The following is a 57,671-nucleotide window of genomic DNA, read 5'->3' as shown; positions in this document are numbered from 1 at the left end:
GAAGCCTTCCATGCTTCAGTAGCCGCAAGTAAGGACTACGCCGCTCTCGGATCTCGATCAGCGTTCCGAAAACATCGAAGATAGCCGCCGCTGTTTTCACATTTTCCCTTTGGCATTGCCTAATGCGTTTTTTACACGGTAAGCCAAACGTGGCCGTTCGAGGGCGATAACGCTCCAGCATTAAAGGCCTTGTGCCCTCCCAAGGCATGAGTCGCTCCCACGATCAATAAACTCAGTGTCTATCGAGCGCGTGCCGGTAAGGTACCTATAAGGCGATCAGGCGTGAGTACTAGCGACGTGCCAGGTTATTTGCTGTGGCGCTTACAAGGCCATGATGTGTATCTTTCCGCGCAATACAACTGCCTGGCATTTAGCGAGGCGGCAATGTGCGATTTTTCGCTGGACCAGGCCCACCGAAACTAACAGGGCCTAGCACTTAGGGAATGTCAGATGAACCCCATCGAACAACAATTCTTCACTGAGCTCGAAAAGAAGCTCTGGACTGCCGCGGACAAGCTGCGCTCCTCCTTGGATGCATCGGTTTACAAACACGTTGTGCTCGGCCTGATTTTTCTCAAATACGTATCCGATGCCTTCGAGGAACGCCAGCGTGAGCTACGTGCACAACTCACCAACCCCGCCGACGATTACTTTATGGACCCGGCGGACTACGGTGACCTCGGCAGCGAAGAATACGAAGAGAATCTCGCCGCCGAGTTAGAAGTCCGCGACTACTACACCGAGAAAAACGTCTTCTGGGTGCCAATCGAGGCACGCTGGCAAACCCTGCGCGAGTTAGCGCAAGTGCCACCCGGTGAGCCGTTGCCTTGGAACGCGCCGGGTAAAGACACACCAGAGAAAATGCGCACCGTAGGCTGGCTGATCGACAACGCCATGGAAGCCATCGAGCGCGAGAACCCCAAACTCAAGAACGTGCTCAATAAGGAGTTTTCCCGCACCCAGCTCGACAGCCACAAGTTAGCCGATCTGATCGCCCACTTCTCCGACACCAACTTTAGCCAGCCCAGCTATAACGGTCAGCCGCTGAATCTAAAGAGCAAAGACATCCTCGGCCACGTCTACGAATACTTCCTCGGCCAGTTCGCCCTAGCAGAAGGCAAAAAGGGCGGCCAGTACTACACCCCCAAAAGCATTGTCACACTGATCGTGGAGATGCTGCAGCCCTTCAAGGGTCGGGTGTACGACCCCGCCATGGGCTCGGGCGGTTTCTTTGTACAGAGCGAGGAGTTTATCGCCGAGCATGGCGGCAGGGTGGTCAACGGTAAAACCGGCCAGATCAGTGTTTATGGCCAGGAAAGCAACCCCACCACCTGGAAACTGGCGGCCATGAACATGGCCATTCGTGGCCTGGACTTCAATTTTGGCGGCCAGCCTGGCGACACCCTGCAAAACGATCTGCATCCCGATCTGCGCGCCGACTACGTGATGGCCAACCCGCCCTTCAATATGAAGGAGTGGTGGAGCGCCAAGCTGGAACAAGACCCACGCTGGCTGGTTGGCACGCCCCCGCAAGGCAATGCCAACTTCGCCTGGCTGCAGCACATGCTCTACCACCTGGCCCCCACCGGCAGCATGGCGCTGCTGCTGGCCAATGGCTCGATGAGTAGCAACACCAACAACGAAGGCGAAATCCGCAAGCAACTGATCGAGCAAGACTATGTGGAATGCATGGTTGCACTGCCCGGCCAGTTGTTCACCAACACGCAGATTCCCGCCTGCATCTGGTTCCTCACCAAGGACAAGGCCAACGGCTTTAACCTCGATAAGAAGAAGCGCGACCGACGCGGCGAGTTCCTGTTTATCGACGCCCGCCAGCTTGGCTATATGAAAGACCGCGTGCTGCGCGATTTCACCCTGGACGACATCAAGAAGGTTGCCGACACCTTCCATGCCTGGCAGCACGGCGAGGGCTTTGAAGATATACGGGGCTTCTGCTACTCCGCCTCGCTAGACGACATCCGCAAGCATGAACATGTGCTGACGCCAGGGCGCTATGTGGGTGCTGAGGAGCAGGAGGACGACGGTGAAGCCTTTGCCGACAAGATGGCTCGGTTGACAGCGCAGTTGGCGGAGCAGTTTGCCGAAAGCTCCAAATTGGAAGGGGAGATCCAGAAGAACTTGGCGGGGTTGGGCTTCCCGTGTCAAGAGGGGCTGGAGGCTGAATGATGGAATGGATAGATGTTCGCCTCGGGGATGCTTGTACAAAAATTGGTAGTGGTGCCACACCAAGAGGTGGCGGGTCCGTCTACTTGGATGAGGGGCCGATTGCGTTCATTCGCAGTCAGAACGTCTACAACGAAGGTTTTTCAAAAGATGGCATGGTCTATCTGGATGAGAAGCTGGCGCAAGGCCTAGCCAATGTTCAAGTGGAAGAGCAGGATGTTTTGCTAAACATCACTGGTGACTCAGTTGCGCGCGCCTGCCAAGTCATGAGCGAAGTATTGCCTGCGCGTGTGAATCAGCATGTTGCAATCATCAGAACCAATCAAGAAACTCTCTGGCCCACTTACCTGAGATATTTCCTGATATCTCCGGCCATGCAAGCACACATGCTCGGCTTGGCTGCGGTAGGTGCCACCCGTAATGCACTTACCAAAGGGATGATTGAGTCGTTCTCGATCAGGTGCCCTAAAGAGGTGGAGGACCAAAGGTCGATTGCCGACGTATTGTCCTCACTTGACAAAAAAATCGACCTCAACCGTCGCATTAACCAAACCCTCGAAGCCATGGCGCAAGCCATCTTCAAATCGTGGTTTGTCGATTTCGACCCGGTCAAAGCCAAGATCGCTGCCATGGCCGAAGGCCGCGACCCGCTGCGCGCTGCGATTAGCACCATCAGCGGTAAGCCTGATCCTGAACTCGACGACCTTCCTATCGAACAATACGACCAACTCGCCGCCACCGCGACTTTGTTTCCGGAGGAGATGGAAGACTCGGAGTTAGGCGAGATTCCGAGGACTTGGAGTGTTTCAAAGGTCGAAACACTGTTGTCGCGACTTTCTGCAAAAATACGATACACAAGAGAGCAGGTTTCAGAGTACGGTCAAATACCTGTTTTTGAGCAGGGCGCATCAATACTATTGGGATTTCACAATGGTGCCGCCTCCTATCCGGCCAGTTCAGAAAACTCGATGTTTATTTTCGGTGACCATACGTGTGTTACTCGACTCTCCTGTCAGCCGTTTGATATTTCCCAGAATGTGATTCCGTTACAGGGACAAAGTCGGCCTACTGTTTGGGTTTATTACGCCGTTAAAGAAAAGCAGAAATTTCAAGAGTACCGGCGTCACTGGATGGAGTTGATTTCAAAGGATGTGGTGGTTGCTGCTCCCGGTATCTGTTTAGAGTTTTCGAAAAAAGTTTCGAACCTGCATCTGCAAATGGAAGCTAATGAGCGACAGACGCAAAGCTTGCGAGAACTCCGCGACACCCTCCTCCCCAAACTGCTCTCCGGCGAATTGTCTGTCGAAGCGCTCGCCGAACAAGCAGGGAACGCTTGATGGACATTAAGAAGCTTCGTGAAAACAATATCGTGGACAGGGTCGAGGAGGTCTTGCAGGCGGCGTATTCGTCGAATCAGGCGTTCAACGCTGTACTCGATGAGGCTGAGCCGCTGGCATTTAAAAGCCTGCGCGACCCGGAGCACGAATACCTGATCAAGGTGAGCGATGCCTTGTATTGGGTTGAGCGTGATGCCTATCTGGATGAGTTGGATCACTGGGAGGGGCAGTGTCAGGTCAATCAGCATGAAGCGGCGACGGCCTTTATCAAGGTCTCAGACCAGCAAGCCGTTTTCCTTGACCTGGTGGATGCCATTCGTTTCGGGCGAATCGCGCCGTTTGTTGGTGCGGGGCTTTCCAAACCCTGCGGTTACCCAATGTGGGGCGAGGCGCTACGCAAGATCGCACAAAAGCTAGGCGGCCTGGATGTGCAGGACATTGAGCCACTGATGGCGCAATACGACTACCTGCAAGCCGCGCAAGTGCTGCACGAAACGGACGCTGAAATTGTGCGGCATTTCATCAAAACCGAGTTTCGTCAGCGGGGGGCAATCACCGGGCCGGTCACGCTACTGCCCGATCTCGCAGACGGCTGCATCGTTACCACCAATTTCGATACGGTCATCGAAGACCTGTTTCGAGAAATAAAGCAGCCGCTGGATGGCTATATGCACGGCATGCAGGCGGGTAATAACTTCGTACAGCGGCTATTGCGCGGTGAGCGGTGCATTCTGAAGCTGCACGGAGATGCCGGGCAGGCCAACACCCATGTATTCACCCTGGCGCAATATCAGGAGGCCTACGGCGGAGCAGCAGGCCAGCCGTTCGCGTTCCAAAACCAGTTGCCTCGGGCGCTGCGGCAAATCTTTATCAGCCACTCACTGCTGTTCTTGGGCTGTAGCCTGGAGCAGGACAAGACGCTCGATCTGTTCAAATCAGTGGTCGATGAAGCGGCATTTGAAATCCCGGATCACTTTGCCCTGCTGAATGAACCTGCTACACCGCAAGAGCGAGCCCGCAAGGAAGCCCGGCTGTTGCAACTGAAAATTCGGCCACTCTGGTATCCGACGTCCCACGATGCTGAGGGCAATCCGGATCACAGCCTGCTGGAGCAGATTCTCAGGCTGGCCATCGCTGTAGCGCGTAGACAGGTGGTATTTGGATGAGCTGCTCACCAGGACAGATCGACTTATGGCGTTGCAGCATCTTTAAGCCTTATATCTTGAAAAACGCCGGACTCCAGTCGCTATGCAGGGGTATATCCCGGCATGGGCATAGCCGTCATTTCATCGCAAATCGGCTTTGGTTGCCGGCTTGCCATTAAAGCGTTGATTTGTATTGGTTTTCTTATTTCATTACAAGCCAGAGCGTTTGCCAGCAAGCCCAGGAAGGCGTAAGGATTTCACATGTTGAACGAACAGCAACTCGAAGAACTGTGCCTGAGCTGGTTCCAGCAGGTTGGCTGGCATTTTGCCCACGGCCCGGATATTGCGCCGGACAGTAGCGCACTTGAGCGCACTGACTACCGCCAAGTCGTTCTGCGAGAGCGCCTCCTGGCCGGATTGGCACGGATTAACCCACAGATTCCGGCTGCAGCGCTTGAACAGGCTGTGCATGCGCTGCAAACGGTGAGCGAACCGCAGATGGTGGTGCGCAACCGCAGCGTGCACCGTCTGTTGCTGAGCGGTGTGGCGGTAGAATTTGCGGTGGGCGAGGAGAAGAAGAAGGACTGGGTGTACTTCATCGACTTTGCCCAGCCCAGCAACAACGACTTTCTGGTGGTGAACCAATTCACTATCACCGGCACCCGGCAACCACGCCGACCCGACTTGATCGCCTTCGTCAATGGCTTGCCACTGGCGGTGGTGGAGTTGAAGAACCCAGCCAACGAACAAACGGATGTTTGGGACGCCTTTAACCAGCTGCAGACATACAAGGACGAGATCAGCGACCTGTTCAACAGCAACGTCGCCTTGGTGGTGAGTGATGGTTGGACGGCACGGGTGGGGTCGCTCACGGCTAACGCCGAACGCATGTTGCCCTGGCGCACCATCCTGAACGAAGACGACCGGCCGCGCCTGCAGATGGAGCTGGAGACGGTGGTGCGTGGTTTCTTCAAACCCGAGTTGTTTCTGGACTACGTGCGGCACTTCGTGTTGTTCGAGCAGGACGGCGACAGCATCGTCAAAAAGATTGCCGGCTATCACCAGTTTCATGCGGTGCGTGAGGCTGTGCGCGCCACGGTAATTGCCTCCCAACATGCGGATAAAGGCATGCTGGCGGTCCACGAAGAGCGTGCGACCTATGCCAAAGAGGTGCAGCCGGGCTCACGCAAAGCGGGGGTGGTGTGGCACACGCAGGGGTCAGGCAAGAGCATCACCATGGCCTGCTATGCGGGCAAGCTGTTGCAGCAGCCCGAGATGAAGAACCCTACATTGGTCGTCGTGACCGACCGCAACGACCTAGACGGCCAGTTATTCGCCACCTTCTGCGCCGCCAGTGACTTGCTCAAAACCACCCCACAGCAAGCCGGTGACCGCGATGAGTTGCGCGAGATGCTGGCCTCACGCGAGGCGGGCGGCATCATCTTCACCACGGTGCAAAAATTCGCGCTGCAGGAGGATGAAGAGAAGCATCCGTTGCTCTCTGATCGTACCAATATCGTGGTGATTTCCGATGAGGCCCATCGCAGCCAGTACGGCACCAAAGGCCGGTTGGACACCAAGACCGGCAAGTACGTATTCGGCTATGCCAAACATCTGCATGATGCATTGAAAAACGCCACCTTCCTTGGCTTTACAGGCACACCCATTGCCCTGGAAGACCGCGATACCCGCGAAGTGTTTGGTGACTACGTCAGCATCTATGACATTCAGGATGCCGTGGATGATGGTGCAACAGTGCCTATTTTCTACGAAAGCCGGCTGGCCAAGCTGGACGTGAACCAAGCCGAAATCGATACGCTCAATGAGCAGGTTGAAGAGGTCGTTGAAGACGAAGAAGACATCGTCAGTCGCGAAAAAACCAAAGGCGAGTGGGCCGCACTGGAAAAGCTTGTGGGCTCAGAACCTCGCCTGCAACAGGTGGCACGTGACCTGATAGAGCACTTTGAGGCGCGCGTATCTGTGGCAGACGGCAAGGCCATGATCGTGTGCATGAGTCGCGACATTTGCGCCCATCTCTATAACGCCATCGTAAGTTTGCGCCCGGACTGGCACAACGATGACCCCGAGCTAGGGGCTATCAAGATCGTGATGACGGGCTCCGCTGCTGACAAGGCTCTGCTGCAGCCGCACCTTTACAGCAAGCAGATGAAGAAACGGCTGGAAACTCGCTTTAAAGACGTGAAAGACCCGTTGAAGCTGGTGATTGTGCGCGACATGTGGCTGACAGGCTTTGACGCGCCGTGTTGCCACACCATGTACATTGATAAGCCCATGAAAGGGCACAACCTGATGCAGGCCATTGCTCGCGTCAACCGGGTGTTTAAGAACAAGCCTGGCGGGCTGGTGGTGGACTACATCGGCATCGCCAACGAGCTGAAAGCGGCGCTGAAGACCTATACAGACGCCAAAGGTAAGGGTGACCCCACACACAACTCTGCTGAAGCATTAGCTGTGCTGTTAGAGAAGATGGATATCGTGCGAGGAATGATGCACGGCTTCGACTACAGCGCATTTGAGACCCGGCCACTCGAACTACTGGTGCCCGTTGCCAACCATATTCTGGGCCTCAAGGACGGGAAAACGCGCTTCCTCGACACCATGCTGGCGGTGACGAAGGCTTTCTCCTTGTGCGGTACGTTGGATGAAGCCGCGCCATTACGTAAGGAAATTGCCTTCTTCTCGGCCATCAAAGCGGCCATTACCAAGTTCACCACTGTCGATAAGAAGCGCAGCGATGCTGATAAGAACAGCGCGCTCAAGCAGATTTTGGACAATGCCATCATCTCGGATGGCGTGGACGATATTTTTGCGTTGGCCGGGCTGGATAAGCCCAACATCGGCCTGCTCTCGGATGAGTTCCTGGAGGACGTGCGGCAGATGGAGAGCCGCAATCTGGCTGTGGAGCTGCTGGAAAAACTGTTGCGTGACGAAGTTAAGGCGCGCGCGCGCAATAACGTGGTCCAAGAGAAGAAGTACGGCGACCGCTTGCTGGAAACGTTGCGCAGGTATCACAACCGCGCGATCGAAACGGCACAGGTCATTGAAGAACTGATCCAGATGGCCAAGGAGTTCAAGGCCGCGCTTGAGCGGGAAGCCGCGCTGGGTCTGAGTCACGATGAAATTGCCTTCTACGATGCATTGGCCAACAACGAAAGCGCGGTACGCGAGTTGGGTGACGAGACGCTCAAGAAAATCGCAGCGGAGCTTACCGAGAAGCTGCGCGCCAGTACGACTATCGATTGGCAGGTTCGTGAGAGCGTAAGGGCGAAGCTACGCATTTTGGTGCGTCGCTGTTTGCAGCGGTGGAAGTACCCGCCAGACCAGCAATCAGATGCCGTGGAGTTGGTGCTGAAGCAGGCAGAGTCACTGTCGAATGAATGGTCGATATAAACCCCAGCACGGTTCCCACGTTCTGGCGTGCGCCAAGACTCTGGGTCCGAGCAAGATCTTCGTTGTGGGTGAAGATGAGTTACCAAACCACCTATGGCCTGCGGCTACTTCAACCAATGAGGGCTAGCCGCTACATGAGGACAATCTCATTGTTCTGTACCCATTAGTCTTGGTGCCTTCGGTCTATCCACACGATGAACCGCTCGTGCCTCTCCTAAGAGCCGTAGGCTTTAGGCGGTAATAAGCCAAGAATTTTTTGCGCTTGCCCTATGGGGAGACCCAGCGCTTCTGGCAAGCCCAATTTGGCCTGGTTCAGGCGTGCCGATCCAGACTCATACGCGGGTACGCAGCCGAAACGCCACTAGCACCGTAATTCCAACTCACGGCTAAAAATCACACTGAAGGGCCACGCAGGGAGCCCTTTATCTGTGAAGTAAATATGTCGAGTTTGGCCCAGAGGTTTGGATCAATTACGCAGCAATTAATCGGTCGATCCGTCGCCCAAATACTCCGGCTCATCTGCGGCGTCCATTAAATCGCGAATCGTAAAGTCACCGTCTACCTCAACATCAAGGTCGTCATCAGCGATGGCTTGCACATCAGCCAGGCTGCGCATTGCGCGCAATTCCTCTCCACGATGGGCAATCAGAACCTCCAGTGCTTCGCGATCGCTTCTCGCGACTACAACATCGTGTTCGCCAACGCGATAGGCCGACATCGCCACGGACTCCAAATCGATCGCTAAAGCAGCAATACGCTCAGCAGGGCTCAAGCTTTCGTATGTATGTATTGCGGTTTGGTGTGTCAGCGGCCAGGCACTAACGATTAGGTCTTCATCGCTTTGAATCACACGCTCGCCTGAGCCCTCATAGGCCCATGACTCAGCGCCATCGAACTTAGCTACCGAATAGACCGCGGATGTTCGACCATTCAAGCCTTTGTGCTGAAGGATTGCATAGAAACCTGCAGCCATTGCCACGACTCGAGGACATTCCCGATTGTTTACTTCCTGAGCAGACTCGGAAGCTAAGCGATGAAGCTCATTTCGACTCTCGGTCCCAATTACCTCCAGATCGAAGAGTGCGTCGATATAACCGAGGGCCTTTTCGTAATACTCCCCGTCCTTGACCAGCTGTTTAACCTTTTTAATGACCGTATACACCTCGCTATTTACGTAGGTCGGCATGGGGTAGTCCTCACTCTATGGCTGGCTGCTGGACGCAGCGTCCAGCAGCTGCTGCTCATTCAAAACTTTGGATAGACCGGCCATTGTACGAACCATCTCGCTAAAGAGGACCTTGAACGGTCTGGAACGAGCCTAAGAAATCCTGGAGGATTCGCTCGCCCCATCTTCTCCAATAAACGCATTTGGACTACGCGTTTCCTAGAGGTCAAATTTTCTCTGCCAATGTGGTGAATTGTAGGTGGGTGTACCGCCAAAAAAACCCACCCCGATTAGAACTGGGACGTCCGAAGGCGTGTCCGACACCCGGTACACCCTGTTTGCGCTAGCGCGTCCGACACGTGGTACACCGTCCATTGAATGGCTAAAGATGGCGTCGTTTGGCTTCACTTGGCTGAAAATGGCATCGTTTGGCTTAAAATGGCCGGGCTTGGCTCGAAATGGCACGGAATCGAATGGGTTAGTTGCGCCTCAGGGGAAGGCGCAGCACACTCTTTTGCAAAGCTTTTGGACGGTTTTTTCGGCTAGACCGATTGATGGGCGCTGGAAGGCTTAGCGAAGTAAAAAGCATGAATACCGTAACGGGACCGGATGCCCCGGCGCTCACTTCTCCACGCAGAAAAGCCACTTTAGACCGGGAAGTAAGCCTTCAAACGCGTAGCCCTTTATGGCCACGCACAACAAAAGGAATTTACGGTGGTCCAGCAAGATCGAATCTGGGAAGCAAGCTTAGTCACTGCGATTAACGAAGAATTTGATCAGCTCAAATACCTCATTGAAGACAGCAGCGGCTCCACCGAGAAAGGAGACATTCAGGCGCAAATCAGCCGTCTTTGCGGCCTCACAGACCTCTCGCACAACCAATCAATACCGTTTTCTCCTACTATCAGGCTTCAGTTACAGGAGCTGAATGAGATAGCAATGGGGATGGTCCGAAGTAATATTCAGGTGGCACCACCGAGTGAAGAACATCTGCAAAATTTCGAACATGAAGCAGCTCAGGCTCTATTCGACGCAATCGCATTGAATTTCCATTTTCTTGCCCAGGCCGAGCTGAGCAAGCACGCGATCGCCCTTTCAAAGGAAGCCTTCGACTCCCTCAAAAGTTATTTGGGCAGCCATCCAGAATTCGACATGCTGGAGCGTCTTGTTCTGGTCCAAGATTATCGAGTGATGAAGCTCGCTGGTGACAAACGCTAGCGCCTACCTCGCGTCGTTAGTATCACCTTTATGAGCTGCCACCCCGATGAACAAAACGATATTTGAAAAGTCCGCTGAGATGGGTGAGGAACTGGCCGAGTACTTCACTTTGGGCCTGTACGACGATTCCAAGAGAATCATTACGAGCGGGGTCGCGTGCTCAATGTCACTGGAACATTGGACTGCCACTTTAACGATGCTTGAGCTCGGACTGCTTCCTTCCGCTGCGGTAGTGCATCGCTCTCAATTTGAGGCTCTGCTGCGTTCCGTTTGGTTGTTATATGCGGCATCCGAAGAACAGCTTAATAAGCTCTCAGAAAAGCTGACCCTCGTAACCGAGCAGGGCGCTAAAAATCTTCCGCAAACCGCAGACATGATGACGGCCCTTAGCAAGACAGGCCCAGTCGAGGCCTACGCTGCGTTAAACAGATTCAAGGAAAACTCATGGAAGGCGTTGAACTCCTACGCCCATGCAGGAATTCACCCCCTCAGCCGGCACGCTGAAGGATACCCAGTGCAACTGATCGCAGATCTCGTGCGGAATGCCAACGGCCTTGCTGTTATGGCTGCAATGCAAGCGGTCGTGCTCAGCGGGGATCAGCCGCTCCAAAAAGAAGTTCTAGGCGTAGCTAGCAGACACCTCGACTGCATGCCACCGCCGCTTTGATCCGTTAACTCGACACATTGCCAAGCTAGGTTGAGCCCATCACGCATGGCTCAACATGCCTAGAACAAGCTCTGCGCTATGAACCTGTCCAGAATCAGAAGGGCGGGCGGTTGGTGCAGGAATATCCGTGTAAGCGGAGCTCCTGCTCGTCAAAGCCAAGTAATTATGGACCCATCTACCAACTGATTGCTGCCCGGTATGGCCGATACATACTGGCCGATTGCAGCCGGTCACGACAGGCAGTTAACGGCCAAAAGCGGTCTTCTGAGACGGGAACGCTAACCGTCGCAGGGATCCTGAGCTTGAGCACGAAGGGCAAGTCCATCGCCATTAACCTCTCGCACCCGCGAGGTCGAACCGTGACCGTTGCTTTTACTTTGCGGTGGGCGCCCGCTGGGATACCCCGCTACATTTGCGCGGAAGATAAAGGTTCGAGGCGCGTAAACCCGGGGCCGCTGAGATCTCATTTGAACTAACTTGTGCCAGAGGCGGCCTCGAAGTTATCTGCTCACGTTAAAAGGCGCGCCCATGCCGACAGAAGGACCCGTGGTTGTGATCGGCACTTCGTCAGGGGGGCTAGTTGCGTTAAGGGAAATGTTCGGCGCGATGCCTGAAGATTTTAACGCGCCCATTGCGATCACGATGCATATCGGAGATCGAAGCCTGCTACCTGAACTTCTATCGACCGCCTCTCCGTTCCCGGCCAGATTCGCTAAAGAGGGAGACCTATTAATCCCTGGAGCGGTCCTCATAGCGCCCCCAGGCTCTCATTTGCTTATAGGCAACGGCGTAGTTCACTTGGGCCACGGAGCCAAAGAAAATTACTGCCGACCGGCTATCGATCCTATGTTTCGTTCTGCTGCTTTCAGCTACAGGGAGCGCGCGATAGCAGTGCTTTTGACCGGTGAGCTGGATGACGGAACCGTAGGCGCACAGGCAGTTAAATCGTGCGGGGGAGTCGTGGTTGTACAAGATCCCGCAGAGGCAGAATCTCCTAGCATGCCCCGAAGCGCGCTGGACTTCTTCCAGGTTGACCACTGCCTGAAGTTACGGGCGATCTCTCCCCAGCTATCGGAGCTGATACGCACAAGCTCGGAGCGTCCGAATAAGAACGTGAGTTAAAGAACTAGCCGTCGAATGCGACCTCGACCTCCACCCCGCCCATGCAGCGACGGAAATCATGGATGGACTCTTTGCTCGCACCCCACTGGTGTGCCCTGAGTGCCAAGGTGTCCTGTGGGAAACGAACAACGCGCCTTTGCGCTATCGCTGTCATACGGGCCACTCCTTTACGGCTAAGACCTTTGCGCAAATCCAGAATAAATCGATTGAAGAAGCACTTTGGGTCGCCATACGGGCCATTCGAGACAAGGAGGTTTTTTTCAAGCGGCAGCAGCAAACGGCGACCAGCAGAAACCTGGGTGATGAGGCGAGGGAATATGAGGTTGCGGCCGAGCATGCGCGAAATGCCGCTGAGGAACTGGTCCAGTTCACCACGCACATCTATCACGAGGTTTAAAGCGAAGCGCGGAGCCTGAAGACGTCCTTCACCCTACTTTCGCCTGCTGGGACAAAGCGTTTTCCACTGCGGAAAGTAGGCGGTTTAAGTCCCAGGGCTTAGCCAAAAAAACCACTTTCGGCGGCAGCTCCGAAGAACGAACCCGCCGGTGCCCAGAAGACACGATTATTGGCAGTGAAGGCCAACGTAATTGAATGAGGTTCATGAGATCCCAGCCGTTCAAATGCCCAGGCATACGAATATCTGTCATGACTAAGGCGAACGGGCTCGCATTCTCTAGAAGGGCAATGGCCTCGTCGGCAGTACCGCAGCATGTAACTTCTAGGTCTAGTAGCGACATAGCATCGGCTATTAGATACCGCAGCGTATCGTCATCCTCAACGACCAAGATCTTGCTAGGCATCGCGGTTTTTTCCAAGGGCGTCAAAGCTGTTGGCCTATAAACACAGGGCGAGTTTCACACCCTAGACCGACGGCAACAATCAAAACCGTGATGCCCGCGGTCTCCACTGCGCCAGAAATGCTTACTCCAGCGCCGCGACAGCGCCCCGTCTTCCAATAGATTCAACAATGGGCCACCGTCCCGGGATGCCGGTGTATTCCCTGGTGTGGTAGTCGTGACGACGTAGAAACATCGCTGGTCGCCAGCCCCCACGACGATGCATCGAATCCCGCTACCGTTCGGAATGTCATGCCACTTTGACAAGCGGCGTCCTTGAAGGTTGGATCCGCCCACGGCTTGGTTAAATCGCTCGGCTAAAATCCAACCGGTCACTGGCTCCAAAGAATCCCAGTCACCAAGTTGAATGGTGGTAGCTCGAGCCCAGCCACCTATCGGAGTCGTACCGGGCTCTTTCTTACGTCGTCCCCAGTGAATCCATTCCTCTGTACACGCGCCCTCAACCAGTACCGGGGCAAGCGCGACGGGCGAAACGAAGTTCACCTTGGCTAGTTTTCCGGCTTTAATTACTTCTACTCCCTCGCACATAATCCCTCTCCAGACGGCCATCCTAGTACCTTAGTGACAGTGGTCTCGGAAATGTGTCTCGGAAATCCTGCCGGGCCGTTGAAGGTCATACTTCGCGCGCTGGCAAGCGCGAGGGAGCAGCCAGCTCAATACACCGATAGTGAAACGGAGGTACGGGAGACACGCGAAAGTGCAGGACTTAACAAAATGGAGAGAAGTGCTGGACAGAGGCAGGCCTTTCGCAGCAGAAGGGATCCAGCGGCGGCCTGGAAATGGAGACTTATATGGAATCGCTGATCACGTACAAACGAAACGGCGTTACCAAAACGTTCACAGTGCCGAGCAACCTTTTGCCAAACATCGCTGCGGTGAAGTTCGCACTCATTGATCACGAGCTCTTGGAGCAGGATCAGCGGCTTCCCCACCATGGAATTGAAGCGCTTTTTGATGAAATGAGACTTGAGATCTTATAAGTGAGGCCGCTCGGTTCTCCTCAGGCGCCCAAAAGGTAGCGTTCTGAACATCACGCTCGTGCCTCGCCTCGATTGCTCCGCCCAAGCAAGTTTTCAACCCTTGTCAGCCAAACGCGCGCTACTCGGCTCGTGTACCAGCTCGCGAATACGCATTTCTTCCTCCATGGCTCCGATGATTCCCACAAGATCAACATTCGTTGTCACCGGGCCCCAAGGCAAACCGGCAACAGCTGCGAGCGTCTCCCCCGTGTCGGAGTCAAACACACGCGCGGTCATCAAGGACGGGGTATCGAGGACGGCCTCAAATCCCAGGGGAAGGAAGTATTCCCTTAGCCGAGCGCATGCGTACGGAAAACTCATTCTGGCCACTTCCACCCCCTCGTCATAGTCCGGAACGCTTAAAGGATAGGACAGCCGCTCCGCTGAAGCATACCCATTTTCCCCTTAGAGCTACCCATCGCTGATTTTTTCGGAATGTCAGGGGCGAATGAATACCAGCCTTCCGTTTCGCTGAAACAAGCGTCATCGCCGGCGGTCGTAGACCTAAGCCCTTCCCATTGGATGTTCAAATCGCTACTTGGGAGACGTCGATGACGGCAAATAAGACGGTTGACCAGCTAATCCAAGCTAGAAAAGCGGCCAGTGATGAAATGGATGCTTTTTTACGCAGAAACCACCCTTTTACCAATATCGCGTACGTCCGTTACGTTCGCTTGACCGAACGATATATAGCCGCAGCATCCGAAGTGCTTAAAGCGCAGACGTGCTTAGGGCGAACCTGGCCTTTTCAAAATCCTCTACGCCGTGAGGAGTGATCGTCAGACCCCTAGGGGTGAACGTGAGTCTTGGATGGAAATGTCCCACGCGCGCTCCTATTAACCGGGGACAGTTGATCGCTGCGTTTGCGAAAAGTCCCCGGGGGATGGGAAGACATTATTTCTTCCCCTGTTCTTGGCTTTGTATAACGCATCATCCGCGCCCTTTATAAAGCCAGTTTCACCAACATGCTTCGTCTGTGTGCATCAGGACGTGCGCCTTTGGTTGATTGCTGCCGGCCACGAATGTCCGCTATTGGCCCAGAGTGTGTAAAAACGCTCGGACAAACCCTTGCTATGATTTCTGAGAAATTCATCGCGAGGGAAGCCCATGAAAAGGTTTATCCAAGGTGAGCACCGAGGTCAGAGCACCTTGCTTCCCGAAAGCCTCGACGACTACGTCAGCGAAACCAATCCGGTACGCGTGGTCGATGTCTTCGTCGATGAACTTGACCTCGCTACGTTGGGTTTTGATGGCGTCATTCCAGCCGAAACCGGCAGACCTGCTTACCACCCAGCGATCCTGCTGAAGATTTATATCTACGGTTATCTCAACCGCATCCAATCGAGTCGACGGCTTGAGCGAGAAGCCCAACGCAACGTCGAACTGATGTGGCTAACCGGACGGCTCATGCCCGACTTCAAAACCATCGCGAACTTCCGAAAAGACAACAGCAAGGCCATTCGCGGCGTGTGCCGCCAGTTCGTTGTGCTCTGCCAGCAGTTAGGGTTGTTTAGCGAAAACCTGGTCGCCATCGACGGCAGTAAATTCAAGGCGGTTAACAACCGTGACCGCAACTTCACCAGCGCCAAACTCAAGCGGCGGATGGAAGAAATTGAGTCGAGCATCAGCCGTTACCTGGCTGCACTTGATGCGGCTGATCGGCAAGTTCCAACTGCCTCAGAGCCAGACGCTACGCGCCTCGCAGAGAAAATCGAGAAGCTTAAAACTCAAATGAAAGAGCTTCAGCTGATCGAAGCTCAGCTTAACGATTCGCCTGACAAGCAGGTCTCGCTGACCGATCCAGATGCCCGTTCGATGATGACGCGTGGCAACGGGATCGTCGGCTACAACGTGCAAACAGCGGTCGACACCCAGCACCATTTGATCGTCGCTCACGAGGTCACAAACGTCGGTTCTGACCGCGACCAACTCAGCTCCATGGCGAAGCTGGCGCGGGAAGCCATCGGCTCAGAAACGTTATCGGTCGTGGCTGATCGGGGCTACTTTAAAGGTGAAGAAATCCTGGCCTGTCACAACGCCAATATCAGTGCCTACGTGCCAAAGCCTATGACCTCAAACGCCAAGGCAGATGGGCGATTCAACAAAGATGCCTTCGTTTATGACGCAACGAAAAACGAATACACGTGCCCAGCTGGTGAGGCACTGATTTGGCGATTCTCCAGCGTTGAGAAAGGCATGAATATGCACTGCTACTGGAGTTCGAAGTGCCAGAGTTGCACGCTGAAAACTCAGTGCACGCCAAGCACAAATCGTCGAGTAAGGCGCTGGGAACATGAAGCTGTGCTGGAGGACATGCAACGTCGGTTGAACCATGAGCCGGAGATGATGCGGGTTCGAAAACGGACGGTTGAGCATCCCTTCGGGACGCTCAAACAATGGATGGGGGCAACGCACTTCCTGACTCGAAAACTGAACGGGGTGAGCGCAGAAATGAGCTTGAATGTGCTCGCCTACAACTTGAAGCGGGTGATGAAAATCATCGGCACCGAAGGTTTGTTGAAGGCGATGGCGGCATAAAAGCCCAGCTTTTACTGCCTCAAGAGGTGCCAAAGCGCGTCATACGCGCTCTGAAGCGTTACCCGCGCTGATCGTAGTAACTAATCGGGAAATCGCCACGCCCTGGAGCAATGGACTGAAGCAGGCCCGATAACAAAGTGTTTTTACACACTCTGGGCCGAAAGCTGCCTGTTTCCATCGACGGATCGCAGCCGGTACGCAGGGAAGCATCCAACCTGGGCTTCCTGCTGAGGTGCCCCAATCGCAGAGCGTTCATTCCTTTCGCGCTCGCTGCATCACGGTTGAGTAGCAGCTTGATCAGAGTGGGCCAGCCCCGGCAGTGAAGCCCATGCGTTTACCGAAAGGTGCGGTATTGAGCGATTAGGTTTACGTCGCAGATACGTGGCGGTCTTGTATCACCCTAAAAAACCTACCCCTATTAGAATTGCGACGTCAGAACCACGTCCGACACCTGATACACACAGCGCGTCCGGGACGTGATACAGACCTCTTTTTGATGACGTCCGACACCTGATACAAAGCCAAACACGAGCTTCAGATTCAATTCTCCCGCCCCAAAACCCCACAAAAATGGCTAAAATTGGCTTTATTTGGCTTTATTTGGCTTTATTTGGCTTTATTTGGCTTGTTTTGGCTTGTTTTGGCCGCGTATGGCGTTACTTGGCTGTATTTGGCTACGGTTGCGGTAAATGGCTTCGATCGACACTGGTTGGCGGGACATGACGTGGTCTAGCTTCCATTGCAGGAGGCTGAATACACTTCCTTGTATCTGGGGGCTATTGGCTACCTAACGAAGCATGATTCGAACGCAACTGCTTCACATATGAGGAAAGAGCAGCCTTGCGGGCCTGATAGTCCTTACCTTGCCCAAGCAGCAACATGTCCCGATTTTCCACGAGCATCACAAGCTCGAGCTCTACGAGCGTAAGGCAATCGCGATTTCGACCGGCGAATGCACCTGTAAGGACTTCGTTAATCAGCCTTGCTTCATTCATGTAGTGATGGGGTTTGGTCGTTTTACCAATCGCCTCGTGAGTCAGCGACAACGCTTCGCACACACTCCGAAAACTCATTGCAGCATGCCGACGTGCAGCTAACTGAGCAGCCACTTCTCCCAACACCAAGGCCTCAAGCTGCTCGTCGCACCACATTTCGAAATCAACCGAAAGCCAGCGGGCAAATTTGATTGCCAGCTTGGGATGAAGCCAAATTTCACGAGTGGAGCCTCTGCTGATGCGGGTGGATACAAGCGGAATGAGCGAACTGCCAGCGACTTTGCTTTCTGCACGCATAGCCATGCGCCCGATGTATTCCTTGGTTAGATCGAGCTCCAGCCAATCCGCCGCAACCTTTCCAAACAACGAAGCAGCATTCGATGCGTTCAGCCACCCGTCCGTATCAAAACTAACGCAGCGCCCGTGATAGTCGTGCTTGAGGATTTTGGTTGTCATCGTCTACGCCTCCAAGGTCGTATTTGGTGATCGACGATGACAATGCTCGCAGGGGGAATCGAAGGTTAAAATCGCCAGCCGGGGCCGGAAAACTGAATATCCGGTCGTCCGTGTAGTTTATTTCTTGGGGGCAATTTTAGCTGGACGCCCTTTTCGCTTCGCTGAAGGCGGTGCTGAATCCTTAGTCAGCCATCTGGCTAAGGTAACGTCGGTCTTTGGCAGGAACACAAGGAGGTTCGGATCAACAGAGCGGCGGACTATTGGGGCCATCTCCCCAGTCCTACAATTTGCAAAATCGGGGTAGCTCCATAGTGCCCTGGCAACGTCTGCAACACTCTCCCTCGCTCGCCGTATCGCCGCGTTACGAACTTCCACATTCGATATCGGTTTTGACTTCATTAACGAGGAAGAAACAGGACTCTCGGACCTAACCTTTCTTAATCGGTCATTCTCCAACGTGAGCGTCTTAACCGTCATGACTAGGCTGGCGTTTTCTTTGGTAACCGCAAGGCCTTTTGCGTCACTGGCCGCTAATAGATGTCGTATTTGGTCAAGCTCCAGGTCCCTAGCATCATCCGCTGGGATCTCACGGTTTCTTTCTAAGCGAACCTTTACTTTACGCAGTTCAGATAAGGCTTCCCGAGGATCCTGATCTTCGAGCTCCGGGAACATCGGCGTGACCGTCGCGCCCTTTGAGCCAGAGAATCGCCGGGCTATCGCCCTCGCGACGTCCGGGACTCGCATTGCTTGCTCGCGCTGGATGGACAACCACTCTCGATTCACTTTCACGTGATGAGACTGCACGACTCCTACCTGAGTCTCGATGAGAACCGAGGCGTGCTTTGTAACCGCTAAGTCAAGGTATGCGCCCAATTGACCATGAGTGATGGCGAAATTGGGAATTTGTCTCCCGTACTCCACCCCCTCGACGACGCTCTGAGGTACCAGGTTACTAGCAGAAAACGATTTGATAGCCATCGCCATAGCTTTCAAAACTTCGGGCGAGTCACGCCTTAGCGCGGCAATTGCAGACTCCAGTGAAATGTAATCTTCAGGTTTAGTCATTGGCTCGCCCGTACGCAGGTCTAGAGTCTTGGCAGGCAACTTGGGGCGGACAATACGGCTCAATGCATCCGGCGCCATCCGCTGTATGAACATACAGCGACAGAATGATCTTAACAGCAACAGGGACCTTGCTCCAAAGCGTCGGTATTTCCCAAAGCTCTCGACTAGGCGGCAGCTATAACTCGGCCCAAATAGTTCAGGTCGTGTAAGACCAGCGGATCATGGAGACCCTCGATTAAAGATAGAAGAACTCCGCCTGAAGACTGACGATTGACCCTTCCCAGATAGTGGACGCCGGACTTTTCGCTGAAGAAGCAGTAAACGCCCCCTCTCATACCTTCAAGCGCGTCGGAATTCATTTCATAGGCATCAGTGGACACCAAAAAAACCGTGGCATCGGCATGGCAGCGATAAGACGGCTTGAGCCAAAAGCCGCGATTCCGAACGACCTTCATCGCAGGCACCTCAAGATAATGGCGGTCCGCCGGAAGCGATCCATTCTTAACATAACCCGCTACGTCGCAATCGGTCAGGACCGGGCACGCGGCGTAGGTCTTATCAGAATTTCGCCAATTAAGATTCACACTTACTCTCCCTGCTAACAAACAGTCTAAAAATCAGCGCGCCGACCATTTGAGCTTTCGAACTCCGAAACGAAAGGATCAAGCCCAGGCACTGAGGAGCACCAAAAAGCCGCTAGAAGACCTGTTTCGATGCCTCAAACATCTCGGATATCTGCTCCAACACCATTTCAGTAGCGTAAGACTTAGCGTGGTTGTGCCAAGCGGCCAAATCAAAATATCCAAATGTAAGCGGGGCGGGATTTTCACGCTTCCAGCTTTCTTCGAGATCACACGCTAACTCAGCCAATCGCATCTCTTCGGCGAGTAAGAAGCGCCGCAAAGTACCGCGCTCAGCAAGCTTCTTCAGCCGCGATAGATCATTGTTAATAAGCTGTTCATGGACCATGCGCGCCCATTTCCCGAGCGACTCGAGTTCTGGGAGGAGTAGCGCCTCGATAGGTATGTCCAACCAGGTAAGTGTTTGCTGAGCTCCCATATCGACTGGTTTCACCGTGCCATCCCCGGATGATGTTTTTCAAAAGTCTATAAACCTTGGGCAGGGACCAGCAGTCCTAGCGCGAACCACTAAAAGGACTCCCGCCCACTTAAAGAAAGAGAAGGCGCCTACAAACTAGAAAACGTACCCGGCCAGTAATTGATGAATCAGTTCGGTCACTGGGCCTTTGTCGCCGGAATGGAACGCTTGCCGAACTGAGCGTCCTTCAAGCTTCTGCATCGGGTGGTCGAGCCACGCAATTGCGCAATCTCCCCAAAACATAGCGGCGACCTGCTCCACCTCAACCCAATTACAGAAATGATACGAATCTGATGACGCTGACATTGCCCTAAAATCTGCGATCGAGTCCTGAGAGCGAACCTGACTAGCGTCAAAAGCCTCTCGGACTAAAGAACACTTCTCTGCACTAAATAAAAAGGCTCGCTCCGACACCGGAATCACCTAGCGACAAAAGGGTATACCCTCCTGTCGCAATAATTAGAGGTTCAAAAATATGACAACAGGGTCTGTTTTTATTTTAGTCGCATGCACTATTATTGTCACCACCCAAATGTCGCAAACATGACCATGAATCAGCAAATCGCCTACCGAAGGGTTAGCACCCTCGAGCAACGTACAGATCGCCAACTTTCCGATACTGGCATCCAGTTCGATTTTGAGTTCGAAGACAAATGCTCTGGCAGTACTGTGACGCGACCGGCCCTAGAAGAAATGTGCAGATTCGTGCGTAAGGGCGACTGTGTGCATGTCCACTCGATAGATCGGCTGGCAAGGAATACGCGCCACCTCCTAGAGCTGGTCGAAAGCTTCCAAGCCAAAGGCGTCACTCTTCGCTTCCACAAAGAGGGACTGGAGTTTGGCGCGGAGTTGGGAAGCGCAGGACGCTTCATGTTGACCATGCTTGGTGCGGTTGCCGAATTCGAACGAGCATTGATTCGAGAGCGACAGAAAGAAGGGATCGAGCAGGCGAAACAGCGCGGCGTTTATCGAGGGAGACCGGCGCGCGACAAGACCGAAATTCGTAAATTGCTCAGCGAAAAAATCCCAGTGGGAGAAATTGCCCGCCGCCTCAACTGCAGCACTCGGACGGTACAACGCGTCGCCCGTGAAAGCTCGACCGACATCACAACGCCCTAGGCGATTGGCACTTGCGCCTCAAATGGCTCTGACCGTTTTCGCATCGCATGCGTGAAATTATTTAGCTTGGCTTAACACCGCACTGACAGTGCGACACACCAGGAGAGGTAGCGATGGGGAAGTTTTATAAAGCGTGCAATCAAGAGTTGGACCGCGCGTATCACGAGGCGTTGGTAACGCCGGCTGATCAAATGTTGGCTGTTCCGTGGCTGCCAGGTAAGGGACTACTCAGTGCAGGTCGCCTAGGCTTAATCTCGGCGCAGGATGCCGGAATCGGGCTGGCGAAATTTGGGCGTGATTATAAGTTCTACTACAGCCGAAAATTTGCCGGATGGTGGGGATTTGAAGCCTGGGGTTTGGCCAAGACGGCAATTTTTGCCTTCATCTGGCTACTCATGTTGAGCTCTTTAATACGTGAGTTCGCCGCCCCTACTTTCCATCCCGGCATGGCGCTTAGCGGTGCGGTTCCTTACAAAGCACTTTTGCTTGGCATAGCTGGACTCGCATTGTTTGGTGTGCGCGGTCTGTTTTGCTTCCGCCACGCAAAAATCTCGCTGGCGTCCGGCTCTACCGTCAGCATGGCTCCAGCCTGCATCAACTTCGCGCTCTTAGTCTTGTCCATCGCCATTATGTACAAGGGCTACCACACCATCGGCGTTGATTTCATAGCCGTTAAGTCAGCTTCGGGAGGATATGCGGTTGCGCAAGGTTCACTGCTAGGAGCATTGGCGGCCATTGTTGTCGACATTTTCGGCTTTTTCAGCCAGCTATTCAGCGGGGATGTTGCCGGTCAAGTCTGGCTTGGGTTGTTCTTGGTCCCTTTTGGACTGGCAGCAGGGGCGTGGTTTGTCATGAATGCAGGCTTCTGGCCTATGGCGGCGAAGATAATGTTCAAAGAGCTAAACGCTGCCCATGGGCATAGGCCTGTAGTCGCCGCCGTCTACAACGACAGCGATTTCGCGAGAGTCGTGAACATTCAAGGGATAGGCGTTTTGTTGATGCTGGCTACCTATAGCGTGACCCTATTTGCCAGCGCCAAAATGATCGCGCTATAGGCATTACTAAAGGAAATCCATCGAGTACCCTTTTGAGTACCTATTGAAAAAATCGAGACGAATAATTTGAGTAAATACGAGGCCTACATGAATTTATTTCGATTCCTGGTGCCGGCACCATACAAATCAAAGGGTTACGTGAAAGCGTAGCCCTTTTTTGTGCCTGAAATCTGGCTCGGGGTAGGATTGGGGTAGGGATTTGACACCCGATGACCTGCTGGTTAGAAAAAGCCAGCACGAACTAAAGTACCGTTCGTCGGGAAATACGCAAAACTAAGACCGCCATGCGATGCATTTTCTTTATGCGACAACATCGCAAGCCGACTTTTTAGCCATCTTGAAGAGCATTCATGGTGAAGACCTTTTTCGTCCAGATACCGTAATGTAGGGTCTTGCACAGCCACTGAGAGCTGAATAGTGTGAATGGGCGGGTCAACAAACCAGACTCCAGGATCACTAGCACCATGAAGCAACTTGTTATGGTGGCTGTATGCGGGGCGCTTCGGCGCGCTGAGTTCCTAGAGTCTCGGTCTACCAACCTGCATACAGCCGCCACCCTCTCGTTTGGTAGCGAGTAATGGCGGCCTCTAAAACTCTAGAGGTCACCCTATGCACCAGAGCAACTCATCCCCGGGTTTTACACCGCTGCATGCCGCCGAGCACGACAGCCTGCTTGGCTATCGAAGCGATGCCCAAGCCGCCGAACTCTATGACGAAGCTACGCAACGACAGTACGCTGTCTTAGGCCTACTCTGCGCGCTCAGTGGCACATCCATTTTGAATGAGCTTTCAGACGAGCCATTAGGTGCATGCATACAAGCAATTCGACTTCTGTGCAGCGATGCAGCAGGACTGTACTCAGCGGCATGGGAGAGCATGCAGCGAGGCACCGCCTAAAAAAGACGGCAGGGAGCACCTCGAAGACAAGCCCTCACTTGGAGCCCAGCACCAGAGCAATATTCGGAGCACACACGGTGCGAACCACGTGTCCATTTTCAAGAGGGGCGAAGGTGTTACTCACCTGCCCCTTTCGAAACCGAAAGCTCATTTTCAAATCGCTGCACAAAATCAACCAAGCCGATATTCAGTGCAAGGCAGATATCGCGTAGCTGAACAAGATCAAGCCGGCGCAACCCCCGCTCGATATCGCTCGCGAAAGACTGCGGACGCTCAAGCGCCTGAGCAAACTCCGACTGGGTCAACCCAGCCTCCACCCTGCACTGCTTCAGCAGCCTGAGCAGAACCAAGTTCTCATCTCGATACACCGACTTTTCCAACGGGGCAACCTCACAGCTTGACAGCACACGAGGGTATATCTAATCTACAGATACCTGATTTACAGATATTCAGATTATTTTGATTATCCCCTCACCAAGGAACACCTCAATGAACACAGCGACACAACTCTCCTCCCCAAGCCCGAAGCTTCAGCTCACACTAAACAAGCAAACGCTACAAATCGATATGGAGCTGAACGCTCTACTCACCTCAATCGGCGCACCAACCGACTTGGCCCAGGTTGCCGGTACGGCATGGGAAGGCGAGCTCCTGATCGAAGAGGACGCTGAATCTAAATCCACGTTGTACTACCTACCAGCCCGACTGATTCCAGCATTCATTGATCAGATTCTTGATCAACTGAGCGCTGCGAGCCGTGCGGAGGCCACCCAGCTCAGGGATGGCTTCCATGCTGTAGAGGCAAGCGCCAACAAACTCATTACGCTGACGCAGACCAGCAGCCCCGAGGTGCTCAGCGTCATGCAGCAGTTGATGAACAGTGCCCCGGCCAGCCATGCCCTGCACGAACTCATCGCCGCGCAATTTAAGCGCTCGACAGCCCTTGCCCCGAACCCAGCCACCCAAGGGGTTCAGTAATCCGATGCGCACATCCAAAATCAAAATCCACGGGCTGACGATTCCTTATCTGATCGACAGCGACAATGAGCGCTACTGGCCAATGCGATCGATATGCGAAGCGATGGGGCTGAACTGGCACTCTCAAGCGGCCAAGCTGCATCCGCCCCGATACAGCCCTCGCGAGCATGATGTATCCCTGCCAGGCCAACCGCTTATGAAACGGGCGCTGTGTCTACCACAGTCAGAGTTCGAGTTTTGGCTGAAGAGCTTGAGTTCACGCAAAGTGTCCCCAGCCGTTCGGAGGCACCTTGACCAGTTGCGTACTCACTTCTTTGGTGGAACACCGACTGTGGAGGAACAGCCCCAAGTGCCAAAAACAGCTGCTGCGCCAGTAGTCCTGAGCCGAATTCTGAACTGGCGAGCGCAACAGGCCGATCCAGCTAATCGACCGGATTTGCTCAAGCAGATGGCCAACCAATTCCGGGGAGTTAACGGTTTTGGAATTGAAGAGACCCAAGACCACCAACTACGTGCAGCAGTCGCCTCTCTCAGTTCGATCATCTATCAGCATGATCGCTCGAAGACACCGAGTCAGATGCCGATTTCGCTGCGTGTCGATGCGATCATCAAATCCATTGTTGAGGTTCGCAAACAGCATTTGCCTGATGCGGACTTCGCCGCCCTGCTCTGTGGCATCGACTTGGAGCAGCAGCATCGTCAGGCCTGCAGCATGCAGCAGACGCAGTGAGAGGTAATGGGCAGCTAGCTGCCCCAGCTACTACCCGGAATGTTACAAGCCATCCTCAGGGGATGTAGATCGATCAACCATGAAATCACTGAAAGAAATCACAGAGCTGCTGTACGCATCGGGAGTGCCCATGCCTGGCAGCTCCATGTCAGACGAAGACGCGCTTAGCTATGCCCGAAAGAACTTCCCGTGTGGAAATTTTTGCCTGGTTCGTGACTGGCTGTGGCTCGATATAGAGACCACCGATGCGCAACGCCACGCGCTGGAGAAAACACAACGCCAGCCGGCCTTGATTTATGCGCACCAGGTAGTTTTCGACAGCGAGCGGCGATGGGATGTGGGCGACTTCGTGAGGTCCTCGCTACTGCATCAGTTCAGTAAGGGATTTCATTTCAAGACGCTCAATTCTGTGTACCTGCTACTGGGTCCCGGCTCACGCAAGCGTGCCAATGCCGGCACCATCGCATGCCTGATTTAAGCCAAGGATTAGGCCGGGGATGTCTACCGGAGCGGGTGTCGTCCGTACTGGGCAGCGAACGAGTAGCGCCCTGGATATATGGTCACGGCCATACTGCTGTCGACTGTCAGCACCTGGGCACGCGCATCGTCTGCAATCTGCGTGGCCATCCCGGAGAGCACACGGGCTTCAACCCGGAGTTGATCATTGGTCTGTGAGAAGCAGCAATGCGCCCAGTATCTCCAGAGGGTATGCAGCAGCTGCGCAAGGCTCAAGCATACTCTTTCAGCAAGCCGGTCACGGCCTATCTCACCGATGCCCTTATCGCGGCTTGCTGCTGCCTGGGAGTAACGCACCGGCATATCAGGGCTGACCCTCTCGGGGGGCGATTTTCCGATGGGCGCCTGATTCGCACCTCGGACATCCTGCGTATCGAACTGGAGGGAGAGTTTTGGGTGCTGCACACCTACACGGGAAGCTTCTACGTCATCGCCTCTTTCCACCCGGGTGGGTACCAATCCCTGGTGGACTATCAGAAATTTCTTCCTCAGGGCCTCTATCCGACGCCTGATCGCCTCCACTGACACAATTCAGAAGAAGGCCACGCTGTGCCATGAAGTAATAACGTCTCCTTCGCCACCACGCTCTTAGATATCCGTTCGCATCCTCACCGGCATGGACTTTCCGCTGCTCTCGACGTCCAGCGCCTGACTCGCCTTTGTCTGGGCCCGCCATCTGCGACACGACTGCCGTGTCGCATGAGGCGATTGCGACACGCGCCGAGTATCGCAAGTGGAAAATTCGACACCCCAAGTCTGTCGCAAAATTACGCTGCGACACGCTGACCATGTCGCAAGCACTGATTGCGATACCCTCCTCATGTCGCACTTGGCAGCCTGCGACACACTATTCGTGCCGCAAGCGGCAACGCCGGTGCCTGAAGTAGCACCGAAAACAGCCAAAGCCGGCACAGCATGTGCCACTTATGGCGCAAAGCGTGCCCAAACTGGCACTGCTTTTATCGGTTATACTTCTTACATTAATTCAATTAAATCAATGATTTATCGAAAATTAATATAATCAAATCGCCCTCTACTGACCAGCATTTTTGAATACTCCGATTTCCGCTACATCGCCGATGAGCAGCTTCGTGCTGCTGGGCTCGCCCTTTCAGCGCCATGGCGCTGGCTGCGTTTTGATTTTGATGACAAAAGGCTTGCGCGCGCTTTTGCTCACGGCGCACGCTGAATACAGATGAGGCGTGTCGCGTGAGTAAGAGGGCGTTGGGGCAGTTCGGACGGAACGAGAAAAAACGAAGCGAAGGCGTAGTGCATTTCAGTGTAGGCCGAACTGACACAACGCCATTCGCGAAGCGGCTTAGCTTTGTCATCAAAACAACAAAAAGAGATGACGACGATGCAGCCAGACACGCTGAAGAAATACCAAACCAGAGCACGCAACTTTTACCACGAACACTGCGGGTCAGATGCCCCAGATTCGGCGCAGATCTGCGCGGCTTTGCTTGCCTGCGCCGGCGAGTACCGCCCAAACTCATTCAGCACGCTCAAAAATTCGCTGATGAACGATCAGCTCGCTCGTGGCAACAGCGACACAGCTGCTGCAATCAGAACGCTGATCAATCCGGTCACTGCACCTAATAGCAAGATGACCCGAAAATCCAAGCTGAAACAGATTCGTAAAGTCTCCTTCGAGGACTTCAAAGCGCTGTACAAGCACCTTCATGCCGGGGCTAATCTCGATGAGGCCGCATCGCTTGTTCTCGCGTACTGGATAGGCGTGCGTCCCTGCGAGATGCGGACGATCTCCGTCACAGGGAACTTGGTGCAAATCATCGGTGGTAAAAAGTCCGCCGAGTTACATCGTGGCGCTGACCGCACCCTGGTGATCGACAAGCCCAAGATTCTGAAATTGATTGAATGGGCCGCTCATCGGATGTCGAAATGTCCGCGCACTAACACGGCGATTCGAGATCGATTTCGTCGAGAGGCACGGGCGCTATGGTCGAGGCGCAAACAAGTTCCGACACTGAAGAGCTTTCGACACCAAATCGGCTCCATTCTGAAAGCGTCCGGAGAAAGCCCGGAAACCATGGCGTACATCATGGGGCATCAGTCAACAGAGTCGATCAGTGTCTACGGCGATGGTCGTTCTGGTGCAGACCGACAAAGTCACCTCAGACCGGTAGAGGGTATAGACCTATCAAAGGTGCGAAAACCCAAGAATCCACCGCGATACGGTATTGGGAAAGTTGTTGGCCGGATTGAGTTTCCAGCATCCACTCGTGGCTGGCTTCCAGGCAAGTCCACCGCACCTAACTCCAGGGGTACCTAGCGTCTGGATAGGAGATCCCCGCTCATTGGCACATGAAAAAAGAGTCCATCGCCGTCCACTCAGTCATCTGCGAGGCGTACCTGATTGCGACCATTGTTCTTTGCTGCGTACAGGGCCCGATCAGCCATTTCCATTAGCTCATCAGCAGTACGCTCGTGGCTAGAAGCAACGCCAGCGCTGAGGCTCACATGAAAATCCGATTGTTCGCCAGCAAAGCTGATGCTTGAAAATTGCTGGCGAATTTCGTCAAGAATGCTCACAGCCTGCTCGCCATTACAATCTGGCAGCACAGCCATGAACTCTTCCCCGCCGTAACGTCCAAGGCTGTCCACTCGACGCAAGCGTTGGCGCAACAAGTTGGCAAGTGCACGTATTACATTGTCGCCAACAGCATGTCCGTGGGTATCGTTCACTTTCTTGAAATGATCGATATCTAGCATTACTACGCTGGCTGGTTTACCACTGCGTAGTGCACGCTCTTGCTCGATAGCCACTTGCTCCTTGATATCAGCATGCTTTAGCAACCCGGTCAGGCTATCGCGGGAGAGTGCGTTACTGAGTAGGCGAGCGCGTTGGGCGCGGGCAAAAACTGTGGCTATCAGACTGTTATCTGAAATCGGCTTGGTGACAAAGTCGTCCCCCGCTCTGATTAAAACGCTCATCTGAAGCGCGATATCGGTTTCAGCGGACAGATAAATGATCGGCACACGCAACCAGTCGTCATTGAAGCGAACCACCTGTGCAAGCTCCGGCCCAGAACACCCAGGCATGTTGACGTCCAGCACCAACACTTCAGGATGAAAGCGGGCCATAGCGTCGAACAATTGCAAAGGATCGTTGACGACTTCAACCAGCATGTTGGCCCCACTCAATACCAAACGGTATCGACTGGATAACTCGCGATCATCGTCAACGATTAATACTCGATAGGGCTCACCACTCTGCTGGTTGAAACAGCGCTCCAGGCGATTTTCCAGCTTGGCCACGTCAACAGGTTTGCTGAAGAACCCCATTGCACCAATGCGCGCAGCTTGTAATTGGGTGTAAAAATCGTTCTGGGTGGTGAGAACCAGAAGCGGTAATAAGTGCTCTAAGCGCTGCTGCAATGCTGCGGCATAATCCAATCCAGTCTGTCGGCTGTCGCCTAAATTAACATCAATGATCAGTGCGTCCGGCAGCTGTTCAACCAACGCCTCATCGAGGGCTGCGGTGGTTAGGAAATGTGATGCCTGATAGCCGAATGTATTGAGTGTTAAGCGGATAACCTCGCCAACCTTCAGCTCATCTTCGAGAATATAAACCCTGTAAGCACCGTCACGATTAGCCCCAACACTGGGCGTTTTTAGCACTGGTGCGACTGAAGCTTGAGAAATCTGCTCAACACTAGCCAGTTGCTGTAGTTCGTTTACCAGCCCCTGCAAACCTTGCCGCTGAAGCTCCAAACTGCTCAGCCATTGTTGCGTCTGCTGCTCCAGCAACCTGGCACGGGCACCCAGCTCACTGAAACCAAAAGTCCCAGCACTGCCCGCCAGTTTGTGTAACTGATCGCGCAGCTCAGATAAACGTTGCAGTTGCTCGCTCGGGTCAGCGCATGCCTGTAGCTGCAAGGCTTTATCAGCCAGTTGCGGTAGTTCTTCGCGTAATCGCTGTGAGAACTGCTCACCCAGTTGTTGCAGATGCGCCTGCAAATCCGCCATTTGCTGTTGCCGTTTATCCACGAGACCGACTCCAAATTGCACGAACTTGAGTCGCCAGCTGCATCGGATCAAAAGGCTTGATGATGACGTCACGCGCACCAAGACTGCGATAGTGCTCTATCTCATTTGGCTGAACCTTGGCCGTCATAAAGGCAACAGGGATCTGGGTGATGTCGACCATCCTGCCAAGTTCCTGAAGTGTTTGCGGGCCATCCATACCCGGCATCATGACATCCAGCAGAATGAAATCAGGAGCAAATCCTTGAACTTGGTCGAGGGCATCCTGACCACAACTACAGCTCAACACCGTAAAGCCACCGACCGCTTCCAGTGCCACCTTGGCGACTGCCTGGATGGATGGGTCATCCTCGACATGAAGAATTCGTTTGAGGTCAGGCATATCCATTCTCCTTGGTCGGCAACAGTCGAGCCAGAATATCAAGGAAGTCTTGAGCCTCTGTTCTAGACTTTGCGAGCGCTGCTTCAACGCAGCTCAGTTGTTCCGTTGACAGCTCTGTGGAGGACAGGACCACTATCGGTAGGCCAGGGCAAAGCTGGTGAATCTCTTCTATAAGCTCAAGACCATTACCATCAGGCAAGTTCAAATCCAGTAACACCAAATCCAGACTGCCGGCGATTAAACGCTGACGGGCTTCGTTTAACGTGGCTACGCCAATAAATTCCGCCAGGTGGCGGCCCTGCTCGGCAATCACCGTGCGCAAGTCGGCATCGTCCTCAACATGCAGAACTCGTGGCTTTTCATGCATACCGCTAAGCGCCCTACGCAGGCCGCCCAATAGCCGCGCGGGATCAATCGGCTTATCCAGCCAGTCCACCACATGCAGCCCCCCCTGAAGGCTTAGCTGGCCTTGTTCATTGGCAGCCGAGATAACCAAGATAGGTAGATCTCGGGCACTTAGATTGCGGTGTAACTCCTGAATGAACTCCACGCCATTGCCATCTGGCAGACGTAAATCCAAGGTAATCGCGGCTACCGGTTCGCGCTCAAGTAGCTCTCGGGCTGCGGCCAGACTATGCGCCAGTAATACGCGGTAGCCAGCCCCCTGAAGCAGCATTAGCAGTAACCGGGCAATATCGACCTCATCCTCAATAACCAAAATAGTTGGCCGTTGTAAATCGGGGGCTGGCGTGTGGGTCATTAAAACTGGCAGCTCAAACCAGAAGGTGCTGCCATGCCCCTCCTGCGAGTCAAAGCCGATGTGACCGCCCATGCGCTCAATCAGCTCCTTACTGATGGCCAGCCCCAACCCCGTACCGCCCTTCTGCCGCTGGTCGCCACTTTCGGCCTGAGAAAACTTATGGAAGATTTGGCTGCGGAAACTCTCGGGAATACCACTGCCTTGATCCGTCACGCTGACCCGCACACGGCCATCACGCAACGTCGTATGCAGACGAACCTGACCACCGGACGGGGAAAACTTGATGGCATTTGAAAGAAAGTTGGACAAAACCTGCTGCAAACGCAGGGCATCAGCCCTAACCTGGAGGAGCGGTATAGGGTCCAGGTGCAGTGCTATCTGATGCTGGCTGGCATAGGACTGATTGCAACTCACGGCCTCCTCTAGCTCGGCGGCCAGTGCGAGGTTGCTCAGTTCGAAACTGAGCTTGCCTGCAGCTAGCTTGTCCATGTCCAACAGGTCGTTAATCAGGTGACTAAGGCGCTGACTGTTCTGCTGAGCGATTTCCAGCATCGGCCGCATGGAGTCAGGCACAACCCCTAACGCACCGCCATTAACCAAACCCAGCGAGCCTGAAATAGACGTCAACGGTGTCCGCAGTTCGTGGCTGACGGTGGAAACAAAATCGTTCTTCAGTTGTTCAATGCGTTTCTGTTCGCTGAGATCCATGGCTGTGCCACTGGCACGCATCATCTGCCCGTTACTTGAATATTGGACTAGCGCCCGTATCAGCACCGGCAAGCTATGACCATCGTGCGTCAATAACCGGCACTCATGGTTCAGGTACTGCTCGGTTTCACCCGACGAAGGTTGCAGCAGGCCTTGCAACACAGGCAGATCGTCGGGATGAATCATTTGTGCCCAGTCGTCAAAAGGCGGCTGAGGGCCGTCCTCGGGGTAACCAAGCATCTGCCATGTGCGGGGCGAGGCATAAAAGCTTGCACTCTGCATATCCAAGTCCCACCAGCCATCATGCCCCCCCTGAAGCACACGTTGCAGCCGCACCTCGCTGTTGCGTAACTGAACGGTCATGTCGCCGGCAAGTTTGAGTGCTTGCTGCTGACCCTGAGCCAGTGTTCGGGTGAGGAAAAACAGCAGCACACTAATGATGCCGCCCAGAAGAAGGAGAAGGTCCTGCCCCTGATGGAAGCGCTTGAAAAACCCTGGCTGGGCGTAGAAGGAAAAGGTCCAGGTCTGACCGAACAATTGAAGTGATGCCTGCCTTATTGCCACCTGGCCTGAGGCAACACGCGGATCGCTGACGAAAAGCTGTTGCTCGGGATCGGCTTTGGCCCCGGAGAACAAGGCAAAATCAATCTGCAGCTTGCGTCCGTCAAGAATCCCGCTCATCAGATCGGTGACACGGTATGGGCTGTAAACAAAACCACGTAAGGCGTCGAAGCGTTCTTTAGCGTTAGTTAGCTGCGCACCTGAACGGTAAACCGGTACGTACATCAGGAGCCCGGCCTGCGCGGGGCCTGCCGTTTCTTGCATCAGCGTCACTTTACCGCTGAGTTGTGCCTTACCCGTTTCTGCAGCTTGGCGCATGGCCGCTCTGCGCATGGGTTCGGAGTACATATCAAAACCGAAAGCCGCAAGATTACGCCCGCTAAACGGCTCCAGAAACAGGATGGAGGTGTATAAATCACGAGATCCTGGCGGGCGCACAGAGAAATCAGCAAACCCTTCGCTGCGCACAGCAGCCTCAAATTCTGCCAACTGGCCAGGCCGGATTAACTGACTAAAACCCACGCCCTGAATGCCGGGATAGTTGGTCTCCAGGTCAAGACGCTGCACATAGTGGCGCCAATCGTCACGGCTGACCGACTCACTCGCCTCAAACAAACCAGCCCCGCCCAGCAAAATTTGTCGATGATTACTCATGCGCTTCTCAACAGCTTCTACCACCTCGTCGGCTAGCTGCTGAAAGTGCAGTTCAGCTGCTGCTTGCTGGCTGGCGCGCAGGCCATACCAGGCTCCCGCCGTTGCGAGCAAGCCGCAGAGCAGCACCACAAGCGGCATCATGCGCGGGCGCTGGGATAGGAGCCTTTCGAGTGAACTCATAATTCGTCTTCCTGATGGTGCAGTGGCAGCTCAATCCAGAACGTACTGCCCCGTTGCGGTTCACTGACAAAGCCAATAATGCCCCCCATGCGCTCTATAAGCTCTTTACTGATGGCCAAGCCAAGACCGGTACCACCTTTTTGCCGGCTGTCGCTCGCGTCGGCCTGGGTAAATTTCTTGAATATGCGAGCGGTGAAATCCGCGGGTATTCCAGGTCCCTGGTCACTTACCAGAATGCGCACAGAGTGCCCCTCAAGCTCGCTGTAAAGGCGAACTTCCCCTTGTGCTGGAGAAAATTTAAGGGCATTTGACAGCAGATTGCTCAGCACCTGTTGCAGACGCTGAGCGTCAGCCAGCACCTGCAGGTCTGGGCAATTAGAATGCAGTAGGCGAACGCCAAGATGCTGAGCGAAGCCCTGATGGCTGGCGTCGCACTCTGCCAACAACTCATCCAGCTTGATCGGTTGCAGATCAAAGCTCATTTTCCCAGCAATCAGCTTGTCCATATCCAACAGATCATCAATCAACTGACGTAAGCGGCGACTGTTGCCCTCCGCAATCGCCAGCATGTCTTTGATGGCATCAGGCACCGCGCCAAGGGCGCCACCGTTGATAAGCCCAAGCGAGCCCGTAATAGAAGTCAGCGGTGTGCGCAGCTCGTGACTGACTGTGGACACAAATTCATCCTTTAACCGCTCAAGATGCTTGCGCTCGGTGATGTCGCTGATAAAGCCATGCCACATGGCGCTGCCGTCGGGGCAGCGCTGTGGTGCAGCACGCCCTTCAACCCAGATGAGCCCCTTAGAGGGGTGGAGAACCCGGTATTCCTGATGCCATAGCTCAAGGTTGGCGGCTGAGGTGGCAATGCTTTCACTCACGGCCTGCAAATCATCCGGGTCAATCCGGGCGAATACGGCAGTAGCATCGTTCGTAACCGCCTCTGGCGTAAGCCCGTAGATGCTTTCAATGCCTTGGCTGGCATAGGGAAAGCAGCTGCGACCGTCTTCGAACAGTTGGAACTGATAGACCACCCCTGGCAGTTGAGCAGTAAGCCGCTGTAAGCGTTGCAGCGCCTCTTCGCGATAACTCAGATCATGAACAATGCACAGATACCCTAGATCTAAATTATCCTCCAGGCAGATGGGGGAAAGGTTCAACAACACCGGTACGGCATGGCCAGAGGCATGTCGCATCTGCACTTCATGCAGCTGATTCTGGCTGCTGCCTTGAGTGGGTATTGAACGCAGTGGGTCACGGGTCAACTGGCGACCATTACGCGGCAGGAGCAACTCAAGCTCTCGCCCGATCAGGCCATCTGCGCTGTAACCCAGCAAGCCTGCAACACCAAGGCTGGCCTGCTGGATCAAACCCGCCGGATCAACCACCAGCACCGCAGTACCCGCGCTGCCCAGCATGGCCTTGTGCACGGCGGCCTGCTCGCGCTGATGCCGTGACTGCAGGCGCAGCTCAAAGAGTTGTACGGTTTGTTGCGCAAGCAGTTTCAAACTCTGACGCTGCTGCTCATTAAGTTGACGCGGCTGCCGGTCAATCACACATAACGTGCCTAGGTTATGGCCATGCCCATCGCTGAGCGGCATACCGGCATAGAAGCGAATATCAGGGTCGCTGGTGACCAGAGGGTTATCGCGAAACCGTGGGTCGAGCAGCGCATTTTCGATTTCAAAAAGCTCGTCACGGTTGATCGCATGGGCACAGAAAGCCAGCTCCCGTGGTGTCTCGGTCGCCCCCAACCCGACACGGCTCTTGAACCACTGGCGCTCGGCATCAACCAGTGAAATCAGCGCAATGGGGGTATTACAGATCTGCGCCGCCAATGCAGTGATGTTGTCGAACATGGCTTCGGCGGGTGTGTCCAGCAGCTCGAATGCAAGCAGAGCTGCAAGTCGACCTGGCTCGTTAAGAGGGGTCTTAGGGTGCCCCGGATGCTTGCTCATAAATTGGCCCGCTGCGTCGAGGTTGCATGGAGGGGGAGTTCAAACCAGAAGGTACTGCCCTGACCTTTGACGGAGTCAAAACCGATACGTCCATGCATGCGTTCTAGCAACTCCTTGCTAATCGCCAAGCCAAGACCTGTGCCGCCTTTCTGTCGGCTATCACTGGCATCTGCCTGGGAAAACTTGCTGAAGATGCGGGCCTTAAAATCATCATCAATGCCCGCCCCTTGATCCTGGACACTGACCCTAACCTGATCGGCATGCTCCTCAACCAACAGGCTTACCCGCGCACCCGGCGGAGAAAACTTGGCCGCATTGGATAGCAGATTAGCCAGCACCTGGGCCAGGCGCTGCTCATCCACCGCAACGCGCACACTGCAGGGAGGCCCCACCAGATGCAGCAAGACCTGATATTGATCTGCATAGGGCTGATTATGCGCCACTGCCTCTTCGAGCAACGGCCATAACCACTGATCGCGCAGCTCAACGCGAATCTTGCCGGCCATCAGCTTTTCCATATCCAGTAAATCATCAATCAACGCCTGCAAACGCAGGCTGTTGGCATGGGCGATTTGCAGCAATTGCTGCATGGCGTGAGGCACTTCTCCCAGCACACCACCGTTAATCAGCCCGAGCGCACCAGCGATGGCAGTCAGCGGCGTGCGTAATTCATGGCTGACACTGGCCGTAAACTCGCTCTGCAAACGCTGTAACCGCAGCCGCTCACGCATGTCCTGCACATGAAGAATGCGCACCTCATCAGCCCCCCCCAGAGAGCCAAGAATCGCAGCACTGCACTCAACCGGAATCTGCAGATGCTGCGCATCAACCAAGGTCAAAAACCAACTGTTGTTATGCCCTGGGCGAATAGCCGACACATGCGCAGAAAGCGCCTCATGCTCAGCGGGGGGGCAAAATGAGTGAAGCGGGCGGTGCAGCAGTTGCTCTGGTGGTAATTGCAGTAACCGACAAAATGCCTGGTTCACGACAAGCAGCCCGCCTTCAGCCGTCATCAACACCATTCCCTGCGGGGCTAATTCAAAAGCCTGAAGAAAATCTCGCTGACTTTGATTAAGTGCCAACAACAGGTTGGCTCGGCGCTGCTGCGTGTGCAGAGCAAAACCGATTAACCCTGCCACGGTAAAAGCCAGCCCCCAGCCCAGCATGCGCAACCCGGTGAAGGTTTTTTTTGCAGGGTTCAGGGGCGTTGCCTGAAGTTGCCACTGAGCGCCCGCCAAGGAAACAGAGAGATCTAGCGCATCTTGCTTGGCTGGTATAGTTGTTTGACCTGCTGGCGTAATTGTCACCGCTATACCGCGCTTGCGGGCTATTGACTCGACTTCAGCGGCCAGTTGGTCGAAATCGATAACGGTGCTGATCAGCCCCCAGTAACTTTGGTCATTGAGATAGACAGGCACTCGGTAGATCAACCCTTGGCCGCCCTGAAGCAAAGAGAGCGGCCCTACCAGATGCGGTTTACGACTGGCGATGACTCGCTGGATTGCCGGCCACTGCGCGTCTATATCTGGGTAATAAAGCCCCAGAGCAGATTCATTACCTGCCAGCGGATAGAGAAAATCAATGCGGTTGCCAGGCGCCAAGCCTATGTTTCGAATATGCCGCCCCTGCTCAAAGAGGCCGCGCAGCCAGGGCTGTAATTCAGCTTCATCGATGCGCCCTTGCTTGGCGGGAATGTAGCTGGCCAGGCCGGTAGCCAAATGCAGGGTGGCGTTGAGTTCAGCCAGTAATACTGCACGGACTTCATAGGCATGGGCCAGCAGGCGTTGCTGCTCAAGTTCGTGCTGACGCAGGCTGTACTGCCTTAACAGCAGTTCCACACCCAGGCCAAGAATCAGTAGCATGGCCAGGCTGCTCAACATGCCCATGATCAACCTGCGCGAGCTGTGATCGCTCATAAGTCAGGCTCCACGGGCAGTTCAATCCAGAACGTGCTGCCCTGACCTTCTACCGAGTCGAAGCCGATCTGCCCACCCATTTGCTCGATCAACTGCTTGCTGATGGCCAGCCCCAACCCGGTGCCACCTTTTTGCCGCGTATCGGTTGCATCCGCCTGAGAAAACTTGCTGAAGATCCGCGACCGAAACGCTTGCGGTATGCCAGATCCCTGGTCGCTTACACTGACTCGCGCATGACCATTGCGGGTGACAACTGCAACCTCAACGGCACTGCCCTCTGGGGAAAACTTGGCCGCATTGGACAACAGATTGGCCAACACCTGACCCAACCGCTGACTGTCTACCCGCACCTGTAGATCACCCGCTGGCTGAAGTAACTTCAACTGGACACGGTACTGCTCGGCATAGGGTTGGTTCTGCTCAATAGCCGCTTCGAGTAGTTTTGGCAGGGGCTGCTGACGCATATCGAAGGTCATTTTGCCGGCTATGAGCTTGTCCATATCCAGCAGGTCATTGATCAATTCGCCAAGACGCTGGCTATTACCCTGAGCAATACGCAGCATGTCCTGCATCACAACAGGCACCTCACCCAAAGCGCCACCGTTTATCAGGCCCAGGGCACCTGCAATAGCGGTCAGTGGCGTGCGCAGCTCGTGACTGACGGTGGATACAAACTCATTTTTCATTTGTTCGATGCGCTTGCGCTCGCTGATGTCGCGGATCACGGCAATAAAACGAAGCTCGCCCTGATAGGTAATCTGCGACACCGCCAGTTCCATAACAAACTGTTCACCACTATGCCGCTGGGCCGGTAGTTCTATGGTTTTACCCAAAATGCGCGCGACGCCAATCTGTAGATAAGGCGCCAGGTCGTCGTCATGCTTGGCTTGATAAGCATCAGGCATGAGCAATTTGGCGCTTCGCCCTCTTACGTCCTCCAAGAGATAACCGAATATGCGCTCAGCGGCTGGGTTAAAGGTCTCGATCAGCCCCTGCTGGTTAATCGTGATGATGGCGTCAATAACGTTATCAAGCAGAGTGCCGAGGTATTCCTCACGTTCGCGAAGCGCTTTTTCAGCCGCGACCCGCTCGCTGAAGTTCTGAATTTGCGATACGAAATGTAAGGGCTGGCCCAATGGATCGCGCACCAGTGAGACGCTTAGCAAAATCCACAGCACCCGCCCTTGTTTATCCAGATATCGTTTTTCCAGCTGGTAGTCGCTGATCTCGCCATTGAGCAGCCGCTGCAAAAGCTGCAGATCTGCCTCAAGGTCATCGGGGTGGGTGATGTGCTGGAAATCCAGCTGCAGAAGCTCTTCACGGTTATAACCCAACATACGGCAGAGGGCATCGTTGACCTCAAGCCAGCGACCATCCAACCCCACCATGGCCATACCCTGAGGCGCGGTATTGAACGCCCCGCTGAAACGCTGCTGGCTAACGCGCAAAGCATCCTCGGCAGCTTTGCGGTCACTGATATCCCAGACGAACCCAGACACCCACAGCAATGCACCCTGCTGATCGTATTCACCGCGCCCTTTTTCTCGCACCCATACGCTGTGGCCATCCGCGTGCTGCAGCCGATAGGTCAACTCGAACGCCTCTTGACGCTCGATAGCGGTGGCTGACTGATAGGTAAGATGCAGGTCATCCGGGTGGATCACACTGGCATAAGTTCTAACCCGGTTATTGATAAAGTCGCTGGCCGGATAGCCGGTTAACTGGACGATCTCGTCGCTCATATAACGCATGCTCCAATCGGCATCATTCTCGCACCGGTAGACCATGCCTGGCAGGTTGGCGACTAAGCCACGAAAGCGGCTTTCACTCTTCTGCAGCGAACGTGTTGCGGCTTGTAGCTCACTGATATCACTGGCGATACCCAAAAATCCGGTGATCTGCTCGTGCTTATCGAACATAGCACTGACGGTCAGGTTGACTTGGCGCTGACTACCATCCTTGCACTGGTAGGTCCACTGCCGGGTTTCGGGTTCGCCGCTGCGGGCCTGATGGATAAATACCTCAAACCCGCTGATCGCCAGCCCCAGTTGCTCGCTTAACTGCAGGCCACGCTGCTCAACCTCACCACCAAGGTGAAACAGTGCTGGCGTATGCAGGCCAACAACCTCGTCAGCGCTATAGCCGAGCAGACGTTCGGCACCACGATTGAACAGGGTAATCCGGCCAGCCGGCTCCGTAGCAATCACGCTGACCCCTGTGGCTGAGTCGAGCACTGCTTGCAGGAAGGCGCGCGCCTGATAAACCGCTTCTTGCTGTTGGCGCATTTCACTGATGTCGGCATGCGTGCCATACATCATCAGCGGCTGACCATCGGCACTCCAACTGACGACTCGACCGCGATCATGCACCCAGACCCAATGTCCGTCCCGGTGACGCATTCGACACTGGCAGTCGTAATAGGGTGTTTCACCGCGAAAATGCGCCTGAAGCAACTCACCTGACTGCTGCAGATCATCTGGGTGGGCATGGTTCAACCAGGTGTTAATATCGATGGGTGCAAGCTCATCCAGCTGATAGCCGATGATCTCCGCCCAGCGTTCGTTGAACACAGTCGCACCGGACTGCACGTTCCATTCCCAGGTGCCGATGTGCGTACCTGCAATAATGCTCTGCAAGCGCTCACTTTGGCTCTTGAGCGTAGCCTCAGCTGTGGCTTGCTCGGTAACATCCTGCACGGTGCCGACCAAGCGCACCAAACGCCCCTCAGCGTCGGGTTGCAGCCGCGCTAATTCCTGCACCCAACGCACCTCGCCATCCGGGCGAATGATGCGGTGACGAACATTATGCTCACCTCCCGCTCCTACCCGAGCTTCGGATGCCTCGACGATGGCAGCGTCTTCAGGGTGCACACAGCGTTTGAAGCCCTCAACGCTTGGGGTGAAATGCTCGGGGTCATAACCGAAAATCTCATAGATAGGGGCGGACCAATACAGGCTGCCATCGTCAAGGTTGGCCTCCCAGTGCCCGAGACGAGCGATACGCTGCGATTCATCCAAGCGTTGCAGCAAGGTCTGACGGGCCTGCTCCTGCTGTTGACGCTCCAGCGTGGCGCCAACCCAGCGAGCAAAAAGACGCAAAAACTCCAGCTCGGCGTCATCGAATGGCGTTTTACGAGGCTCAGCCGAGCAAAACGCCAGCGTACCAAAGGCACGATCACTAACTACAACTGCGGTTCCGATATAGGTTTCCAAACTAAACGCGGGGTAACAGGGATGGTGCGCATACTCGCTGCTGCCCATATGGTCGATAGCCAATACATCACGGCCAGCTAGGGTGAGGCTGCAGTATGTTTCGCCCAGACTGAAGTGCTGGCCATCTTGTAGCGTGCCCGACGGAGAAAACTGCGCCAGGACTTGATAGTCCTCGCCTTCAATCCGACTGATGAGCCCCAGTGGAGTGCCATAGAACTCAGCGCCCAGTTGCAGCGCCGCACGCAGTTGCTGCTGACTATCCAAATGAGCCAGTGCAGCAATTTGGTTAAGGGCGCTTAACGCATGTTGTTGCCGCTGCAGACTTTGCTGGGTTTGCTGACGCTGAATATCGCGGCGCAACGCCTCAATCAGCTGCCCCAGCGTTGCCAGAAGAGGCTTGAGCTGTTCCGCGAATTCATCAACATAACCACCTGGACGGTTTGCAATACCCAACATACCGACCAGTTGACCATTGGCGAACAGCGGGAACCCCGCGAAAGCATCCAAGGGCGGATGTCCGGGCGGTAAACCACCACGCCGGGGATCTGCGCCGGGGGCATTACTGATCAACGCCACGGCATCACGAATCACACGCCCGAACAATGTATCGAGGTTATGGAACTCCATGCCCTGATCTGCACGCTCAGAATAAAAATCAGCGCTGGCCTGATCCCAGGCGATATTGCTGATGGCATAAGTGCGCAGGTATGGCAGGCCTTGCTGATCTTGGAGCACCTCACCGATAAAACCGAACTGGCTTTCAGTGACGGCCAAAATGCGATTAAGCAATGCATTAAAACTGTCGCGTTGATTATCCGTCTGGATATATGCAGCCTGAGCCCAGGCAATCAATCCCAACAACTCACGGGCTTGCTCACTTTCTCGGTGACGATCCTGTAGGTCAGCCTGATGAATGAGCATCAATTGTCGGGTGTTGTACCGAGTGGCCCAAAACATCAACAACATAAGGCCAAGAGCTGCCAGCCATGCAATCGACCATCTAACGAACAGCTGCCGTGTATCGCTTAGGTGCTGCTTGGCGGTACGGCCAATCTCAGCCCTTGTTACTTCTACCTGAGCGTGTGGTGCTGTCGACTCAGATTTAAGGCTATTCGGCTGATCACCCGGCAAGATCAAGCCCTGCTCAGCCTGATGGGAATGCTGCCAAAGAGCCTCCCATTGATTTATGGCCTGCCACGTCAAGGCCATAAATAACAGAGTCAAACAGAGGCTACCGCCCAGCGCGATTAAAAGAGTTAGCGACTTGGGTTTGCTCATTATGTGCCAAGTACCTATCAATTCAGGCCAACAAGCCGGTGTAAACGGGCTAGCTTGGTGGGATCTGCCTGACCGCTAAGCTCGGTGGCGGCAAGATGCATAAGTATGGCTTCACGTCGCGTATTGATCGCCGGTAGTGCATAGCAAGCGCCAATAAGGTCCCGCAAAGGGATAGGTAACCGCCAGTGAGCCTTTAAGCGACCCGCCAACTCGCTGCTGCTATTGGCCAGAGCGTGACTCAAGTCTTCCAGAGATAAGCTGTGCCCCTTATCACGCCAGAGCTGGGCCTGCGCCAACACACAAAGCTCACCCATGCGATGCAACAGCGCCGCACTGTGCAGCGGCGCAGGATCAATACGGCAGGCCGTAGCCAAATCCGCTACACGCTTGCACAAAGACTGGGTCTGTCCGAACTGCTCCTGGGCCATCAAAATCAGCTCGGGATCCTGCAGCTCAGCCTCAGGCCGAAGGGTTAGCCCAAGCGCAACATTCAAGCTGGTGGCGACGCCGAGCACCTGCAAAGCCTCGTGGACATTCATACAGGCTGAGCCACCATTGCTGTACTGAGCACCATTGGCTGCAGCCAAAAGGCGCGCGGTGATGGCAGGCTCCTCACACGCAATCTCATACAGGCCGCGCAACTCTGCAGGCTGCTTGCCTAGCGCGACGAGCCTAGCAAAGCTGCCCGCTTGCAACGGCATATCCAGATTTTCGCTAGTTTGCTCAGCCAGAAAATCCGCAAAACGCTCAACCGCAGTTGCGAAAGAGGGACTCAACGAACTGGTGGCAGGTAATAAACGGTCCAAGCAATCCAGCACCTTGGGGACCTGAAAGGGCTTACTTATAAACGCGCTCACCCGTAGCGACCGCACCTCCAGCACACTGTCACGATCTGCACGCCCGGTAATCATTACCAGAGGCACCTGAGTATCCTGTTTGCGGATTCGCTCAAGCAAACGAGTACCAGGCCCGTCAGGGAGGTTCCAATCGCAAATAACCAGATCAGCGGGATTGCTCTGCCACTCATCTAAAGCAGCAGTTACGCTGGTTTTGCAGCTAATTTGCGCCTGCGGGCGGAGGCTGTGAACGATTTGACGCAAGAGGTCAGAAATCCAGACATCGTCTTCGAGAATCATCACGTGCATCTGTCACTCCTACAGCCTTCATCCAATAAGGCAAGCGCAGCATTTTTTGTTATGTCTGTAGCTATGTATAGCCCCCAGCATCTGCTTAGGCTAATAATAAATTTACTTAAACGCTCGCTCTAAAATTAAAACCCGGAGCAATCAGAGCAAACTCATGACAAAAAACATTAGCACATTTTGTCAAAACCAAAAAACTCATCAACGATTTTTATACGCCCGAACCTGTCTAAACGCTACCATCACACTGACACATCAAACATATTCTTTAAAATCTTGTCGCTAAAAACAATTAGCTCACGCAATAAATCAACAAGGCTTTCATCAGCTAGCAGATATAACTGCGATTCTTCGTCATCATGAATCAGGCGATGCTCAAGCTCCCCGGCGAACGTTGAAAGCAGCTGTGCCCCCATGGTGCCACACGTACCTCTCATCGCATGAAGCACAGCAGCTGCACCGACAGGATCTCGACGCTTGGAAAAATTACTTAACCGCTCAAGTTGATTTAATTGTGAAGGCGCAAAGCTATTCAATACACTCTTTATTAAAACTAGGTTGCCACCAAATCGAAAGCCGATGAATTCAAATGACTCGACAACAGAACCATAATCTACCTCTCGCAACGACATAAGTGACGCCGCTCCGCCACTAATTAAATGCTCCTGCAACCTAGCCGCAGAACTAACCAACTCAGCAGGAACAGCCAAACAATCTTCACCTAGCGCAATTGGCGAGTTATTTGACATTCTATAGCCACTGCATTCCAATACGACTCATAAAAGCCCCCCAAATAACAACCAAAAACTATTTAAAACCAAACCCACCAGAATGAAGCAAGACAACAAACTCCTCATAAGCTATAGGTTTTGAATATAAATACCCCTGCATAATCCGGCAACCTAATGACTGTAAGGCAGATACCTGCTCCAGTGTTTCAACACCCTCAGCCACCAACTCCAACTCAAACGCTTGAGAAATCCTAACAATCGCATCAACGATTACAGCATCACTCTTATCAACCAACATGTCACGCACGAAACCTTGATCAATTTTTAAAACATCCAACGGGAAACTCTTAAGGTAAGTGAGGCTAGAATAACCCGTACCGAAATCATCGAGAGCAATTCGAACCCCCATAGTTCTTAGTGACGAAAGTAACTGCTGGGTTCGCTGTATATTCTTAGCAAGTACGCCTTCGGTAATCTCCAACTCAAGAAAACACGACTTAAGGCCTGATATCTGCAAAGAATCCTGCACCATCTGCAAGAATGACTCTTCCCGAAACTGCACAGCCGATATGTTGACGCTAACAATAATATTGGCGCCTTGATCTATAAGCGATTTAGCATCCAAACACGCTTGCTGCAACACATACTTCCCCAACGGAATGATCAAGCCGGTTTCTTCAGCTAATGGGATAAAATCTGCTGGCGAAATTAACTCATCATCCTCACCGCGCCAGCGCAACAAAGCTTCCATACCAACAATCTTGTTCTCATCAGCAATTACTTTTGCTTGATAAAAAACCTCAAAAACTCGTGCATCCAAGGCACTGCGCATGTGTTGTTCAAGCAGATGGCGCCCACGTGTAGACTGTTCAATATCTGCAGAAAAGAAACGATAGCGATTACGTCCATCGACTTTTGCTTGATACATTGCCGAATCAGCATGACGATATAATGATTCAGCATCATGAGCATCATCCGGATACAGGCTTATCCCGATGCTAACACTCAAGTCATAGCGACTCCCTTTAATTGAGAATGGTGAGTTAATCGCAACTAAAAGCCGCTCAGCAAAATCACCTACAGCGTCAAAACTGGCAATCTCGGGCAAAAGAACAACAAACTCATCGCCACCCTGCCTGCTCACTGTATCCAGACTTCTTGAAACCTCCTCTAAACGATCTGCAACATCCTTAAGCAAAGCATCGCCTACAGAATGGCCTAACGAATCATTGAGCAATTTGAAATTGTCCAAATCCAGCAAGAGCATAGCCACGCGAGTATTGTTGCGGCGCGCTTTCTGCAAAGCCTGCTCAGTTCGATCCTGAAGTAGCGCACGATTTGGGAGCCCTGTTAAAGCGTCATGATTGGCGAGTCTTTTAGCTGCTTCGTGCAGAGCAAGGTGAACCTTTATGTGCGCCCGAGCCACTTGAGCATTAAGTGGCTTATGAATGAAACCAATGCCGCCAGTCTCAAGCGCACGAAGTTCATTATCGACTTGAACGTGGGCCGTTACGAAAATTATGGCCGTATCACATAATTTGGGATCAGCTTTAAAAGCTTTACAGACAGTGAAGCCACTCATGCCATCAAGCTCAATGTCGAGCAGAACTAAATCAGGCTTGTGTTGATTCGCGAGGGCAAGCGCAGAAGGCCCATCACTAGCCAGATAGACATCTCCCAAATCGCGCACCATCTCACGCAAGACGAGAGCATCAATTTCCTGATCTTCGACAATAAGAATGGTAGGCCTAACGCCCATTCCTGATGTGCGGAGCTGCTGCCTTAAATCACTCAATTGCACTCCATGGCATTCTGCCTATCATTTATAGCGTTTCTCTCTAGAAACGACTGGCGGACTCTCATTAAAAATTTCAGAAAACACCACACAACGCAATCCTATGCCAGCATCGCTGCACGGCCTTGGTGCCCCTAAGGCAAGGAGGCCGGCTAAACAGTGCGGAGGTCAAAGCGTCACAGAGAAGCTAGCACGTAACGCTTCATTCTCAACTCTAGTAGATCGGTCGGTAATAGCGACTCCATCAGCCGCATGCAGCAACCGCATGAATGGGAAAGCAGACATTCGGGGTTCATGAAGCAGGAACGCCGGCAGCACCGCACCCGTCAACATTTAACCTGTAGATACACACTCCTGACCTAGAGACAGCTCAGGACAATGACGACTACACATTAACCAACAGCACGGAGCTAAGGCACCCGCTAGCCTGCACTCAGAACGTGGACTTATTCCTAATTGTCTTCACTAGACGGAACAGACTCCATGCGTCGCCCATAAAACTCCACCCAATCCACGTCACCAAACTCCTTCTGCAGCAACCCCTTCAGATAGGCATGCCACCCCTGGAGAGCCTCTGCCTTTTCTTCAAAGTAGGCATAGCGGTCATAAATCGCATCTACCGAAAGGTCCTTGTGGTTAAGAATGCGACTACGGACTTCCTTGCCCAGGCCGTGCTTGGACATGTGCGTGGTCGCCGTGCGTCGCAGGTCATGCACGGTTGGACGCGGATAGCCTTCGGCAACGCGCAGCAGGCTCTCTTCTTCGACCCGATCTGAATCCTTCACGTAGTCATCGTAGAAGCGACGCATCGCGCGGTTTAGCGAAGGCTGTGTCTGCGGTTTAGTGGGCCACCGCCCTGGAAACACATACTGCCCAGGACTGGGCAGCGCTTTACTATTCACCCAGCGCTCAGGGTCATGCGACATCACTTTCTGAACCTGTTGCTCGCGCAGATATTTCAAAATGCTCAACAAATCGTCCGAGAGCGGGATGGCAATGGGGTTGTTGTTCTTCTCGAACTTGCCACTGCGATCCCAGATCCGGTCTTCGAGATCAAAGTCGACCCAGCGCATGGCCACGATGCGCCCCGAGCGCTGCGCCAGCATCAAGCTCAGCAACAGAGCAAAGCGCGTGTTTTGAGTCAGCGAGGCGCCGGCCAACTGGTGCAAAAACCAAACCAGCTCGTGCCGATTGAGGCTGCGCTCCCGTGGCGTTTCCTTAGCTACTTTCTTGATCTGCACCAAGGGTGTGGCATCGAGAATCTCGCGCTCGACGCAGAAGTTGAACATCTTGCGGATCACGGCCAGCATACGGTTGGCCTGCACGGGGGCGGTCTTGGCCTTTTCATCGAGCAACGCCACCACCTGCTTGCGCCTGACATCACCAATTTTGGTTCTACCCAGGTGAGGCACAAACTCAGTGCGCAGCATGCGTTCATCCTCACGCCACGATTTCTTATTAGTCCGGGCCCATTCCAGATAGCTTTCAACGGCCTCCTCAAAAGTCGGACTCGTACGATACTCGACCAACTCGACAATCTTCTTCTGTCCCGGATCGATGCCCTGCTTAAGTAGTTCGACAGCCTGCGCGGCCTTGGCGCGTGCCTCAGCAAGCGACAAGTCAGGGTAGGTACCCAGCGTCAGGCGACGAGGATGGTTATGAAAGCTGTAGAGCAAGATGAAACTTTTGCATGTCTTGTTGACCCGCACGCCGAATGTGCCATGTCCGGGCATAGGGGGATCAAGGAGTTCGACACGGCCTTTTGCGGGATCATATTTGAGCCGTTTCAGGGTGTGTTCGTTCATGGCCGTGCGCGTCGTCATACCGAAATCCTGACCGTTTCTGGGGTAGGGTTAGGGTAGGGATTATAGCGCTCGGGGTAGGGCTGGGGTAGGGTTTTGACTAAATAGTAATCAATGCCTATATTCAGTCTTGAAAGCCAATAAATACGTTAAAAACCTTTATATTCAGGCATTTACAAATCGTCAATGCTGTTAGCTTTAACCAAATGACCTGTGAATAACATGACTTTGTCACTGACTTGTAATCAGTAGGTCCCGGGTTTGATTCCTGGTGCCGGCACCATATAAAAGAAAGGCCTTCGAGAAATCGAAGGCCTTTTTTGTTGGCTGGCGTTTAGAACTGCAGGTGGATCAAGGTTCGCCCTGCCCAAGCCGCTGCGTCTACGCGCGACCGATTCACTCATCCAACAACGAATCCCCCTTCTTCGGCACATGCACAAACTCTTGCGCGTGCATCTCTTCTTCAATCAGCTCGATGATTTCGGCCAGATCGTCATCGGTGGTGTCCGGCCCCCAGTTCAGGCCAGCGAGCACGGCGAAGTCTTCTCCGGTTTTCTTATCGAACACGCGGGCGGTCATCGATGCGGGGGAATCCAAACCGGCCTCAAAGCCCATGGGATAGAAATATTCCTTCAGGCGCGCGCACGCATAGGGAAACGTCATCCTGGCCACAGGCACTCCTTGCTTGAACAGATTGAGGGTTGAATAGATTGAGTGCCAAGCATAGGCCAGCCGGCGCATGGCGGCTTGTGTTTCATGCTGGCTGGCAGCGACGTAACACTTCAAGCATCACGTCCACCGGCTGCGCACCGCTGATTACCTGCTCACCAATATGAATGCTTGGCACCGAGCGAATGCCGGCGACTCTGAAGGTGGCTTCGAGCGCCAGCACCTCGGCGCGGCCTTCACTGGAAACAAGAAAGCTAAGGGCGTCGAGCCGGTCCAGCCCCGTCTCGCCAGCAATGTCGGCGAGCACATTGATATCGCCGATATCCTGCCCTTGCGCGAAGTAGGCGTTGAAGAGGGCGCGAACCAACGGCACGGTATTTCTGCCGGCGTGTTGTTCGCGCCACACCAACCGGTGGGCGGCAAGGGTGTTCGGAGTTTTCTTCACGCGGTCGTAGGCAAAGTTCAGCCCCACGGCGCGCCCCGCTTCAGCCACCTGCGCGTCCAGCGCCTGGCTATGGGCCCAGCTGCCGAACTTGGCCGAGCGATACGCTTTGCGGTCCATGCCCGCTGCTGGCATGTGCGGGTTTAATTGGTAGGGCACAAAGATGATTCGGCGGTCGTCACGCCGCTCGGTCGCCGCCAGCGCACGCTGCAGATTTTCTTCGCCGATCCAGCACCAGGGGCAGATGAAGTCGGAAACTATCTGGATGAATGAGTCATCGCCGGTGGCCAAATGTTCGCTCATGGCTTTCTCCATGGTTAAAGGGTGTTCACACCAGCACGGTAGGCATCGCCGGGTTTTCGTAGAAGCCGTTGGCGGCGCAACGTTGCGTTGCGCAAAAGGCAACGCCCCGCTCAGCTCAGCTCAGCTCAGCTCAGCCGCACACGGGGGTGGCGCCTCGGGCTCAAGCAGTTCGGTAAGAAAATCGATAAACGCATTTACCCGTTTCGAGCCCCGATGATTGGGCAGGTACAGCGCCGAAATGACCGAACTGGTGCTGTTGGGGTTGATGGCATATGGCCCGAACAGGCGAGTCAACCGGCCGCTGCGAATGTCATCGTCGGCCAGCCAATCGGGTAACAGGCAAATACCACCGCCAGCCAGGGCGACGTCGCGCAGCACTTCGATGTTGTTGCTTTTGAAGCGCCCCTGCACCGGTACGCGCAACTCCTCTTCGCCTTTGAGAAAGGTCCAGACCTGCTGTTTCTCGCCATAGCTGAAGCGCAGGCACTCGTGCTGCAAAAGGTCTGTCGGCTGCTCGGGAAAACCGCATGTATCCAGGTAATCGGCGCTGGCGACCGCGTAGCGTTGAAACGTGCCGAGCGGGCGACTGACCACATCGTCCATCGGCGCCGCCGAGCCCAGGCGGATGGCCAGGTCTACTCGCTCGCCCAGAAGCTCGACGATGGAGTCGCTCAAGGTCATATCGAGAACAAGCTTCGGATAGCGCTGCAACAGTGCGGCAATGTGCGGCGCGATCAGGCGGCTGCCAAACGTCACCGGCACGGAAATGCGCAACTGCCCGGCCGGGGCTTCGCCACGATCAAAGACCGACGCATCGGCGTCTGCCACCGCGTCCAGTACATCACGCGCTTTGCGGTAGTAGGCGGCGCCGGCGTCGGACAGGGTGATCTGACGCGTGGAGCGGTTGAGCAGCACCGTGCCCAGTTCGGCTTCCAGGCTGTCGATCATCCGCGTAACTGACGAAGTAGCCAGGCCCAGCGCCCGCGCGGCTGAAGAAAAACCCTTGGAGTCCACGGCCTGAATAAACATCTTCATTGCCAGCAGCTTGTCCATGCTGTGCGCCTGCATTGTAGGAAGGAGTGAACGTTACAACACTGCACCTCGGCGGTCTTTAGTTGCGGGTATTTCAGCCCTAACCACCACGGCAGCCGTTGCGCAAAACGCAATGCGACGTTGCGCCAGCGTCATATTTTCTCCTCAGCCCGGCGCCCCTATCTTCGTGACCGTCCAACGGTTCTCGGAGTCACTCGCATGAAAGGCAACGCCACTCAACAAACAGCGCTGACCAGCGGCCTCGTGCTGCTCTTTGCGTTTTGCTGCGGCGCCATCGTCGCCAATATCTATTACGCACAACCGATCATCGACATGATCGCCCCTGATATCGGCCTGTCGAGCAGCAGCGCCAGCCTGATCGTCTCGCTCACCCAGATTGGCTACGCCCTCGGGCTGCTGTTTCTGGTGCCGCTGGCTGATCTGCTGGAGAACCGTCGGCTGATGATGGCGACCCTGGCCGTAAGCGCCCTCAGCCTGGCCGCGGCGGGTTTGACTGAACATGCGACGGCGTTTTTTGTCGTCTCGGCGCTGATCGGCTTCAGCTCGGTTTCCGTGCAGATGCTGATTCCGCTGGCCGCCCACCTTGCGCCGGATGCCACCCGTGGGCGAGTGGTGGGTTCGATCATGGGCGGACTGTTACTCGGCATTCTGCTGGCACGACCGCTCTCCAGTCTGGCAGCCGACCACTTCGGCTGGCGCGCGGTGTTTTTCGCAGCAGGCGCACTGATGCTGGTAATCATCGTGGTGGTCAGGTTCACCTTGCCGGAGCGCCAACCGGCGCATAAGGCCTCCTACCTGCAGCTGCTGGTGTCGCTGGAGCGCCTGTTTCGCACAGAAAACGTGCTGCGCCGGCGCTCGATCTATCAGGCCTTGATGTTTGCGGCGTTCAGCCTGTTCTGGACCGCCGTGCCGCTGGAGCTGACCCGCGAGCTGCATCTGTCCCAAAGCCAGATCGCGCTTTTCGCCTTGATGGGCGCCATGGGTGCAATAGCGGCGCCGATTGCCGGACGCCTGGCCGATGCCGGCCATACCCATCGCGCCTCTTGGCTGGCCATGACGCTGGCGGTGCTGAGTTTTTCCAGCATCTGGGTGTTGCCCGGTCATCGCCTCGTTGCCTTGGCGCTAACCGCCGTGCTCTTGGACTTCGCCGTGCAGATGAACATGGTGCTGGGCCAACGCGAGGTCTATGCCCTGAACCCTGCCGAGCGCGCCCGGCTGAACGCGCTCTATATGACCAGCATCTTTATCGGCGGCGCGGCCGGCTCCATAGGCGCCAGCTGGCTCTATGATCACGGCGGCTGGAGCCTGATCGCCGGTGTTGGAATGACCCTGCCGGCCGTGGCGCTGGCCGCGTTCTGGCTACACACCAAAGCGAAGAAAACCGCCGCACTGGGGGTTGAACATGTCTGAACAGCGCCGCGGCACCGCATTGATCATCGGCGGGTCGCTGGGCGGCCTGTTTACCGCCACCGCGTTGCGCGCCGTCGGTTGGCAGGTCGAGGTTTTCGAACGCTCGCCGGCTACCCTCGATAGCCGTGGCGGCGGCATCGTGCTGCAGCATGAAGTGCTGCAAGCGTTCAAGTTTGCCGGCATCAACCCCGGCACCGCGCTGGGTGTTCGTTCCATCAATAGAACCTATCTGAACCGCGATGGCGGCGTGCAACACCAGCACTACGCCCCACAAACGCAGACATCGTGGAACACCCTGTACCAGCATCTGCTCAACGCCTTGCCTGAAGCGCACTATCACCGCGGCAAAAAACTGGTGGGGCTGAGTCAGGATGAGCAGGGCGTGATGGCGCGCTTTGAAGATGGCACCAGCGCTGCTGGCGACATCATTATCGGCGCCGACGGCGGTGGCTCGACCGTTCGCCGTCTTTTGCTTCCTGGTGTCACGCCCACCTACTCAGGGTATGTGGTGTGGCGCGGCCTGGTGAACGAAACGGCGATTAGCGCCGCGACCGCCGACGCACTGTGCGACGACTTCGTTTTTCAGCAGGACCCTGAATCCTTGATGCTGGAATACAAGGTGCCCGGCATTGACGGTGCAACCGCTGTCGGTGCGCGCCGCCATAACTGGCTGTGGTACCTGAAGGCCGCGGCGGGCGCGCCACTGGATGCGCTGCTTACCGACAACACCGGCCGCCGCCGTGAACACTCCATTCCCCCGGGCGCGCTAAGCGCCCAGCAGGACCGAGCGTTTCGCCGTTTGGCCGAAGTGCGCTTGAACCCAGCGTTTCTCGAACTGGTGCAGCAAACCGACGAGATTTTTGTGCAGTCCATTCTGGACCTCAGGGTTCCACGCATGGTGTTCGACCGGGTGATGCTGGTGGGCGATGCAGCCTTTATTCCCCGCCCGCACACCGCCGGCAGTACCGCAAAAGCGGCAACCGATGCGCTAACCCTGGCCAAGGTGCTGAGCGCCCCTGGCGACCTGAAGCAAGGCTTGAGGGATTGGGAGCGACAGCAGTTGAGCGAGGGCAATGCGATGAGCGATTGGGGGATTGATATAGGGAATCGCATCATGGGCATGCAGCGGTAGGCAGGCAAAGCCTGGGGGCAGCGCTACCGCCAGGCGTTCCCGTTCTGCTGAGTGGTCCGCATGCGAGGCTTTCTTTTTCCGCCCGGACAGATTCCAATGGGCGTCCATGGCCAGGTTCTTCGGCGCAGGTGCGCCACTCAGGCATAGGCGCTGACGCCGTTTGCGGCGCTACAGTAGAAGCCCCCTGAAAAACCGGCTGCCAGTTACCGACTTATCGTAACCACCCAACGAGATCATCATGGGCCAATCCACTAGCATCGACTGGAGCACACTGGGCTTCAGCTACGTAAAGACCGACTTCCGTTACCTGTCGCACTGGCGTGATGGCCAGTGGGATAGCGGCACCCTGACCGAAGACGCCACCCTGCACATCAGCGAAGGCTCCACTGCCCTGCATTACGGCCAACAGTGCTTTGAAGGCCTGAAGGCTTATCGCTGCAAAGACGGTTCGATCAACCTGTTCCGCCCCGACCAGAACGCCCTGCGCATGCAGCGCAGCTGCGGCCGTCTGCTGATGCCGCAGGTGTCCAGCGAGCAGTTCATCGAAGCGTGCCGTCAGGTGGTCAAGGCCAACGAGCGCTTCATTCCGCCATACGGCTCCGGCGGCGCGCTGTACCTGCGTCCGTTCGTGATCGGCGTGGGCGAGAACATTGGCGTGCGCACTGCGCCGGAATTTATCTTCAGCGTGTTCTGCATCCCGGTCGGCGCTTATTTCAAGGGCGGCATGACCCCGCACAACTTCGTGATTTCCGGCTATGACCGCGCGGCCCCCAACGGCACCGGTGCCGCCAAGGTCGGTGGCAACTACGCCGCCAGCCTGATGCCAGGCGCACAAGCCAAAGAACAAGGCTTTGCCGACTGTATCTACCTGGACCCGTCCAGCCACAGCAAGATCGAGGAAGTGGGCTCGGCCAACTTCTTCGCCATCACCCGCGACGACGAATTCGTCACGCCGCGCTCGTCATCGGTACTGCCGGGTATCACCCGTCTGTCGCTGATGGAATTGGCGCGCGATCGTCTGAACCTCAAGGTCAGCGAAGGCGATGTACGCATCGACGAGCTGGACCGCTTCAAAGAAGCCGGCGCCTGCGGCACCGCAGCGGTAATCACGCCGATCGGCGGCATCAAGTTCGGCGACACGCTGCACGTGTTCCATAGCGAGACCGAAGCCGGCCCGGTTGTTAAGCGCCTGTATCGCGAGCTGACCGGCATTCAGTGCGGCGACATCGAAGCGCCTGCTGGCTGGATCGTAAAAGTGTGATCCCGCGGTGGCCCCGGCGCTGGCTATTGCCACGTCAGGGCCGCCACGCTGAGACACTTTGCAACGAGTAAACCCTTGAGTGCCCGGCTTCGCCTGATAAATTGTCGCGGCGACGCCGGGCCCCTCTGACAGCTTTTTTAAAGCTGCCATGTCGGAGTTGCAGTTTGTACAACTCGACTTAGGAGGGGCCTCATGAGCACCCTGGAACCGTTTTTTCTTGCCGAATTCCTCGGCACTGCCACCTGGTTGTGGCTTGTCTTCCTTTCCATTGTTATCAGCCTGCTGGTCTTCGACCTCGGGGTGCTTCACCGTGAGCATCGCGAAATCGGGGTGAAGGAAAGTTTGCTGCTTTCGGCTGGCTATATCACCGCCGGCCTTCTGTTCGGCCTGTGGGTCTGGCAGGTTAAGGGCGGCGACGCCGGCATGGATTACTACACCGGCTTTCTGATCGAAAAATCGTTGTCGATGGACAACGTGTTTCTGATGGCGATGATCTTCAGCTTCCTGGCCATCCCGCGTAAGTACCAGCACGAGGTGCTGTTCTGGGGCATTCTCGGGGTGATTGTGCTGCGGGCGTTGATGATCGGCCTGGGTGCGGCGCTGATCGCCGAGTTCAGCTGGATTCTCTACGTGTTTGGCGCGTTCTTGCTGTTCACCGGCGTAAAGATGCTGTTCAGCAAGGTAGACGATCACCCGGACCTGGCGCAGAACCCACTGGTGAAATTTTTGCGCCGCCGTATGCGCGTTACCGACCGTCTGCACGAAGGCCGTTTTTTTGTGCGTCAGCCCAATGCTGATGGCCGTACCGTGCTTTGGGCCACGCCGCTGCTTCTGGCATTGGTGTTGATCGAGTGTGCTGACCTGGTGTTCGCCGTAGACAGCGTGCCGGCGATTTTCGCCATCACTCAGGACCCATTTATCGTCTACACCTCGAACATCTTCGCCATCCTTGGCCTGCGTGCCTTGTACTTCGCCCTGGCGGCGATGATTCACCGTTTCGCTTACCTCAAATACGCCCTGGCCCTGGTGCTGGTATTTATCGGCTGCAAGATATTCCTGGTTGGCATCATCGGTAAAACCCCGCCGGTAATTTCGCTGAGCGTCACCGTGGGCCTGCTACTCGGTGGCGTGCTGCTGTCGATGTGGAAGACCCGCCACGACGCACCCGCCACTAGCCAATCCGACCCACGTTGAACAGCCGGCCGCCCCGGAGCTACCGGGGCGGTCGCCACCGCAGGAGATACCTCCCATGAAGAAACCCCTCATTGCTGCCTTTACACTCGTGACCCTGGTTGGCTTGAGCGGCTGCGACCTTGCGCAAGACTCCGCAGAAAAACTCTCTGACAAGGCCACCGCGGCGGCACAGGAGCTAGCCACGGAAGCGATTGGCGAAACCGTAACAGCGCTGAACGAGCAGATCGATAAAGCGCAGAAATCGGCCAATGAATTACTGGGCAAGCCAGCCGAGCAGAAAGACGATGCCCCCGCAAAACCCGATTCGCAGGCACCAATGGTTTTACCGGCTGAAGGCGTAGAAACGTAACCCGCGTTGGGCCCGCACCGTCAGAGCGTCGGCCAGTCCACCGCCGGCAGGGCCTCAAACGCAGGGCGGGCAAACAGATAGCCTTGAAACAGATTGATGCCCAGCCCGTGCAGGTGGCGCAGCTCACCCACCGACTCGATCCCCTCGGCAATCACTTCGATATCAAGCGCCCGGCACACGCCCAGAATGCCCTGCACAATCGCCTGGCGCACGGTATGGGTGTCGATATCGCGCACCAACGCCATATCCAGTTTGATGATGTCCGGCTGAAATTCGGCCAGCAGGTTCAGCCCCGCATAACCGGCGCCGAAGTCGTCGATGGCGGTGCGGAATTGATGCTTGTGGTACTCGTCAATGATGTCTTTGAGGTGCTGCTTGTCCTGTAGCTCCTCGCCCTCGGTCAGCTCGAAAATGATGCGCTGGGTTGGGAAGTTGAAGCGGCGTGCGGCATCCAGCGTGGCGCGGATACAAGTGGCCGCTTTGTATACGGCGTTGGGCAGAAAATTGATGCTCAGCAGACAGGGTATTTGCAGCCGGCTGGCCAGCTCTACGGCCTTTACCCGACACGCCTGGTCGAACGCATAACGATTCTGGTCGTTAACCCGCCCCAAAACCGACGCCGCACCGCTGCCATCGGTACCGCGCACCAGCGCTTCATAGGCATATAAACTGCGGTCGCGGATATCGACGATAGGCTGAAAGGCCATGCTGAAATCGAATTCAAGGGCAGCGCCGTACTGACAGGCTGCACAAGTAGGCTTGGGAGGCAGTTCGCTCATGGCAGAGTAATCCGTGGAAGTAGTAGAACGTTCGGCAATGCGATCCGGCTTTCATTCTCAGGTTGGCCTTAGACGCTATCAGACGCAAGAAGTTGATTTGCATAGCCGGTTATGGGGGCCTGACTTTGAACGATGAGCGCCGGCAGACCCGGCCCGTGTACGCGCCACGCCCCATTGCCGCTGAAATCCCGGATAATGGCCGCCAATTCAGCTTGCGCGCTTGTGGTAATCCCATGGAAATCAAGGTCAATTTTCTCGACAACCTCCGACTTGAAGCCAAGTTCGATGACTTCACGGTGGTGGCTGACCAGCCCATTCGCTACAAGGGCGATGGCTCGGCTCCCGGGCCGTTCGATTACTTTCTGGCGTCGTCGGCGCTGTGTGCGGCGTACTTTGTAAAGCTGTACTGCCAGACGCGCGACATCCCCACCGAGAACATTCGCCTCTCGCAAAACAACATTGTCGATCCGGAAAACCGCTACCAGCAAATCTTCAAGATTCAGGTCGAGTTGCCGGCGGATATTTCGCCCAAGGACCGCCAAGGCATCCTGCGTTCCATCGACCGCTGCACCGTGAAGAAGGTGGTGCAGGCCGGCCCCGAGTTCGTGATCGAGGAAGTAGACAACCTGGACGCAGACGCCCAGGCCTTGTTGATGCTGGATTCAGACACCAGCACCAGCACCTTTATCGCCGGCAAGGACCTGCCGCTGGAGCAGACCATCGCCACCATGTCCGGCATTCTGGCTGGCCTGGGCATGAAGATTGAGGTCGCTTCGTGGCGCAATATCGTGCCCAACGTGTGGTCGCTGCATATCCGCGATGCGCAATCGCCGATGTGTTTTACCAACGGCAAAGGCGCGACCAAAGAAGGCGCCCTGGCTTCGGCCCTGGGCGAATTTATCGAGCGGCTGAACTGCAACTTCTTCTACAACGATCAATTCTGGGGCGAAGACATCGCCAATGCGCCCTTCGTGCATTACCCGGACGAGCGCTGGTTCAAGCCGGGCCCCAATGACGAACTGCCCGCTGAAATTCTCGACGCCTATTGCCTGAAGGTTTTCAACCGCGAGGGCGAGCTACGCGGCTCGCACCTGTACGACACCAACTCCGGCAACACCCAGCGCGGCATCGTTTCGCTACCGTTTGTGCGCCAGTCCGATGGCGAGGTGGTGTACTTCCCCTCCAACCTGATCGAAAACCTGTACCTCAGCAACGGTATGAGCGCCGGCAACACCTTGGCCGAAGCGCAGGTGCAGTGCCTGTCGGAAATCTTCGAGCGGGCGGTAAAACGCGAAATCCTCGAAGGCGAAATGGCCTTGCCGGATGTACCGCAGCACGTGCTGGAGAAATACCCGAGCATTCTGGCCGGCATCAAGGGCCTGGAAGAGCAAGGCTTTCCGGTGCTGGTCAAGGACGCCTCGCTCGGTGGTGAATTCCCGGTGATGTGCGTTACGCTGATGAACCCGCGTACCGGCGGCGTGTTCGCCTCGTTCGGCGCCCACCCAAGCTTCGAAGTGGCGCTGGAACGCAGCCTCACCGAGCTGTTGCAGGGTCGCAGTTTTGAAGGCCTGAATGATCTTCCGCAGCCGACGTTCTCCGGCCACGCGGTGACCGAGCCCAACAATTTCGTCGAGCACTTTATCGACTCCAGCGGCGTTGTGTCGTGGCGCTTTTTCAGTGCCCAGTCCGAGTACGAATTTGTGGAATGGGATTTCTCCGGCCAGGGCGAAGACTCCAACAGCGACGAAGCTGCCACCCTGTTCGGCATTCTCGAAGGCATGGGCAAAGAAGCCTATATGGCCGTGTACGAACACCTCGGCGCCACCGGCTGCCGCATCCTGGTGCCGGGGTATTCGGAAATCTATCCGGTGGAAGACCTTATCTGGGACAACACCAACAAAGCCCTGCATTTTCGCGCCGACATCCTCAATTTGCACAGCCTGAGCAAGGTCGGCCTGCGCAACCTGGTCAAGGGGCTGGAACACAGCGAGCTGGATGACTACACCGAAATCAAGACCCTGATCGGCATCGAGTTCGACGACAACACGGCCTGGGGCCAACTGACGATTCTCGAGCTGAAACTGCTGATCTACCTTGCCCTGCAAAAGTACGATCAAGCCAAGGACCTGGTGGAAGCCTTTCTGCAATACAACGACAACACCGTCGAGCGCGGTCTGTTTTATCAGGCCGTGAACGTGGTGCTGGAAATGCAGCTGGACGAGGACTTGGAGCTGGCCGATTACGAAGTCAACTTCCGCAAGATGTTCGGCAACGAGCGCATGGATGCGGCCATTGGTTCGGTAGACGGCACGGTACGCTTCTATGGCTTGACGCCGACCAGCATGAAACTCGAAGGCCTGGATCGACACCTGCGCTTGATCGACAGCTTAAAAAAACTGCACACGGCGCGGGCGAACGTCAGC

At 55.0% G+C, this 57,671-nt stretch carries 47 protein-coding genes (2 of these 47 cut by a window edge); 24 read left to right on the top strand and 23 right to left on the bottom strand.

Features of this window, described 5'->3' with window-relative positions; genetic code table 11:
* Positions 1-181 carry the 5' end (the start) of an HAD family hydrolase gene (locus PKE98_RS15430; RefSeq protein WP_271196196.1) on the bottom strand. 545 nt of this gene lie to the left of the window's left edge, so 181 of the gene's 726 nt are visible here — the first part of the coding sequence; its start codon is at positions 179-181; the stop codon falls past the left edge of the window.
* 269 nt (positions 182-450) lie between these two features.
* Between PKE98_RS15430 and PKE98_RS15425 the strand changes: the two genes are divergently transcribed.
* The 4 genes from PKE98_RS15425 (at position 451) to PKE98_RS15410 (ending at position 8,077) form a co-directional block, all read left to right on the top strand.
* Positions 451-2,187, top strand: a complete 1,737-nt coding sequence (locus tag PKE98_RS15425; protein WP_271196195.1) for a class I SAM-dependent DNA methyltransferase — start codon at positions 451-453, stop codon at positions 2,185-2,187.
* The gene (locus PKE98_RS15420) at positions 2,184-3,521 is read left to right on the top strand and encodes a restriction endonuclease subunit S (protein WP_271196194.1); all 1,338 of its coding nucleotides are present in this window, start codon (positions 2,184-2,186) and stop codon (positions 3,519-3,521) included. Before PKE98_RS15425 ends, PKE98_RS15420 begins: the two co-directional genes overlap by 4 nt.
* On the top strand, positions 3,521-4,687 hold the full coding sequence (locus PKE98_RS15415) for an SIR2 family protein (RefSeq protein WP_271196193.1): 1,167 nt from the start codon (positions 3,521-3,523) through the stop codon (positions 4,685-4,687). The genes PKE98_RS15420 and PKE98_RS15415 overlap by 1 nt, the downstream gene beginning before the upstream one ends.
* Positions 4,688-4,927: 240 nt before the next feature.
* Positions 4,928-8,077 carry a type I restriction endonuclease subunit R gene (locus PKE98_RS15410; RefSeq protein WP_373877868.1) on the top strand — a complete coding sequence of 1,050 codons (3,150 nt, stop codon included), beginning with the start codon at positions 4,928-4,930 and terminating at the stop codon, positions 8,075-8,077.
* Between the two features lie 481 nt (positions 8,078-8,558).
* Here the strand turns inward: PKE98_RS15410 and PKE98_RS15405 are convergent, their stop codons facing one another.
* Positions 8,559-9,263 carry a hypothetical protein gene (locus tag PKE98_RS15405; protein WP_271196192.1) on the bottom strand — a complete coding sequence of 235 codons (705 nt, stop codon included), beginning with the start codon at positions 9,261-9,263 and terminating at the stop codon, positions 8,559-8,561.
* 693 nt (positions 9,264-9,956) lie between these two features.
* Between PKE98_RS15405 and PKE98_RS15400 the strand changes: the two genes are divergently transcribed.
* From PKE98_RS15400 to PKE98_RS15390, 4 genes are all read left to right on the top strand, one after another.
* Positions 9,957-10,460 (top strand): hypothetical protein, encoded by a 504-nt coding sequence (locus PKE98_RS15400; protein WP_271196191.1) that lies wholly within the window; start codon positions 9,957-9,959, stop codon positions 10,458-10,460.
* A 46-nt stretch (positions 10,461-10,506) separates the two neighbouring features.
* A complete protein-coding gene (locus PKE98_RS15395) occupies positions 10,507-11,127 on the top strand; it encodes a DUF6988 family protein (RefSeq protein ID WP_271196190.1) in 621 nt (206 codons plus the stop codon).
* A 528-nt stretch (positions 11,128-11,655) separates the two neighbouring features.
* Complete coding sequence (locus PKE98_RS27155; protein WP_373877867.1) at positions 11,656-12,249, top strand: chemotaxis protein CheB; 594 nt, start codon at positions 11,656-11,658, stop codon at positions 12,247-12,249.
* Positions 12,250-12,307: 58 nt separating this feature from the next.
* Entirely contained in the window at positions 12,308-12,646 is a 339-nt protein-coding gene (locus PKE98_RS15390; RefSeq protein WP_271196189.1) for a hypothetical protein, read from the top strand.
* A 28-nt stretch (positions 12,647-12,674) separates the two neighbouring features.
* Here the strand turns inward: PKE98_RS15390 and PKE98_RS27150 are convergent, their stop codons facing one another.
* A complete protein-coding gene (locus PKE98_RS27150) occupies positions 12,675-13,049 on the bottom strand; it encodes a response regulator (protein ID WP_373877866.1) in 375 nt (124 codons plus the stop codon).
* Between the two features lie 848 nt (positions 13,050-13,897).
* On the opposite strand from PKE98_RS27150, the gene PKE98_RS15385 reads away from it, so the two are divergent.
* A complete protein-coding gene (locus tag PKE98_RS15385) occupies positions 13,898-14,086 on the top strand; it encodes a hypothetical protein (RefSeq protein ID WP_271196188.1) in 189 nt (62 codons plus the stop codon).
* Between the two features lie 93 nt (positions 14,087-14,179).
* Here PKE98_RS15385 and PKE98_RS27145 read toward each other — a convergent pair whose 3' ends face one another.
* Positions 14,180-14,446: a DUF1652 domain-containing protein gene (locus PKE98_RS27145; RefSeq protein ID WP_373877865.1), complete on the bottom strand. Its 267-nt coding sequence runs from the start codon at positions 14,444-14,446 to the stop codon at positions 14,180-14,182.
* 786 nt (positions 14,447-15,232) lie between these two features.
* Between PKE98_RS27145 and PKE98_RS15380 the strand changes: the two genes are divergently transcribed.
* Entirely contained in the window at positions 15,233-16,663 is a 1,431-nt protein-coding gene (locus tag PKE98_RS15380; protein WP_271196187.1) for an IS1182 family transposase, read from the top strand.
* A gap of 776 nt (positions 16,664-17,439) precedes the next feature.
* Here the strand turns inward: PKE98_RS15380 and PKE98_RS15375 are convergent.
* The 4 genes from PKE98_RS15375 to PKE98_RS15360 all read right to left on the bottom strand — a co-directional run bounded on the left by PKE98_RS15375 (position 17,440) and on the right by PKE98_RS15360 (position 20,253).
* Positions 17,440-18,114 carry a KilA-N domain-containing protein gene (locus PKE98_RS15375; RefSeq protein ID WP_271196186.1) on the bottom strand — a complete coding sequence of 225 codons (675 nt, stop codon included), beginning with the start codon at positions 18,112-18,114 and terminating at the stop codon, positions 17,440-17,442.
* A gap of 117 nt (positions 18,115-18,231) precedes the next feature.
* Positions 18,232-19,179, bottom strand: a complete 948-nt coding sequence (locus tag PKE98_RS15370) for a hypothetical protein (RefSeq protein ID WP_271196185.1) — start codon at positions 19,177-19,179, stop codon at positions 18,232-18,234.
* Positions 19,180-19,343: 164 nt separating this feature from the next.
* Positions 19,344-19,763 (bottom strand): hypothetical protein, encoded by a 420-nt coding sequence (locus PKE98_RS15365; RefSeq protein ID WP_271196184.1) that lies wholly within the window; start codon positions 19,761-19,763, stop codon positions 19,344-19,346.
* Positions 19,764-19,875: 112 nt separating this feature from the next.
* A complete protein-coding gene (locus PKE98_RS15360) occupies positions 19,876-20,253 on the bottom strand; it encodes a hypothetical protein (protein WP_271196183.1) in 378 nt (125 codons plus the stop codon).
* A gap of 567 nt (positions 20,254-20,820) precedes the next feature.
* Between PKE98_RS15360 and PKE98_RS15355 the strand changes: the two genes are divergently transcribed.
* Complete coding sequence (locus PKE98_RS15355) at positions 20,821-21,396, top strand: recombinase family protein (RefSeq protein WP_271196182.1); 576 nt, start codon at positions 20,821-20,823, stop codon at positions 21,394-21,396.
* 113 nt (positions 21,397-21,509) lie between these two features.
* Entirely contained in the window at positions 21,510-22,451 is a 942-nt protein-coding gene (locus PKE98_RS15350; RefSeq protein ID WP_271196181.1) for a hypothetical protein, read from the top strand.
* Positions 22,452-23,464: 1,013 nt separating this feature from the next.
* Here the strand turns inward: PKE98_RS15350 and PKE98_RS15345 are convergent.
* Positions 23,465-23,728 carry a helix-turn-helix domain-containing protein gene (locus tag PKE98_RS15345; protein WP_271196180.1) on the bottom strand — a complete coding sequence of 88 codons (264 nt, stop codon included), beginning with the start codon at positions 23,726-23,728 and terminating at the stop codon, positions 23,465-23,467.
* A 109-nt stretch (positions 23,729-23,837) separates the two neighbouring features.
* On the opposite strand from PKE98_RS15345, the gene PKE98_RS15340 reads away from it, so the two are divergent.
* From PKE98_RS15340 to PKE98_RS15315, 6 genes are all read left to right on the top strand, one after another.
* Entirely contained in the window at positions 23,838-24,326 is a 489-nt protein-coding gene (locus tag PKE98_RS15340; RefSeq protein WP_271196179.1) for a hypothetical protein, read from the top strand.
* A 4-nt stretch (positions 24,327-24,330) separates the two neighbouring features.
* Positions 24,331-25,056 carry a phage antirepressor N-terminal domain-containing protein gene (locus PKE98_RS15335; RefSeq protein WP_271196178.1) on the top strand — a complete coding sequence of 242 codons (726 nt, stop codon included), beginning with the start codon at positions 24,331-24,333 and terminating at the stop codon, positions 25,054-25,056.
* 79 nt (positions 25,057-25,135) lie between these two features.
* Complete coding sequence (locus tag PKE98_RS15330) at positions 25,136-25,534, top strand: DUF6957 family protein (RefSeq protein ID WP_271196177.1); 399 nt, start codon at positions 25,136-25,138, stop codon at positions 25,532-25,534.
* Entirely contained in the window at positions 25,522-25,731 is a 210-nt protein-coding gene (locus PKE98_RS15325) for a hypothetical protein (RefSeq protein ID WP_271196176.1), read from the top strand. Before PKE98_RS15330 ends, PKE98_RS15325 begins: the two co-directional genes overlap by 13 nt.
* A gap of 33 nt (positions 25,732-25,764) precedes the next feature.
* The gene (locus PKE98_RS15320; protein ID WP_271196175.1) at positions 25,765-26,097 is read left to right on the top strand and encodes a hypothetical protein; all 333 of its coding nucleotides are present in this window, start codon (positions 25,765-25,767) and stop codon (positions 26,095-26,097) included.
* A gap of 832 nt (positions 26,098-26,929) precedes the next feature.
* Positions 26,930-27,865, top strand: a complete 936-nt coding sequence (locus tag PKE98_RS15315) for a site-specific integrase (protein ID WP_271196174.1) — start codon at positions 26,930-26,932, stop codon at positions 27,863-27,865.
* Positions 27,866-27,924: 59 nt separating this feature from the next.
* On the opposite strand, the gene PKE98_RS15310 is transcribed toward PKE98_RS15315, so the two are convergent.
* From PKE98_RS15310 to PKE98_RS15250, 13 genes are all read right to left on the bottom strand, one after another.
* The gene (locus tag PKE98_RS15310; RefSeq protein ID WP_271196252.1) at positions 27,925-29,562 is read right to left on the bottom strand and encodes a diguanylate cyclase; all 1,638 of its coding nucleotides are present in this window, start codon (positions 29,560-29,562) and stop codon (positions 27,925-27,927) included.
* Positions 29,563-29,575: 13 nt separating this feature from the next.
* The gene (locus PKE98_RS15305; RefSeq protein ID WP_271196173.1) at positions 29,576-29,962 is read right to left on the bottom strand and encodes a response regulator; all 387 of its coding nucleotides are present in this window, start codon (positions 29,960-29,962) and stop codon (positions 29,576-29,578) included.
* Positions 29,955-32,825: a CHASE domain-containing protein gene (locus PKE98_RS15300; RefSeq protein WP_271196172.1), complete on the bottom strand. Its 2,871-nt coding sequence runs from the start codon at positions 32,823-32,825 to the stop codon at positions 29,955-29,957. Before PKE98_RS15300 ends, PKE98_RS15305 begins: the two co-directional genes overlap by 8 nt.
* Positions 32,822-34,780: an ATP-binding protein gene (locus PKE98_RS15295; protein WP_271196171.1), complete on the bottom strand. Its 1,959-nt coding sequence runs from the start codon at positions 34,778-34,780 to the stop codon at positions 32,822-32,824. Before PKE98_RS15295 ends, PKE98_RS15300 begins: the two co-directional genes overlap by 4 nt.
* A complete protein-coding gene (locus PKE98_RS15290; protein ID WP_271196170.1) occupies positions 34,777-36,696 on the bottom strand; it encodes a sensor histidine kinase in 1,920 nt (639 codons plus the stop codon). The genes PKE98_RS15295 and PKE98_RS15290 overlap by 4 nt, the downstream gene beginning before the upstream one ends.
* Positions 36,693-41,186, bottom strand: a complete 4,494-nt coding sequence (locus PKE98_RS15285; RefSeq protein ID WP_271196169.1) for a PAS domain S-box protein — start codon at positions 41,184-41,186, stop codon at positions 36,693-36,695. Before PKE98_RS15285 ends, PKE98_RS15290 begins: the two co-directional genes overlap by 4 nt.
* Positions 41,187-41,203: 17 nt before the next feature.
* Positions 41,204-42,331 (bottom strand): response regulator, encoded by a 1,128-nt coding sequence (locus PKE98_RS15280; RefSeq protein WP_271196168.1) that lies wholly within the window; start codon positions 42,329-42,331, stop codon positions 41,204-41,206.
* A 239-nt stretch (positions 42,332-42,570) separates the two neighbouring features.
* Entirely contained in the window at positions 42,571-43,077 is a 507-nt protein-coding gene (locus PKE98_RS15275) for an Hpt domain-containing protein (protein ID WP_271196167.1), read from the bottom strand.
* A 58-nt stretch (positions 43,078-43,135) separates the two neighbouring features.
* Positions 43,136-44,854 carry a putative bifunctional diguanylate cyclase/phosphodiesterase gene (locus PKE98_RS15270; RefSeq protein WP_309298756.1) on the bottom strand — a complete coding sequence of 573 codons (1,719 nt, stop codon included), beginning with the start codon at positions 44,852-44,854 and terminating at the stop codon, positions 43,136-43,138.
* A 452-nt stretch (positions 44,855-45,306) separates the two neighbouring features.
* Positions 45,307-46,677, bottom strand: coding sequence for a tyrosine-type recombinase/integrase (locus PKE98_RS15265; protein WP_271196166.1), 1,371 nt, complete (start codon positions 46,675-46,677; stop codon positions 45,307-45,309).
* A 375-nt stretch (positions 46,678-47,052) separates the two neighbouring features.
* Positions 47,053-47,442, bottom strand: a complete 390-nt coding sequence (locus tag PKE98_RS15260) for a DUF1652 domain-containing protein (protein ID WP_271196165.1) — start codon at positions 47,440-47,442, stop codon at positions 47,053-47,055.
* Positions 47,411-48,070, bottom strand: coding sequence for a DsbA family oxidoreductase (locus PKE98_RS15255; protein WP_271196164.1), 660 nt, complete (start codon positions 48,068-48,070; stop codon positions 47,411-47,413). The genes PKE98_RS15260 and PKE98_RS15255 overlap by 32 nt, the downstream gene beginning before the upstream one ends.
* 120 nt (positions 48,071-48,190) lie before the next feature.
* On the bottom strand, positions 48,191-49,123 hold the full coding sequence (locus PKE98_RS15250) for a LysR family transcriptional regulator (RefSeq protein ID WP_271196163.1): 933 nt from the start codon (positions 49,121-49,123) through the stop codon (positions 48,191-48,193).
* Between the two features lie 198 nt (positions 49,124-49,321).
* Here PKE98_RS15250 and PKE98_RS15245 point away from each other — a divergent pair, with 198 nt between their 5' ends.
* The 5 genes from PKE98_RS15245 (at position 49,322) to PKE98_RS15225 (ending at position 54,469) form a co-directional block, all read left to right on the top strand.
* Positions 49,322-50,533 (top strand): MFS transporter, encoded by a 1,212-nt coding sequence (locus PKE98_RS15245; RefSeq protein ID WP_271196162.1) that lies wholly within the window; start codon positions 49,322-49,324, stop codon positions 50,531-50,533.
* Entirely contained in the window at positions 50,526-51,665 is a 1,140-nt protein-coding gene (locus PKE98_RS15240; RefSeq protein WP_271196161.1) for an FAD binding domain-containing protein, read from the top strand. Before PKE98_RS15245 ends, PKE98_RS15240 begins: the two co-directional genes overlap by 8 nt.
* A 238-nt stretch (positions 51,666-51,903) precedes the next feature.
* Positions 51,904-52,926 (top strand): branched-chain amino acid aminotransferase, encoded by a 1,023-nt coding sequence (locus PKE98_RS15235; protein ID WP_271196160.1) that lies wholly within the window; start codon positions 51,904-51,906, stop codon positions 52,924-52,926.
* A 192-nt stretch (positions 52,927-53,118) separates the two neighbouring features.
* A complete protein-coding gene (locus tag PKE98_RS15230; protein WP_271196159.1) occupies positions 53,119-54,120 on the top strand; it encodes a TerC family protein in 1,002 nt (333 codons plus the stop codon).
* A gap of 55 nt (positions 54,121-54,175) precedes the next feature.
* Positions 54,176-54,469: a hypothetical protein gene (locus PKE98_RS15225; RefSeq protein ID WP_271196158.1), complete on the top strand. Its 294-nt coding sequence runs from the start codon at positions 54,176-54,178 to the stop codon at positions 54,467-54,469.
* Between the two features lie 20 nt (positions 54,470-54,489).
* On the opposite strand, the gene PKE98_RS15220 is transcribed toward PKE98_RS15225, so the two are convergent.
* Positions 54,490-55,248, bottom strand: a complete 759-nt coding sequence (locus tag PKE98_RS15220; protein ID WP_271196157.1) for an EAL domain-containing protein — start codon at positions 55,246-55,248, stop codon at positions 54,490-54,492.
* Between the two features lie 233 nt (positions 55,249-55,481).
* On the opposite strand from PKE98_RS15220, the gene PKE98_RS15215 reads away from it, so the two are divergent.
* A protein-coding gene (locus tag PKE98_RS15215; protein WP_271196156.1) for an OsmC domain/YcaO domain-containing protein crosses the window boundary here: on the top strand, positions 55,482-57,671 show its 5' portion. The gene runs 15 nt beyond the window's last position; the window shows 2,190 of its 2,205 coding nt (coding positions 1-2,190); its start codon is at positions 55,482-55,484; its stop codon lies off the right edge, out of view.

The sequence above is a fragment of the Pseudomonas turukhanskensis genome (assembly GCF_027922365.1).
GTDB classification, from domain to species: Bacteria; Pseudomonadota; Gammaproteobacteria; order Pseudomonadales; family Pseudomonadaceae; genus Aquipseudomonas; species Aquipseudomonas turukhanskensis.
Note: the sequence above shows the minus strand (reverse complement) of the source record. Positions and strands in the feature narration are given on the sequence as shown.

Excerpts from the sequence above, each read along its gene's own strand:
- PKE98_RS15305 (WP_271196173.1), bottom strand. The coding sequence starts at position 29,962 with ATGCCTGACCTCAAACGAATTCTTCATGTCGAGGATGACCCATCCATC.
- PKE98_RS15355 (WP_271196182.1), top strand. The coding sequence starts at position 20,821 with ATGACCATGAATCAGCAAATCGCCTACCGAAGGGTTAGCACCCTCGAG.
- PKE98_RS15235 (WP_271196160.1), top strand. The coding sequence starts at position 51,904 with ATGGGCCAATCCACTAGCATCGACTGGAGCACACTGGGCTTCAGCTAC.
- PKE98_RS15415 (WP_271196193.1), top strand. The coding sequence starts at position 3,521 with ATGGACATTAAGAAGCTTCGTGAAAACAATATCGTGGACAGGGTCGAG.
- PKE98_RS15340 (WP_271196179.1), top strand. The coding sequence starts at position 23,838 with ATGAACACAGCGACACAACTCTCCTCCCCAAGCCCGAAGCTTCAGCTC.
- PKE98_RS15315 (WP_271196174.1), top strand. The coding sequence starts at position 26,930 with ATGCAGCCAGACACGCTGAAGAAATACCAAACCAGAGCACGCAACTTT.
- PKE98_RS15330 (WP_271196177.1), top strand. The coding sequence starts at position 25,136 with ATGAAATCACTGAAAGAAATCACAGAGCTGCTGTACGCATCGGGAGTG.
- PKE98_RS15385 (WP_271196188.1), top strand. The coding sequence starts at position 13,898 with ATGGAATCGCTGATCACGTACAAACGAAACGGCGTTACCAAAACGTTC.
- PKE98_RS15275 (WP_271196167.1), bottom strand. The coding sequence starts at position 43,077 with ATGTCAAATAACTCGCCAATTGCGCTAGGTGAAGATTGTTTGGCTGTT.
- PKE98_RS15255 (WP_271196164.1), bottom strand. The coding sequence starts at position 48,070 with ATGAGCGAACATTTGGCCACCGGCGATGACTCATTCATCCAGATAGTT.
- PKE98_RS15265 (WP_271196166.1), bottom strand. The coding sequence starts at position 46,677 with ATGACGACGCGCACGGCCATGAACGAACACACCCTGAAACGGCTCAAA.
- PKE98_RS15250 (WP_271196163.1), bottom strand. The coding sequence starts at position 49,123 with ATGGACAAGCTGCTGGCAATGAAGATGTTTATTCAGGCCGTGGACTCC.
- PKE98_RS15325 (WP_271196176.1), top strand. The coding sequence starts at position 25,522 with ATGCCTGATTTAAGCCAAGGATTAGGCCGGGGATGTCTACCGGAGCGG.
- PKE98_RS15405 (WP_271196192.1), bottom strand. The coding sequence starts at position 9,263 with ATGCCGACCTACGTAAATAGCGAGGTGTATACGGTCATTAAAAAGGTT.
- PKE98_RS15230 (WP_271196159.1), top strand. The coding sequence starts at position 53,119 with ATGAGCACCCTGGAACCGTTTTTTCTTGCCGAATTCCTCGGCACTGCC.
- PKE98_RS15320 (WP_271196175.1), top strand. The coding sequence starts at position 25,765 with ATGCAGCAGCTGCGCAAGGCTCAAGCATACTCTTTCAGCAAGCCGGTC.
- PKE98_RS15370 (WP_271196185.1), bottom strand. The coding sequence starts at position 19,179 with ATGACTAAACCTGAAGATTACATTTCACTGGAGTCTGCAATTGCCGCG.
- PKE98_RS15295 (WP_271196171.1), bottom strand. The coding sequence starts at position 34,780 with ATGAGCAAGCATCCGGGGCACCCTAAGACCCCTCTTAACGAGCCAGGT.
- PKE98_RS27155 (WP_373877867.1), top strand. The coding sequence starts at position 11,656 with ATGCCGACAGAAGGACCCGTGGTTGTGATCGGCACTTCGTCAGGGGGG.
- PKE98_RS15245 (WP_271196162.1), top strand. The coding sequence starts at position 49,322 with ATGAAAGGCAACGCCACTCAACAAACAGCGCTGACCAGCGGCCTCGTG.
- PKE98_RS15420 (WP_271196194.1), top strand. The coding sequence starts at position 2,184 with ATGATGGAATGGATAGATGTTCGCCTCGGGGATGCTTGTACAAAAATT.
- PKE98_RS15390 (WP_271196189.1), top strand. The coding sequence starts at position 12,308 with ATGGATGGACTCTTTGCTCGCACCCCACTGGTGTGCCCTGAGTGCCAA.
- PKE98_RS15375 (WP_271196186.1), bottom strand. The coding sequence starts at position 18,114 with ATGACAACCAAAATCCTCAAGCACGACTATCACGGGCGCTGCGTTAGT.
- PKE98_RS15425 (WP_271196195.1), top strand. The coding sequence starts at position 451 with ATGAACCCCATCGAACAACAATTCTTCACTGAGCTCGAAAAGAAGCTC.
- PKE98_RS15225 (WP_271196158.1), top strand. The coding sequence starts at position 54,176 with ATGAAGAAACCCCTCATTGCTGCCTTTACACTCGTGACCCTGGTTGGC.
- PKE98_RS15290 (WP_271196170.1), bottom strand. The coding sequence starts at position 36,696 with ATGAGCGATCACAGCTCGCGCAGGTTGATCATGGGCATGTTGAGCAGC.
- PKE98_RS15240 (WP_271196161.1), top strand. The coding sequence starts at position 50,526 with ATGTCTGAACAGCGCCGCGGCACCGCATTGATCATCGGCGGGTCGCTG.
- PKE98_RS15280 (WP_271196168.1), bottom strand. The coding sequence starts at position 42,331 with ATGCACGTGATGATTCTCGAAGACGATGTCTGGATTTCTGACCTCTTG.
- PKE98_RS15310 (WP_271196252.1), bottom strand. The coding sequence starts at position 29,562 with ATGGCGGATTTGCAGGCGCATCTGCAACAACTGGGTGAGCAGTTCTCA.
- PKE98_RS15380 (WP_271196187.1), top strand. The coding sequence starts at position 15,233 with ATGAAAAGGTTTATCCAAGGTGAGCACCGAGGTCAGAGCACCTTGCTT.
- PKE98_RS15410 (WP_373877868.1), top strand. The coding sequence starts at position 4,928 with ATGTTGAACGAACAGCAACTCGAAGAACTGTGCCTGAGCTGGTTCCAG.
- PKE98_RS15335 (WP_271196178.1), top strand. The coding sequence starts at position 24,331 with ATGCGCACATCCAAAATCAAAATCCACGGGCTGACGATTCCTTATCTG.
- PKE98_RS15220 (WP_271196157.1), bottom strand. The coding sequence starts at position 55,248 with ATGAGCGAACTGCCTCCCAAGCCTACTTGTGCAGCCTGTCAGTACGGC.
- PKE98_RS15350 (WP_271196181.1), top strand. The coding sequence starts at position 21,510 with ATGGGGAAGTTTTATAAAGCGTGCAATCAAGAGTTGGACCGCGCGTAT.
- PKE98_RS27150 (WP_373877866.1), bottom strand. The coding sequence starts at position 13,049 with ATGCCTAGCAAGATCTTGGTCGTTGAGGATGACGATACGCTGCGGTAT.
- PKE98_RS15300 (WP_271196172.1), bottom strand. The coding sequence starts at position 32,825 with ATGAGTTCACTCGAAAGGCTCCTATCCCAGCGCCCGCGCATGATGCCG.
- PKE98_RS27145 (WP_373877865.1), bottom strand. The coding sequence starts at position 14,446 with ATGAGTTTTCCGTACGCATGCGCTCGGCTAAGGGAATACTTCCTTCCC.
- PKE98_RS15285 (WP_271196169.1), bottom strand. The coding sequence starts at position 41,186 with ATGAGCAAACCCAAGTCGCTAACTCTTTTAATCGCGCTGGGCGGTAGC.
- PKE98_RS15395 (WP_271196190.1), top strand. The coding sequence starts at position 10,507 with ATGAACAAAACGATATTTGAAAAGTCCGCTGAGATGGGTGAGGAACTG.